Here is a 57671-nt window from a genome sequence, read left to right as displayed (position 1 = left end):
CGACGCGGCGCATATCCAGCAGGATCTGCAGGCCAACAGCATCGCGGTCGGCTCGGTTGCGCCGGATCTGAGCCGTCCCGACGCCATCCAGATCAGCGGAGCTCCCGCCGATCGCGGCAACGATGTTCGCAGCGTCCTGAACTCCAAGTACGGTACGCAGTACGACATTGCTTCCGGCGCGAACAACACGTGGACGCTGACCATGAAGCCCAGCGCGGTGGCCGACCTGAAGACGCATGCGCTGCAGCAGGCGATCGAGGTCATCCGCACCCGCGTCGATACGCTGGGCGTGAGCGAGCCGGTCATCCAGGAGTACAACCTGGGCAGCGACCAGATCCTGGTCGAGCTGCCGGGCGTCGATGATCCCGCTCGCGTGAAGGACGTCATTCAGTCCACGGCGCGCCTGGAGATCCATTCGGTGCTGGGTGGTCCTTACACCAGCGAGCAGGAAGCGCTGCAGCAGTTGGGCGGCAATGTGCCGCTCGATTCCGTGCTCGTGCCGACTGCTCCGGGAGTTTCCAAGACCAGCGGTGTGCAGTATTACCAGATCAAGCGCGCTGCTGAAGTGGGCGGCACCGATATACGCAGCGCCCGCGTCAGCCAGAACTCCAACACCAGCGAGCCTGAGGTCGACTTCTTCCTGACCACGGCGGCCGGCGATCACTTCGCGGAGTTTACGGGAGCGAACAAGGGCAAGTACCTCGCGGTTGTTCTCGATAACAAGATCCAGGAAGTGGCGAGCATTCACGACCAGATCCGGGACCAGGGCAACATCGGCGGCGGGGGGATGACCAACCAGGCGGCCAACGACCTGGCCATGCTGCTCAATACCGGCTCGCTGCCGGCATCGCTGCATTATCTGCAGGAGAGCACGGTTGGACCGTCGCTGGGCGCGGACTCCATCCACCAGGGTGTGCTGGCATCGATTGTCGGCATGCTGGCCGTGATGGTCTTCATGCTGATCTACTATCGCGGCGCGGGCATCAACGCGGACATCGCACTGTTCCTGAACCTGGTGATCCTGCTCGGATTCATGGGCTTCACGGGGTCGGTGCTTACGCTGCCCGGCATAGCCGGAGTGATCCTGACCATCGGTATGGGCGTCGACTCGAACGTGCTGATCTTCGAGCGAATCCGTGAAGAGCTGCACGCGGGCAAGTCGCCGGCGGCGGCGGTCGATCAGGGCTTCGCTCATGCATGGACGACGATTATCGATACGCACGTGACGACGATTGTCTCAGCGGCGATTCTCTTTGTCTTCGGCACCGGGCCGGTGCGCGGCTTTGCCGTGACCCTGTCTTTCGGTCTCTTCGCGAACCTGTTTACGGCGGTCTTCGTCTCGCGCGTCATCTTCGAGGCGAACCTGAACCGCAAGCAGCGCGGCGAGGCGTTGTCGATCTGACTGCCGCTGAGAAGCGGGTCGCTAAAAGGCGGGCGGCTAAAGGGCGGTTGGCTAAAATGCGGGTCGCTGGTTCGGTGGTTGCTCCGTCGCTGGTGGTGAGTAGACATTGGTTGAACTTCAGGTCCCTCCGCTTCGTGCGCTTCTGCGCACTTCGGTCGGGATGACAAGTTTTGTTTTGGTTTAAAAGATTTGTTGTGAGCGTGAAGCTTTGAGATGTGGATTGGGTGGGAGCGTCGTTGCTAACCGGTTTTTAGCTGTCCGGACTTTAGCTGACCGCTTCTCAGCCAACCGTTCTTCAGCTAAAGAGGATCTCTTTCGTGGAACTGTTTCGTGAAGTAAAAATCGATTGGCTGGGGAAGAAGTGGTATTTCCTCGGATTTTCTCTGATCTTCAGCGTGGCTGGTTTGCTCTCGCTGTTCTTCTGGCATGGTCTTCCGCTGGATGTCGACTTCAAGGGCGGCACCATGGTGCGGGTGAAGTTCGACCAGAAGCCGGATATCGACCACATCCGCCGCGCGGCTGACAGGGCTGGTCTCAAGGACTCGCGCATTCAGTCCTTCGGCGCGGCGACGGGCGACGAGGTGATCATCACACTGGCCGAGTCGCAGACCAGTGAAGCGGCTCTGGACCAGGGACGCGCGGCGATCGTGAGCACGCTGACCAATAATTATTCGGCGACCGGGCCGGCCAATCAGGGCAAGCTCGATCTGGATAACGCGGGACGCAGCACGCTGGCGGCGTGGCTGGCGCAGCATGATCCCGAGCATCTGGGAAATAGCGATTCCTCCACGCAGCACTACACGCAGCAGGCCAACGCCATCCTCGATGACCGCGATAATCAGCACGGCGGATTGTTTGCGTCAATCGACAACGTTTCCGGCGTGACTACTCCAGCGGTGGCGAACGAGCTGAAGCAGGATGCCTATCTCTCCGGCTTTGCGGTGCGCAACGTGGAGATCGTCGGGCCGCAGGTAGGTGCGCAGCTGCGCAAGCAGGCGCTGCTGGCGACGCTGTATTCGCTGGCCGGCATGCTGGTCTATCTGTGGTTCCGCTTCGAGCTGATCTATGGCGTAGCCGCGGTGGTCGCTGTGTTTCACGACACGCTGATCACCATCGGCGCCTTCTCGCTCTCGAACCAGGAGATCTCGCTCACCGTTATTGCGGCGATTCTCACGCTCGTCGGTTATTCGATGAACGATACCATCGTGGTCTTTGATCGCATTCGTGAGAACCTGCGCATGAGCCGTCGCGAGCCGCTCTCGGTGGTCGTGAATCGCAGCATCAACCAGACACTGAGCCGGACGGTTCTTACCTCGGGCCTGACCTTCCTCACCGTGCTCTCGCTCTATTTGTTTGGCGGAGAAGTGCTGCATGGCTTTTCCTTTGCGCTGGTTATTGGTATCTTGATCGGGACTTACTCCTCCATCGCTGTTGCAGCGCCAATGCTGGTTGCGTATCAGGACTGGCGCTCTGGCCGCGGCAAATCGGCAGTTCTACCTGCCGCGAAGAAAGCCAAGGCCTGAGCATTTGAAGTTTCATGAATCATGGGAGCTTGTGTTATAGAACGTGAGCCCACCTTTTTCTGCTTGAGAACGTCTTAACTTTTTGACTTCAGAACGTCTTAATTTTTTCGGGAACAAATTGATAGTGGTTCGGTGTCTATAGGTGGTAACAACGTTTCGCGTGATCGAGGTAGGCCATGTTTGAAGATGCTCTCGTAGAATCCGGCGGAAAGCTCAAAACCAAGAGCAAGTATTTCACTTTTGTTGGAATAATTCTCAACGGTTCGATCATCGCAGCCCTGATTCTGATTCCCCTGATTTACCCTGAAGCCTTGCCGAAGACGGCCATGACCACGTTGCTGGTTGCGCCGCCTCCGCCACCACCCCCACCGCCTCCGCCACCACCGGCTCCCGTGCATCCGATCAAGGTGGTGTCCGAGATGCTGAACAATCAGCTCACCTTCACCAAAATTCCTAAAGAAATCAAGATGGTCAAGGAAGACGCAGCTCCTCCGCCGACCATGGCAGGCGTCGCCGGCATGGACGGTATGTCCGGCGGTAGCGCAGGCGGCGTGATGGGCGGCATTCTTGGCGGCATCGGAACCGGCCCGGCACCCGTAGTGAAGGCTGCTGCACCGAAGAAGATTGCGGTCTCCGCCGGTGTGATCGCCGGTAACAAGCTGGGAGGCAGTTCGCCGCAGTATCCGGCGATTGCCAAGGCTGCCCGCATTCAGGGGACGGTCGTTCTTCAGGCAACAATTTCGAAGGCGGGATCGATCGAAGGTCTTCGCGTCGTAAGCGGTCCGCCAATGCTTCAGCAGGCGGCGCTCGAAGCGGTGAAAACCTGGCGCTACAAGCCCTACCTGCTCAACGGCGAGCCGGTTGAGGTGGAAACCCAGGTCAACGTCATCTTTACCCTCGGTGGTTGATTTCCGGATCTCTGCCGATCCGGAAAACCCCGGGAAAGCAATCCGCAGCCGCTAAGACTTTTACTGTGATTCCAGAAGTAACTCCCTAGGAGGAAAGATTCAGTGATTCTCGCTCATATTCACCAACTTGCAGTTAGCCCGGCAGCGCTGGGTTTCTTTCAGGATCAGCAGGCAGTCGGTTTCAGCCCCATCGATCTCTGGAACAACATGGGCTGGCTGGCTCGCGGCGTTGTGTTCGTGCTCTTCATCATGTCGATCTGGTCTCTGGCCGTGATCATCGACCGCTACCTGTACTTCGCGGCAGCCCGCAAGCAGTCGCGTGAGTTCGCTCCCCGCGTTGCCGGCGCTCTCAAAGAGGGCAAGCTGGACGAAGCGGTCAAGGTTGCCGATCGCAACAAGAAGTCGCACCTGGCGGAAGTGGTCACTGCCGGTCTGCAGGAGTTCCGCAACTACGGCAGCGGCGGCGCCATCACCGCCGAGCAGATCGAATCGTCGAAGCGCGCCCTGGAGCGTGCCGAGGCCATCGTGCACGCCAAGCTGAAGCGCGGCCTGGGCGGTCTGGCCACCATTGGCTCGACAGCTCCCTTCGTCGGTCTCTTCGGAACGGTCGCCGGTATTTTGAAGGCCTTCCAGGAAATCGCCACGCAGAAGACTCCCGGTATCGGCGCAGTTGCCTCCGGTATCTCGGAAGCTCTGGTCACCACCGCATTCGGTCTTCTGGTCGCCATCCCGGCCGTTATGACCTTCAACTACTTCACCAACAAGGTTGAGGCGTTCGACGTCGAGATGGACAACTCCTCGAGCGAACTGATCGACTACTTCATCAAGCAGAGCAGCCGCCGCTAGGGCACGCTGGTTGTAGCTTCGGGGAAGCCTCCTTATGGGAGTGCTTCCCGCGCAGCGGCGGCCGGATGTTCCAGCATGCTTTGCCCCGAAGTCAGCAAGTGAAGCAAGGGAATAAAGTCGGGGAATAAGACGGGAATCACACATCGGGAGCGGGCGGTATCCGATCCGTTCCGTTCCCGGTGCCCAAATTTTCGCCTGGGCAGTGAAGGAAGGCCGAAGAAGCGCCCAATCGAAACGATTTGGGAGCGCCGCTTTCGGAGATGGACAGACCAGGGAGTAAAGAATGGCACTCGCAAAGAGAGACGAAGGCAAGAAAGTAAATTCCAACATCAACGTCACCCCCATGGTGGACGTCATGCTGGTGCTGCTGATCATCTTCATGGTCATTACGCCGATGCTGACGAACAAGGTGAACGTCGACCTCGCGAAGAGCGAAAACGCCGCCGCGATGGACGATGCCAGCAAGGAAGACGCGATCACCATCGCCGTCACCCGCGACAGCAAAGTTTATTTGGGACAGAATCAGACCACCCTGGCCGATCTCGGCTCCAAGGTCGGCGATCTGCTCCAGAACAAGACGACCAAGATGGTGTATTTCCGTGCCGATGCACGCGCGCACTATGGCACCGTGATGGATGCCATCGATGCGGTAAGAACGACCGGTGTGGACGAAGTGGGGCTGCTGACCGATCAGGCGACGCAACTCAACACCGCCGCTCCCTCCGGCCAGTAAGCGAGCCCGGTAAGGATTGCATCTCAGCTTTTTGAGAAATGAGGAACTGACGTATGGCAATGGGAAGTGGTGGCGGACCAGGTGGCCTGAACTCCGATATCAACGTAACCCCGATGATCGACGTGCTGCTGGTGTTGTTGATCATCTTCATGGTGATCGTGCCGGTCACGCCGCATGGCCTGGACGCCCTGGTGCCCCAGCCGCCGAAGACCAAGCAGCCGGATGTTCCGAATGACCGGACCATTGTGATACAGGTCAGCGGCGCGGCGAACGGGATTCCAACTTACAAGATCAATCAGGACGACGTAGCCAGGGATCAGCTGCGCACGCGGTTAGACGGCATCTATGCCACGCGCGCGGAAAAGGTTATGTTTGTAAAGGGCGATCCGAATTTGAATTTCTCCTCCGTTGCCGAAGTGGTCGATATCGGCAAGGCGGTAGGGGTCACCAGCATCGGACTGATAACTCCCAAGATTGAAGCGGGTCAGTAGAGCCCGCTTTTTTGCTGCATAGTTTCTTCACCCCACGGAAATATACGCTTCCACCCGATCCGCAGTTTGTCCCTTATGCCCCTTGCCTAATGGTGCAAACGAATTACAATCAGCAGCGCGAGGAGTTTTCTCCTTTTCGCGACCTTGAAGCATCCCATCTGCTAGGGCTCGCCTGGCGATCGAAGGAGATGAGAAACAGAATGAATCGAATTGCACGTTTTCCGGTGATGGCCGCGGCAACGCTCTCGTTGCTGGTCCTTATGACCGGGTGCCAGCGCCTCAAGGCCCGCGATCAGCTTAATAAGGGAGTCCAGGCCTACAAGAGTGCCAAGTACGAAGAAGCCATCAATCACTTCCAGCAGGCGGTCAACTATGACCCGACGCTGCCCATGGCTCGCTCTTATCTGGCTACCGCTTATGCGCAGCAGGTTGTTCCCGACCTCACGACGTCGGACAATCTCAAGAACGCCAACCTCGCCATTCAAAATTTTCAGACTGTTCTCGCCCAGGACCCTAAGGACGTCAATAGCCTGAAGGGAATCGCGAGCATCTATTTCAACATCGGCAAGTATCAGGACGCGAAAGACTGGCAGAAGAAAGTTCTGGAAGTCGATCCTCAGGATGCTGAAGCGGCCTACACCATCGGCAGCATCGACTGGCGTCTGGCTTATCGCAATGCAGTGAAGGATCTGCAGGCGGTGGGCATGCAGGACGACGGCATGGGCAATGCGAAGATGCCGAAGAAAGCATGCCAGGATCTGCTGACGGACAACAGCCAGCTGGTCAATGAAGGCCTCGAATATCTCCACAAAGCCGTGGAGATCCGACCCTCCTACGACGACGCGATGGCTTACCTCCAGTTGACCTACCGCCGTAAGGCCGACCTCGAATGCGGGAACGACTCCGCACGCAAGGACGACATGGCGCAGGTGGATCAGTGGCGTGAGAAGGCTATGAGCACTCGCAAGGCTAATGAGGAAAAGAAAAACAGCCAGACCCAAGGCGTAGTGATGCAGTAGCTTTGACAGGCTCGAAAAGCCCCCGGTTCGCCGGGGGCTTTTTGTTTTGTGATTCCCACGCGTTGTGGTCTCCCACCCTTCACGATGGGACTGTGAAGGATGGGGCACCCGGCCTTTGTTTCGGGTTTAGAAGCGAAGGGCCCGGGGCTGCCCTAAATTCCCTTTGGATTATTCGTGAGGCTGAAGCCTCACGCTCCCTCCGGAAAACGCGGCAGCGGTTGCTTTCGATTCTCTTCGCAAGGGCGGAGCCAGGACGAGATCATTGTCGCGAAAGCACCTCAGAGGCTAAAGCCTCTTCTTGCAATCTCCGCGATGTGATGGCTGAAGCCCTCACCTACCCTCATGACGGCTGACGCCTTCACCTACCCGTCATGAAGGCTGAAGCTCTCCCTACCTTCGTGACGGCGGAAGCCCTCACCTATCCTCATCGGTGAGACACGCAAGGTCTTCAGGATGACGGTAACCTTACAAGAAGCCGGAGATTGCTCTAGAATTGCCTCTTGCCTCCGATCCCCATGTTCCAAAAGATCCTTATCGCCAACCGCGGCGAAATTGCTTTGCGCATCGAGCGTGCCTGCCGCGAGTTGGGGATCGCGACTGTGGCTGTCTACTCCGATGCGGACCGCGCTGCGCTGCATGTGCTCGAAGCGGATGAAGCCTTTCGTCTTGGGCCTGCACCGGCAGCGGAGTCTTACCTGCGTGGCGATCTGATTCTGGATATCGCCCGGCAGACGGGGGCGCAGGCGATTCATCCCGGCTATGGGTTCCTCTCCGAGAATGCCGGCTTCGCCGAAGCCTGCGAGAAAGCCGGGATCAAGTTTATCGGACCGACCTCGCAGGCCATGCGCATCCTGGGATCGAAGACCAGCGCGCGTCAGGCTGCGGACCGAGCTGCGATGCCGCGTACGCCGGGCTCGACGCGGGGGCTGGAGTCTATCGAAGAGGCGTATGCGGTCGCCGAAGAGATTCGCTATCCCGTTATGCTCAAGGCTGCGGCCGGGGGCGGCGGCAAGGGCATGCGCGCGGTGATGCGGAAAGAAGATCTCAAAGGCGCATTTGAGTCGGCGCAGAGCGAGGCGGAGCGGGCCTTTGGGTCGAGCGAGGTCTATCTCGAAAAACTGATCGAGCAGCCTCGCCATATCGAGATCCAGCTGCTGGCCGATGAGCACGGCAACTGCGTGTATCTTGGCGAGCGCGAGTGCTCGGTGCAGCGGCGCCACCAGAAGGTGATCGAGGAAGCGCCCTCGGCTGTCGTTGGACCTGCGCTGCGGCAGCGCATGGGAGAAGCGGCGGTGCGGCTGGCGCAGGCCGCGGGCTACACCAATGCCGGCACCGTCGAGTTCCTGCTGGACAGCGAGCAGAACTTCTACTTCCTTGAGGTAAACACGCGCCTGCAGGTGGAGCATCCGGTGACCGAGCTGGTTACGGGGCTGGATCTTGTCCATTTGCAGTTACATATTGCTGCGGGCGAGCCGCTGCCCTTCACGCAGCAGGAGGTGCAGCTGCGCGGGCATGCCATCGAATGCCGGGTCTATGCCGAAGACCCCGACAACGGCTTCTTCCCTTCTCCGGGGCGCATTACACGGCTACTGCAGCCGGGAGGGCCGGGCATTCGCGAGGATAGCGGCATCTACGAGGGATGGGTGGTGCCAATGGACTACGATCCCATGCTGTCGAAACTCATCGCCTACGCACCTACTCGCGAGCTGGCCATCGCGCGGCTGCTGCGCGCCATCGATGAGTACGTGGTGGGCGGGATCAGAACGAATCTCGGGCTGTTTCGCCGCATTCTTAACGACGCCGGCTTCCGCAACGCGGAGATCGATACCGGATATCTCGACCGCCTGTTGTCGCAGGCGACTGCTGCAGAGGAAGGCAATAGCGAAGATGTCGCTGCGCTTGCCGCCGCGATCTTCGGGCATCATCGAGCCACGCCCACGCTCGCTCCCATTCAGCCGCCGGAGAGCGGCTGGAAGCACATCGCGCGCCGCGAGGGACTGCGCGGATGAAGCTGCAGCTGGAGATGGCCGGAGGCTTGCGCACGATTGAGCTTGAGCGGGGGGAGGATCCGCATCAGTATCGGGCCACCGTGGATGGGCTGGAGGTTGCGGTCGAGGCCCATTTGCTGCGTCCCGGAGTTCTTTCGCTGATCATCGACAATCGCGCGTATCGGGCGGTTTTAGAGGATCACGCCGAAGAGCCGACTGTTCATCTTGGGGGCCAGCGGCATACTTATCGAATCGCAGATCCGCGCTCGCTCAAAGGCCGCCGGGCACATGCCCAAGGCAGCGACGGACCCAGGCCGATCAAGGCATCGATGCCGGGGCGCGTGGTGCGGGTGCTGGCGCAGAGAGGCGACACGGTCGAGGCCAATCAGGGCGTGGTGGTGATCGAGGCGATGAAGATGCAGAACGAGCTGAAGTCGCCCAAGGCTGGTGTGGTCGCTGAGGTTCGCGTTGTGGCCGGGGGTACGGTGGCTGCTGGGGATGTGCTGGCGGTGGTGGAGTGAACGAGATCGCCCATATCTCAAACGCGACCGAGTTTTGCTTTCGTGGTCTCCCACCCTTCACGATGGCACTGTGAAGGATGGGGCACCCGGCGGGATCACCACCGGCGGGTTCACCGCTAAGACGCGAAGGACGCCAAGAAGTCATTCAACATTCTTTGTGCCGGGGAGCGGTTAAAACTGCAGGTCCCTCGACTGCGTTCGCTTACGCGAACTCCGCTCGGGATGACAATTCTTAAAATTGCAAAAGGAGTGATGGAAACGTGCTACGGCTGCAAGGACGCTGAGACTAGCTGATGGCTTCGCGTCTGCCGTTGCGCCAGCTGGCGTAGGCGGCGTCCAGCACCTTTTGATTGTGGAGGCCGTCGCTGGCTGGGGCCAGGTAGTCGCCTCGTCCCTCGGTCCATTGGGCGAAGCCGTCGAGCATGAGGCCGTAGGCGTCGGCGTTGGTGACTGTTTCGCTCAAGAGAACCTGATCGCCCTTGCGCAGCACGACTTCGATGGGATGATCGACGGTCAGGCCGTTCTCGCAGAGGATGACGCCGATCTCTCCGGTGACTTCGACCAGGCTGCGATAGCTGGCGCGTGTGGTCACGGTGACGGTGGCCATGGCCTCGGAGGCGAGCGCGAGCGCGAGCACCGCGTAGGACTCGACCGCACCCGATTCCGCATCGCTATGGGCTAATGTGCTCACCGCGGTTACATTTGTCTGCAGGACGAAGCGCAGGGCGTCAAGGCAATGCACGCCTACGTCGCCGATGGGGCCACCACAGGCCAGCGCGGGGTCGTAGATCCACTCGCGGGGGCTTCTCTCCGCAGAGTAGGCGAATTGCGAGTGCGCGAGCACCGGCTTGCCGACCTTGCCCTCGGCGATCCACTGGCGGATGAGCGCCAGGCTGCGGTAGTAGCGCATATTCTGAGCCACACCGAGTACAACGTTCGCAGCCTTGGCCGCGGCCAGCATCTGTTCCACTTCACCGGTGTTCATGCCCAGCGGTTTCTCGCAGAGGATGGCTTTGCCGTGCTTCGCGGCCAGCAAAACATCGGAGAGGTGCAGGGCGTCTGGCGACGAGATGAAGATAGCGTCAATCTCGGGCGACGCGCAGAGAGCTTCGGCCGTCTCGAAGACATGGGGGATGGAGAACTCCCGGGCATTCTCGCGAGCCTTATCGAGATTGCGCCGCCACAAGCCGGCGAGCTGCGAATCGCGAGCTTCGGCAAAGCCTGGGATCATGCGCTTGACGGCGTGATGACCGAAGCCGAGGATGCCGTAGCGGATCATCGCTACTGGGCTCCGTTCTTGAAGATCTCTTCGGCGAAGTAGTTCTCGACGCGGGCCTGATCGCGCAGCATTTCGATGTAGGCGTTCTTGAGCAGCTGCGAGCGGGCGTCGCGCAACTGGCTGCGGATGGCCTGCTGCACGCGGGGATCGTTCAGCTCACGCTGTCCGGCGGCCTGCTTGTCGACGAGCTTGTAGATGGCGTAGCCAACGGCTTTCTTTCCGGCCGGTGTTCCCTCGTAAAGCGGGAGCACGTCGGTTACCTGTCCCGGCTTCAGCTTGCCGACCGCGTTATAAATCTCGGGATCGGAGTGCAGCTGGGACTCGGAGACGAAGCCCATGTCGCCGCCGCTCTGCGCGTTGTCGGGGCGCTCGGAGAAGTTCGCTGCCAGCATGCCGAAGTCTTCGCCGCTCTCGATGCGGTTGTGCAGGGTGTCGATCTTCTTCTTGGCGTCGGTATCGTTGGCGGCTTTGCTGTTCTGCAGGTTGCCGGCCTGCTGCGCGGGCGCTGCGACCGATGTCACAACGATCTGAGCCAGATGATACTGAGGCTCGATGAGGTTGAACTCCGCCTTATGCGCGTTGTAGTAATTCGCGATATCGGTGTCGGTGATGTTGATCTTGGAGTTGATCTCTTTATTGAAGAGCTTTTCTTCGGTCTTGCCGCGGCGAATCTCGCGCTTCAGGTCGTCCAGGGTCAGATGGCGGTCCTGCAGACGCTTGTTGAACTCCTCCTGGGTGAAGGGCGCCTTGAACTCGTTGATCTTGCTCATGACCTCTTCGTCGGTGGCCACGAGATTCAGCTTGGCCGCGCGCTGCATCAGGATCTCTTCATCGATGAGATCGCGCACCACGTTCAGGCGGATGATGTCGCCCTGCTCGCGCGAAGGATGCTGGTTCGATTGCCCCAGGGTGTCCTGGTAGCGCGTTTCTACGTCAGGGCGCAGGATCGGCTTTCCGTTTACAATGGCCAGCGTGTCGGGGCTGTGACCCCGCTGGCAGCCGGTTACGCCGCAGACTGCGGCCAGCGCCAGCGCCGCCGCTGCATGCATTTGGAAGGGACGCTTACTGCGGATGGTGCTGGAAGTGGATGGGGCGAGGGTGGTGCGGTGAGCGTCCAATCGGAATTGCAAACAGTTATCTCCTTAGAATCGCATCGGCAAACATGGCGATGCACCGGTCGCGACTTACCAGCCGGCACAAGCAGGGCCAGGGTTCGAAAGGCGGCTCTTCCAGCATAATTGAAAGCCCGCAAATCGGCATGAATCGCTGCGTAATGATCAAACTGCGAGGTCATGCCGATTTGAGTTTCGGCGTCAGTTACCCTGCTTGGCCGGCTCCGGCGGCTTGGGGGCAGCGGGTGGGGTGACTCCCTCCGAGACCAGGGCGCGGTCGATGATGGTCCACAGCGTGGAGACATCCAGAGCACCCTGCATCTGCTCGCCGTTGACGTAGAGGGTGGGCGTCTGTTCGATGCCGAGGTCCTCGGCCTGCTTGACCTCGGAGCGGACCGCGGTTTCGTCCTGTTTTGCGACACAGGCGCTGAGTGTGGCGGCATCGAGCGCGCTCTTCACGCCCTGCTGGGTGGCCAGCTTATCGAGGGTGGCGTTGGCCTTCACCAGATTCCGGTCCGGCCCGGTGACGTCCTCGCCATGGACGTGGAGATAGTCCACGTAACTCCAATAGGCCGAAGCGTTCTGGGAGGCCAGGCAGTTGGCGTCGACGGCGGCGTGCATTGCCCAGGGATGCAGCTCTTCGAGGGGCAGGTCCCGATACACCACTTTAATGAGCCCTTTGTAATGATCCAGAGTGTCCGGGAAGAGCTCGGCGTGCATCTTGGCGCAGTAGGGGCATTCGAGGTCATCGAAGTTGACGATCACTACCTTGGCGTCAGGGTTTCCGCGCACCGGCCGGTTGGCGTAGGGGACCAGGTCGGCCGGGTTCTTCGCGATGTTCCACTCGGAGAGCCGTGCCAGGGTCTGGCCATCTTTTGATATCAGGAAAGAAAGGGTCTGGGTGTGGTCGGCATGTCCAGGGAGCGAGAAGGTGACATTGACTTTGTCGAAGCCGGGGATTTCGCCGGGGCTGCGCTGTCCGACGGTAACCACATACTCGGTAGGAACTTTCAGCTTTTCCCGGGCCAGCACTTCGATCTTGCGTGCGGTCTCCCGGTCGACAGGGCTGCCCGCCGCAACCGGGTTTGTTTGTGCCTTGCAGCCTGCCGCGGCCACGGCCAGCAGGCAGACAAAAATGAGTCGGATTCGAGACAAACCAGCCACCTTTCGGATGTCTCGATTATCTCACTGGGGAAGAGGAGCCGAGGCCGGCAGAAGCCTGATCGAGGCCGCTGGTTACCGTGGGATGGATCCGAAATTGGCTGCAGGGAAATGGACTTAGTCACCCACAACAAGTTGTATCTGCCTTTAAAAGCAGGTGTACTTTGCAAAAAACTACTTAGATGCAACTTACTTGCATCATTTTATTGTCGAAGCAATCCAGACAGCATAGGCTCTATACAACATTGGTTGCGTTACCGCCCGGGGGGAATCTCTCATGCAGAAGGTAGTGCGGAATCCAGTCCACACGGATGTAACCAAAGTGTTTCGTTTCACTCTTACCGGCCAATACCTAAACGACTTATGCTGAAAGACCATAAGGCGGGCGCCCGACCTGCCTGTTCAGCACGCACCTGCTTCAAAAATGCAATCAACAAGGAGCTTTCCATGAACAAGATCGCCCGTAACCTGATCCTTGCCGCCGCCGTCCTGGCCGGCTTCGCCGCAACCTCTTACGCTTCGCTGGTCAGTGCACCAGAGCCGATGCCACCGGGTATTTCGCGCGGCTAGCTCGTTTGTAGGCTATTCCTAACCATTGCATTTGACATCACTTCGACCCAGCACGGGGAGAATCAAAATGACCAAGATTGTTCGCAACGTCGTTCTCGCCGCCACCATGCTTGCCGGTTTCAGCGGCGCGTCCTTTGCCAGCCTGATTACCGCTCCGGTGCCGATGCCCGCAGGAATGCCGCGCGGCTAAGTCGTTCTTTGGGAATTCAATTCAACAATCAATGTTGTTTAAGCAAACGGGAGACTCATCATGAACAAGATCGTTCGCAATCTGGTCCTTGCCGCCGCTGTTCTGGCTGGCTTCGCCGCAACCTCTTACGCTTCGCTGATGACTGCGCCGGAGCCTTTGCCGCCGGGTGTTTCGCGGGGCTAAATCGTTTCTAGACTGCTGTTCAACTCAACGTTTTCGACTCGATAAATATTTGGAGATTCACTATGAACAAGATCGTTCGCAATCTGGTCCTTGCCGCTGCCGTTCTGGCCGGCTTCGCCGCAACCTCTTACGCTTCGCTGATGACTGCGCCAGAGCCGCTGCCGCCGGGCGTTTCGCGGGGCTAAACCATTTCTAGACTGCTGTTCAACGCAACGTTTTCGACTCGATAAATATTTGGAGATTCACTATGAACAAGATCGTCCGCAATCTGGTCCTTGCCGCCGCTGTTCTGGCTGGCTTCGCCGCAACCTCTTACGCTTCGTTGATGACTGCGCCGGAGCCTTTGCCGCCGGGTGTTTCGCGGGGCTAAGTCGTTTCTAGACTGTCACTCAACCCAAGCATCTCGAACTCACTTCAATATTTGGAGATTCACTATGAACAAGATCGTTCGCAATTTGGTCCTTGCCGCCGCCGTTCTGGCCGGCTTCGCCGCAACCTCTTACGCTTCGTTGATCACTGCGCCCGAGCCGTTACCGCCAGGCGTGCTGCGGGGCTAAGTCGTTTCTCGGCTGTCACTCAACCCAAGCATCTCGAACTCACTTCATATTTGGAGATTCACTATGAACAAGATCGTTCGCAATCTGGTCCTCGCCGCTACCATTCTGGCCGGCTTCGCCGCAACTTCCTACGCCTCGTTGATCACTGCGCCCGAGCCGTTACCGCCAGGCGTGCTGCGAGGTTAAGCAGACAGTTCTGGCGGAATTACCTGTACTACGGTTGAGTTGATGGTTCATGCTATTAGCCATGGGCCTCACCTGGAAAGACGTGGCGCTGTGGATCGCCGGATTTTCTGCCTTCGCGGCTTTATTCGCCGTCCTGATAGGCAAGAAGAGGGCGCGTCAGTTCCCGTTTTTCGCGACGCTGATAGGATTTGACGCGCTCCAAAACATTGTTCTGTTTTTTGCTTTCAAAGATCAGAGCCTGTATTCCTATGCCTTTTGGATCGGCCAAGCCATTGAGTTCGTTCTTCAAATTGCCGTCGTTGTAGAAATTGCCCGTCAGGTATTCCGCCCCTTCGGCCGATGGGCATCCGGCGCGCGTTCGTTCTGGGTGGCAGCATGTGGAATCAGCCTGGTTGCGGCGCTCGGGCTGACTTTCATTGCCAGTCCCCATGCCCCCACCTACACCTGGGCATGGGTGATCAAGGGCAAGCTGTTTGCAATCATGCTAACTTGCATGATCTCGATTGCCGTTCTTGTTACAGCTCGTCAGTATGGCCTGGCGTGGCGCAATCACGTCATAGGGCTGGCCCAAGGTTGGACGATGTGGGCCTTCATTACTTTCGTTGTAGAGACCTTTCATAGTTATTTGGGCTATACCACCCTCTATCAGCGGTTGCAATATGTAGGGGATCTCGCGAATCTGGTTGCTCTAGGCTTTTGGATTTTCATTTTCTGGCAGGAAGAGCCTAGCCGCGTGGTTTCACCGGAAAGACACAAGTTTTTGGTTGAACAGCAGCGTCAGCTCGGCTACTATGTCGACAAGTTGGTTAGTCGCTCCGATTCGCGACGGTCCTCATGAGCCTTCCCTACCTTATCGTCGCCGGCGGTACCGTCCTCGCAACCGGGGCCACTCTTCTCTGGTCGATGAAGGGTGTCACGCAGCTCCGCGATAAGGAGTGGGACGACCTACTGCAGATGCTTCAGCCAGTCCATTTCCGCGGACTGGAGCTGGTTGCTCTGGACCACATCGATCCGCATGGGCATCAGCTGCAAATCGAGCCGGGTGATATGTGGGCTCTGCTGGGCGGGCCGGAGGGTCTGCGGCGCATGAAGCAGAATGCCGACATCATGATTGCGTTGGCCGCCTATGCCAGCCGCTGGAACATGGTCGAAGCCGCCATCGTGGCGGAACGCATGCGGCAAGACGCGATCATGCTCAAGCGGGCTCTTTTCCGCATCAAGTTCGACGCTACCCTGCATCGCCGTCCGATCCGTTTTCCTTTTTATCTGCACCAGGTCGCATCGTCTTATTACCTGATGCTGCGCCGGCTGCTCTGCCTCTACGAGGCGAATCATGCGGGACTTCATCCGCGCCTGGCTGCAGCTCTCTAGGCTGATCCGAATTTCCTCGTTCCAGGGCTGAGGCCCTTTGTCTCCGCTGCCAGATCATGACCAACCTTGTTTGGCGAGCGGGGTTTCCCCTCGGCGGCTAAAGCCACGGCGATTTCACCTGCTTTACACATGGCGTGAAGGCCGTATCTACCCCAAACCAGTGCTTTGTCAGCAACCTGAGCCCCATTCACGCACGGCCTGTAGGGTCGTACGCTTCCAAGACGAAGTCAAGCCACAAGGCGAGTCGATAAGGCAGGGCTGCAAAGCGAGGCCATGATGAGTTCCGTCCCTGAAGGGCGCTTTTGTCCTAGAAGACCCTGGTGGCCCAGGAGAGGCTGCCCGCAGATCCTACATTTGCCAGCGTGAAGTTGTAGAGATAAGTCGTGTGTTCGGGCACGGTTCCCAGCGAATAGCGGCGCACCTCGAAGCTCAAGCCGCAGCAGTTCCAGTTGTAATTGGCCTGCACGCCGCCATATTGGAGCTTGTCGAGAGTGAAATCGTATCCGGCGTTGATTCCCGTACTTAGCCCCGGCTTGATCGAGTTTCCGTAGATCGCCGACAGCCGGACCTGATTGAAGTTGGTCTCCGTTGCTGCGGCGGTGGAGGTTGATGCCGGGGTGGTCGTTCCGGACGGGGTTGCTGTGGCCGTGCTCGCGGGTTCTGCGCCGGGCAGCGTATGCAGGTGGGCATCGCCGAAGGTGAAGGTGTAATCGCCGTGCTTGTAAGCGGCGAAGATATTGCTGGAGTCGAGCCGGCCGGTCTTGGTGTCGTAGTCGACGTCCCATTCGAGGTTGGTGGATGAGGTCGTCTGCCAGCGCAGCCTGGAGATCACGGGCGAGTAGGCCCGCTCCCGGGCCAGAAAGGCTACGCCGGTCAGGTCGAGGGTGGTGTCCAGCACATTGCGGCTGCGCGGGGTGATGGCTCCGCCGAAGTGGTCGTCGAAGAAATACTTTTGCGCGACCTGCCAGCTCAGCCAGTTCACGGTTTCCCCGGCACAGGTGTCGTCAGGGCCGAGCGCTTCGTCTCCGGTGCAGGGATGCGGGCGCAGGTGGCGCAGAAACAGGCGCTGGGTGAGCGAATATTCCAGCTCGTTCGTGTTGCTGGCTACGTCCACGGAGTCGAAGCGCAGGGTGGAATCGAAGTCATTGATTCCGGTCACGTACTTGTACTGCACATCGGGTTCCAGGGTGTGGCGCACGTCTGCGCCCAGGAGGTGTTCCAGCCAGGGCGTTGAGAAGTCACGCTGGAGTGCGGGGGGGCGGAAGTCCAGGCCGGCCTCGAAGTCTTTGCGGTTCAGGGTGGCATCGCGCTCGGTCGGGACGATGCCCAGGGGGCCAGGGTTCTGGCTCTTCCCGTAGAAGGTGTCACGCAGGCCTACCACCGGGCGAAAAGTCCAGCCATAGAAATGCACAGGCAGCGCCAGGTGAGGATAGACATCCAGCCGCGGCACGACGTGCGAGGTCTGGAAGCCGGGCTCGGTTCGGGAAAGGCCGCTGCCGCTCGCAGTGACTCCCCACATCAGCGGGGTGCCCTCGAGATACTGATCGATGCCATCGAAGGTCAGCGAGGGAACGTGCAGGATGGTGATCTCCTGCTCTCCGGTTACGGTGCCGGCGCTGCTTTCGAAGCTCTGATAGCGATTGAAGGCGATGCTTTCGGCGAGGGCCTGGTGGGAGTGGGCGAGAAAGGCCTGAGACTTGACTTCCGAGTTGATGGCGACGGAGTAGTTGTCTTCGAACTCCTGGCGGTAGGCGTAGGAGCTCAGGTATTCGATGTCGGCAACGCTGCGCGTCTCGGTATCGAAATCGTGGCGGCCGTCGAAGAGCATGTCCACGCCGCCCTGGTTTTCGTTTCCGGGAAGCCGATCGAGCAGGCTTTGGAAGCGGAATGTGGCGAAGTCGTTGCCGCGCCCACGCAAGCGGAAGATGGCCGAGGGAGCGAAGCCGCGCTTGGAGAAGTACTGGGCTCCGACGGTCAGGTCGGCGCTGCGCCCGAGTACGAAATAGATTTCCTCGCCGAAGATGAATCCCTTGGTGGTGTCATTGCCGAGGATGGGGATCTCGATTCCCGACTGTCGGGAATCGCCGTTGATCGCGTGGGTCACGTAGGGCATGTAGAAGACCGGCACCTTGTGGACTATCGGCAGTCCTTTCAGCTCGAAGACGCTGCTCTTGCCCCTGGCGACTCCGTTCTGGAGGAAGAAATTGCGCGCGATCAGTTGCCAGTCCGGGTTGGGCAGGCTGCAGGAGGTCATGGTTCCCTGGATGACGTGATAGCTCTGCTCGCCAGTCTGGATGAACTCCTTGCCGGATATGGCGAAGGGGCTGGATGAGGCCAGCTGGGGCTTGCTCTGCGCGATGGCTCCGACACCGGGAATGAAATTGGTAACGGCCTTGACCTGCGATGTGCGGCCCTGGCCCAGGGTGCCGGTTACGTCGTAATAGTGCGCGATATGGGCATCGGGATTCATGGTTCCGTGCGAGGCGCGCAGGTGCGCCTGGTCCGGTCCGCCGTCGACGCGAAGATTGCCCTGGGCAACTATGTCGCCGGTGTCCTGGTTGTAGGTCGCGCGATCGGCGGAGATCACGTAGTCCTTGTAGTGGATGACGACATTGCCAAGCAGGGTGTAGACCACTCCGGCGTCGGTCTTGACCGAGGTCTGCGTCACTGCCTCGATCTTGACGGGCAGACCGACGGGCGGCGGAGGAACGACGTGGGCCTCGGGGATGGTGCTGGAAACGCTGGCATCGTCAGGATCGGCGTCGGCAGGGTCGGGAATGCTCGCGGAGGCCGAGGCGGCTTCTGCGGGGGCGTCCACACGTGGCCCGTTTGCACTTTGCGCGCTTGCCGGACCCGCGGGAGGAAACTGCTTCGTTAATGCCTGTGACCAAAGCTGCGGATGACATAGCAGCAGCAGCGTGGTACACCAAAAGTTGCGGGCTCTCATTGCAAGGGGCACCTCAAGGATAGCAAAGCTTTCATCCCCGGCTCTTTTGCCTGGAAGCTCCGCAGCTCTGGCTCGAAATATCGTTCTCTCGCCGACATTGGAGATATACCGATGGCCGCCAGAAGTGTGTTCCGATACCAGCACCGACCTCCGTCTCTTTCCATCACGCACGTTGACACACACAACAGACGCGTTTCTTCCGGGTTTCGTCTCGTCAGGGATACCCGGAAGCAGGCTGCGCCCCGATAGGAAACGAGGATTATCCGTTGAGCGCTTCTTCCAGTTCTTCGCAGCAGACGTCCGAGTTCGAAGACGTACCCCAGAGGCTTCCTTCCTGGAAGCAGGAAGTGAATGCACGCCTCGATGCGCACCGCACCCGTCGCACGCGTTCCGGCGCGGAGCAGCCGGCGTTGCCGGGCCTGGAGGCGGCACGCCAGGAATCGCGCTCGGCTCGCGTGGCGGCCCGAGTGGCGGAACGCTATTCGAAGGCGCCGACTTACAGCCAGATGCTGGCCGCCGAGGCCGCCAACGCGGCTCGTGCGGCCGAGGCTGCGGCTGTTGCTGCACAGCAGGCTCATGCTGCGGCACAGGCCATCCTGACAGGCCTAGGGGCGGGTCTGGATACCGAGACCGATCTTGAGCCGGAACTCGGGCCGGAGCTCGTTCTCGATCGCGAACCGGGGTTCGTCGCGCCCGCGCGAGTTCTCCGTGAAGAGGCCCGGGCGGAAGAAGACCGGACGCACGAAGCTCCCGTCTCGATCGTCGAGCCTGCGCCTGCGCGCATCCAGTACCATATCCATCCGGATTCCCTGCCGCAGAGCCGCCAGGCGCCCTCGCACGAGTCCCAGAACCGGGAGCCGGCGCCGTCTCGTCCGCGCATCATCGAGGACTATCCCACCAACATAGAAGACCCGTTCGAGGACGCCTTCATCGCGGCCGCACAACCTCTGCCCGCCAAACTCATCGAATTCCCAAGAGAGTTGGTGGCGACCCGCAAGGCTCGTCCCCGCATCGCCGAGGGTCCTCTGCGCGACTCGGAGGGTGAGCCGGAAGCGGCGCAGCTGAGGATTTTCGAAGTCGAACCCGAGGCCATCTCGCACGAAGCGCTTTACAAGGAGCCGGTCGTGGATCAGATCCTTCCCGAATGGCATACCATCCAACTCGACGCCCGGACGGATCAGAACGAGGGCGGGGAACGGCCGCTGGGCCGCCAGCCGGCCCGCGCATCGGGCAGCCCGGAGCGGCGGCCTGAGAAGCCGTATTCGCCGCTGCTGGAGATGCTGCCGCTGCACATCGCGCCGATGGAGGACCGCCTGATGGCAGGCATCGTCGACGCCGCGCTGGTGCTGATTGCGTTCACGCTCTTTGTGCTGGTCTTTGTCGCCTGCACCACGCATCCGCCGATGGGCAAGCCGGCCTTCGCTGCAGCCGGAGCTTTGCTGGTGGCCTTCTTCGCGCTCTATCAGTGGCTTTTCTTTACCTATGCCGACGGCACGCCGGGGATGCGCTACGCCAAGATTGCGCTCTGCACCTTCGACGACGAGAATCCCACGCGGAAGACCATGCGGAACCGGGTCGCAGCATTGCTGCTCTCGGCGCTTCCGCTCGGCCTGGGCGTGCTGTGGGCCTTTCTCGACGACGACCGCATGACCTGGCACGACCGCATCACGCGGACTTACCAGCGAAGCTACCGCTAGAGTCAAACGCGCCGCGCTTCGATTGCGAGACCCGCGCCATCTTCGAGAGCGGAGAGGCAGGCGGATGTTTGCGGTCATTCTGTTTTGCAAACTGAGCGGGGTTTAGGCCTGATGAACGGATCTCCACTGGCTGGTGAAAATGCCGGCCAGAAGCGCCGGTGGATTACTTCCACTGTGCTGTCGATGATCGTGGCGGCTGCGGCGTTTTTGCCGCTTCTGGGGCATAAGCCGCTGGCCGATTGGGATGAGGCGATCTATGCCGAGATCGCGAGGGAGCTGCTCGGGCGATTCAGCTTTACCCTGACGTGGCAATTTCATCCATGGTTTGAGAAGCCTCCGCTCTCCATGTGGCTGACGGCGGCGTGCTTTCGACTCTTTGCTGTCAATGAATTCTGGGCGCGGGCAGTTTCGGCATTTTCCGGTATCGCGGTTGCCGGCCTGATTCATGGACAGCTGGCGCGGGTGCGCGGACTGGCTGCGGCCTGGGCATCCACCCTGGTCCTGTTTTTGACGCTCGGCTTTGTGCGCGCGTGCCATACGGGCGAGGTGGATATGCTTCTCACGCTCGGCTGCTGCGTGTCGCTGTGCGGCATCACTCGACTTCGCGGGGATCTGGGGCAGCAGATCATGGGCCGCGGCTGGTTTCTCTTCTGGATTGGACTCAGCATTGCGGTGATGACCAAAGGTGCGGCGGCAATCGTTATTCCGCTGACACTCGTGATCCTGTTGCTGTGGGAGCGCTGGCCGCTGCGGGTGTTCGATCGGCGATTTTTTCTGGGTTTACTGCTCTTCCTGGTGCTGGTTCTGCCCTGGCATGTGGTGATGTATCGCGAGTATGGGATGCCTTTCGTTCGCGAGTATCTAGGCAAGCAGATGCTGGCGCGCGCTACCTCCACGCTCGAACTTCACAACAACCCACCGTGGTTCTTCATGGAAGTGCTGCTGGCTTTTGCATCGCCATGGGTCTTGGTCTTTCCCATTGTGTTGTGGAGAGGTTTTCGCGAGAGAGAGTTTCGGGAATACAGGGTTTTTGCACTGGTGGTTTTTGCGCTTTTTACAGCGAGCCAGACCCGTTTGCCACGCTATATCGTGCCCATGTATCCAGCGATTGCTTTGCTTACCGCCGATGGCATCTGTAGCTGGACCGCTCCGATTTTTGCCGCGCGCCGGCGATGGAGAACATGCTTGGTAGCGGCCGTTGGAGCAGTGGCAGCTTTTCTTCTTGCGGTATTTCTTACCAAGGGATTGCGAGAGCGCGTAACTTCACCCAGTACCGCTGTCGCGGCGGTGCACGCGGACAAGAATTTTATTCTGCTGCTACGCGGCGAAGCCCAGCAGCAGGTATCGGAGCCCGTGCTGTTATGCGATGACGATGGCTGGATGGATCTACCATCGGCAATCTTCTACACGAGAAAAAAGACGCAGCAGGTCTGGCTGCTGCAGCGGCCAAAAGATACCGGACGGGAGACGGAATTTTTCAATCCGCTACCCCTTCGGGATTTTGTGAGTGTGCAGCTTCACCTGCTTCTGATTCCAAAACGTCTCCTGGCAGATATTCCCGCGAACATGCTTTTTACGGAGCTGCATCAAGCGGGAAATCTTGTTATAGGGACGATTTCAGAGCGTTAGAGCATTTTTCCTATTACACCTGTGGGAAAAATGCTCCAGGTCAGCAGCCTTTGCTGGCGTGCTCGGCTGCGGCTGCGGCTCCGATGACGGCGAGGGTTGGGTCTTCGGGTAGAACCTCCAGCGTGTAGCTCTGCAGGGGGCTCATCTTGACCATCTGGTAGAGGTGGTCTTTCAGGCGGGAGAGATCGAGCCGCTGGATGTTGCGGCCGGTGAAGTAGAAGCGTCCCGGGCCTTCGAGATGAATCTGCGACGCGGTTGCCGCTGCGACGCCGAGATGCCAGCGTTCGACGAAATCCTGGCAGCGCTTGTCTCCCTTGCGTGCGTGCTCGAAGACCTCATCCGGTTCGAGATCGAGGAAGCGCAGGCGCATGGCGCGGTGCCCCATGATGCCTTCGAGATGACCTCTTCCACCGCAGGCGCAGTAATTTTCCTTGGGATCGAGGGTGACGACCATGTGGCCGCCTTCCCACGGGCCCTCGGTATAGGGGAAGCGGCCAAAGCCGATGCCGTTGCCGATGGTCCACACCCGCACCAGCCGGTCCAGCTGGCCGCGGGTTGCAGCCAATCCGGCAGCTGCAGCGTCGGCATCGTTCAGGATGGTTACGGGCGAGACGAGATTGCGTGCGGCTAATCCAGTACGGACGGCTTCTTCGACGTGCGCCCCTTTGAGCTGGGGCAGATTGGGCGAGTCCTCGATGATGCCATTGCGGATGATGCCAGGCATGGCCACACCGACTGCTTCCACCTGGCTTCCCGCGGGAACGAGTTGCGCGATCTTGTCGCAGATCAGTTCGCACAGCCCATCGGCCGGCATTTCGATCAGCGAATCCATCTCGTCCGCCTGGCCGTCGATGACCGCTCCGGCCAAGGGATAGCGCAGCAGCTCTCCACTTATTTTGTGATCGTCGATCAGGCCCGCGACGACGCGGTCTGTCATGGTAACGCCAACGGTTCTTGCCATATCGTCGCTCTTGTTTCCTTTCGCTCTGCCTATTCTCCGAAGCGGGCGAGGCGGTTCACACCGTTAAACGCCGCAGCTTTGTAGCATTCAGCCAGAGTGGGATAGTTGAACACGGTATCGATGAAGTAGTCCACTGTGCCATTCAAGGTCATCACTGCCTGACCGATGTGGACCAGCTCTGCCGCGCCCTCCCCGATGATGTGCACGCCGAGAATCTGCCGGTTTTCGCGATGGAAGATCAGCTTCAAACGCCCGGTTGTATCGCCGCGGATCTGTCCGCGCGCGATCTCGCGATAGTAGGCGACACCCACCTCGTAAGGCACGTCCTCTTCGGTGAGCTGTTCTTCTGTCTTGCCGATGAAAGAAATCTCGGGAATGGTGTAGATGCCGTACGGGTAGAAGCTGGGGTTTGACTGGATGCCTTCGTCGCCAAAGGCGCGCTCGACGGCGATGCGTCCCTGCTCCATCGAAACGGATGCGAGGCTGGGGAAGCCGATTACGTCGCCGACGGCGAAGATGTGCGGAACCTTGGTGCGGAAATCCTTGTCGACGGGAATGCGTCCGCGCGAATCGGCTTCGATGCCCGCTTCTTTCAGGTTCAGCTCGTCGATGTTGCCCTGGCGGCCTACGGCGTAGAGCAGCGCGTCGCCGGAGATGCGCTTCTTGCTTTCGAGATTGGCGACTACAGTGCCGTCGGCGAGCTCTTCTACAGAGCCGACCTCTTCGGCAAGGCGCATGGTGACGCGGCTATCGCGCAGATGGTAGCTGAGCGCTTCGACAATTTCCTGATCTGCGAACTCGAGCAGCTTGGGGCGCTTCTCGACCAGGGTCACGCGCACGCCGAGAGCCGAGAACATGCAGGTGTATTCGACGCCGATGACACCGCCGCCGACCACGATCATCGTTTTAGGGAGGTTCTGCAGCTCGAGAACCTGATCGCTATTGATGATGGTGCGGCCGTTGATGGGAACCTTGGCGGAATTGGCCGGCCGAGTGCCGACGGCGATCACGATGCGTTCCGCTTCGTGCACGTTCGAGCCGTTTGCGCCATCGATGCGTACGTGGTTGGTGTCGACAAAGCTGGCCACGCCGGTGATGACGTCTACGCCGTTGCGCGAGAGTTGCGCCTCGGTGACGTCGATCTCCGTCTTGATGACGTGCTGCACGCGAAAGGCAAGATCGGACATCGTGATCTTTTCCTTGACGCGGTAGTTCATTCCATAGATGGAACGGTAGTTGTAGCCGGAGAGGTGCAGCACCGCCTCTCGCATGGTCTTGCTGGGGATGGTGCCGGTGTTGATACACACGCCGCCCACCACACTGCGCATTTCCACGAGAGCTACGCGTTTGCCCTTCTTCACCGCCGAAACTGCTGCGCGCTGACCTGAAGGGCCTGAGCCGATCACCAGCAAATCGTAAGTAGCCATGTTCTCCGAAGACGCTTTTCCAGCGCTTGTTATCAGCTTATGGTATCGACCCTGCTACGCGCACATCTTAAACCCGCCAGTGTGCACAGGACGTAAATCCTTATCGGCAAAGAATCATTTCAATTTGAGGCTCGGGCCGGATTGGATCTCTATATTCAGAATATGCTTCTCTGCGCCATCACGGATCGCAAGCAATTTCCGGGAGACGATCGACAGCAGCTCGATGCTCTCATCGGACAAGTTCGCGAATGGACTCGCGGCGGAGTCGACTTCATCCAGATTCGAGAAAAAGATTTAGCTCCAGCCGACATACTTAGTCTATCAACCCGGGTGAATGCGGCGGTACGCGAGGAGTCGAAGAGCGGTCCCACGCTTACGAAATTGCTTCTGAACGGGTCGCCGGCGATTGCGCTTGAAGCGGGCGCGGATGGCGTTCACTTGACGGGCAACGCGCCGGCCGAGGCTGCCGATATCGCAAGAGAAATTTATGCTCGCGCCGGGAGGCAGGCGATTCTTAGCCGCTCCTGCCACACGGCGGAGGAGGCGGTGCAGGGGCGCTCATGCACATTGCTTCTTTATGCGCCTGTTTTTGAGAAGGTGCTGAATGGCGAGTCTATTCGCGGGAAATTCATTTCCGCAAAAACCATTTCCGGTTCGGGACTGGCTTCGCTGGCCGCTGCGTGCGAGGCTGCGGGGGGAACGCCGGTGCTTGCTCTGGGCGGCATCACGCTCGATAACGCACAGGCTTGTGTCGATGCTGGAGCGGCGGGGATTGCGGCGATTCGTCTTTTCCTTGGCGATGACTGGCGAAGGCTGCGCGGCCTATAAACTTCTCATAGAGCCTAATGAGCGTGAGTCGATAACCGGTGTCCCGTAGCAACAGCTTCGTCCGCATTCCGGCGCTGGCGATCCGTCAACGGATTCGCCCGCTTCCTCGCATCGGCGTGCTTGACGAGGATCTTCTGTCGCTGCGTGTCTGGCCGCAGGATATCGACTTCAATCTGCACCTCAACAATGCCCGCTATCTCAGCTTCATGGACTACGGCCGCGTGCATCTGATGGCCGCTACGGGAATTCTTACGCCCGCGATTCAGCAGAGATGGGCGCCGCTGGTGGGATCGATCTCCGTAACCTATCGGCGCTCGCTGGGGCTCTTCGCGCCCTTCACGCTGACGACACGGCTGCTCTGCTGGGATGAGAAGTGGCTCTACATGGAGCAGGTGTTTGAGGCTAAGGGCGGCCTGGCTGCCATTGCCTGGGTCAAGGGGCTGTTTCGCGGAGCTGAGGGCAACATTCCTTCGCAGCGGGTGATCGATATGGTCGCACCCGGCGTGGCATCGCCGCCGGTTCCGGAATCCCTCCTGCAATGGAACGCGCTTACCCGGGAGAAGCTGGCTTCGGGCGAGTGACGCCGCTTTCCTGCTTTTGTTTGCCGATGCTGCTGTGCTAGGGTTCTTCTCACTTCGACATGCCCGGCATCCGGTCGCTCTTTTTGCCCATCCTGTTGTGGTTTGCCGCTGGGGCCTTCGCTCAGACCGCCGCTCCCCCTGTAATTTATAGCCGGTTGAACAGCTTCGGATTCTTCGGCGAATACTCGAACGATTCGAGCCACATCCTGATCGGCGTTGCCGAGAACCGCAAGCTGTTGGACTTTGGCGGGACTTATAGCCGGCGGGTGCTGCTCAATCGCATCGTCGATGGGCAATACATGGCGGAGCTGCGGCCGGTCATGCTGGAGAGCGATCCGGTCTACCATGTGGTGCTCACTTCTACCCTGCCGCCGGGTTTTTCCGCGGTCGAGAATCTGACTTATGGTCAGCATTGCGCCCCGGGGTCGTTCACCTTTAGCGGGACAAGCCAGGGCACTCCTTACTCGGAGACCGAGACGATCACCTGCGGACGGCGCTGGATCTTCGGCGAAGGTTTTTCGCCGCTCGGCTTCAAGTGGAATTTTCGGCCGCGCCATCGCATTCAGCCAGTGTTCACGACGCTAGCGGGCTACATGTTCACGACCGAGCCGATTCCGGTGTCGACGGCGGGGTCGTGGAACTTCACCTTTGAATTTGGAGCCGGATTCGAGTTCTACCGCTCGGCGACACGGTCTATTCGCGCGGAGTATCGCTTTCACCACATCTCGAATGCTTATACGGCGGATTCCAATCCGGGCATCGATAACGGGATGTTTCAGGTCACTTATGCGTTTGGGCGGTGAGGGCTGGCCGTCCAGGTGATTGCGCCTTTGGCGGGACTAGCCGTCCAGGCAATTGCGCCTTCGGCGCTTCATCCGCGGTAGTGTTGGCATGGTGGAATCCCACCTCTCAGAATTGAGATGGGGAGCACCCGTTTTTTATAGCTCGATCTTCGTTCCGAGCAGCTTCAAAAATTGGGCCAGCCACTGCGGATGTGCCGGCCAGGCGAAGCCGGTTACGAAGTTGCGATCGGTAACTGCTCCATCGGGAGGCAGGTCGGCATAGATGGCTCCGGCCAGCCGGATTTCCGGAGCGCAGGCCGCATAACCCGAAATCTTTCTGCCGTGAATGACGTTTGCTGCAGCCAGTATTTGCGCTGCATGGCAGATGGCGGCAATCGGCTTCTCCTTCTTCGCGAAGCCCTGGACGATCTCGATGACCTTGCTGTTCAGGCGCAGATATTCGGGAGCGCGTCCGCCAGCAATCATCAGCGCGTCGTAATCGGCCTCTTTCACGTTGGCAAAGGTCGCATTCAGGGTGAAGAGGTGTCCTGGCTTTTCGGAGTAGGTCTGGTCGCCTTCGAAGTCGTGAATTGCCGTTTTGATCGTTTGCCCTGACTTCTTGTCTGGGCAGACCGCATGGACCGTATGCCCGACGGCCCACAATGTCTGAAACGGGACCATCACCTCGTAATCCTCGGCGTAGTCTCCGACGAGAAACAGAATTTTCTTTGCGGCCATCGCTTGTCTTCTCCCAGGTTTTCGATTCGTTGGGCGTCGAGTTTGCCCGATATGCTTTTTTCAGATTAGCGATCCTGCATCTCAAAGGCGAGAGCACCTGGCCCGGGGGTGAAGCCATTCACTTTGCGGAACGAATTCAGCGGCCTGAAGGCCCCTGCTCCCTCCGTGGAATCCCACCTTTCAGAATCGAGATAGGGGGCGCCCGGTCTGATTATTTCCGACGCTGGTCATTGATGATCTTCAGAGGAGCGCGAGACGCCCGGACGGTTTAGCTTTTTACTCGCTCTTTCGTTCCTTTGTCGATTCCTGTTTCAAAACGTACTTCGATCCTGCTACAATCAGCTCACGCTCAGTTGTTTGGCATGTGAGCCGCTCTCGCCCTCATCCAGCAAGATCGCCTGGCAAGTAGTTTCCAAGCCCCTCAGCGTAATGGCCGGTCAGTACATCTGATTACGGCCAGGTCGTCGCACGGTGAAGACTCCCGTAAGCGTTTGCGGCCGAAGACGCAGCGTTCGGAACAACGTCGAGGCAGCGCTCAGTATGCGCTCACTGGTTTTGAAACCAGCTCAATCCTTCCCAACGCCCTTACTTTGAACTTCCCGCCGGACGTGTGTCCGGGCAACGGAAGACAGCAACGCGGCCAGCCGCAGTGTGTTCCAACCGGAACACGCGGATGAGACGGGCAAAGCCGCCAAGGATCAAGTGAATACAACTCAAGAAGTTTCGACCCCGCAAGCGACTGTGCAATTTTCAGACTTCAATATCGCGGCCGCGCTCAAGCAGCAGCTGGCCAGCGCCAAGTTTGTAACACCCACTCCGGTACAGGCCGGAGCGATTCCGCCCGCGCTCGAAGGCCGCGACGTTCTGGCCACTGCGCAGACCGGCACCGGCAAGACGCTCAGCTTCCTGATCCCGCTGATCGAAAAGATGCAGCCCGGCAAGGGGCCCGCTGCGCTGGTTCTGCTGCCTACGCGCGAGCTCGCGCTTCAGGTAGTCGAGGCTTACAAGCAGCTCACGCGCAGCTATAACACCGCTGCGGTAGTGGTGGGAGGCATGGCCGAAGGGCCGCAGCTGCAGGCGATCCGCCGCGGCGCGCGCCTGATCGTGGCGACGCCTGGACGCCTTGAAGATTACCTCAACCGCAAGCTGGTCAACCTGAGCGGCGTGAAGATGCTGGTGCTGGACGAAGTCGACCGCATGCTGGATATGGGCTTCAAGCCGGCCATCAAGCGCATCGTGAATGCGCTGCCTGCCGACCGCCAGACGCTTTGCTACTCGGCGACGCTCAGCCCGGCTATCCGGGAGGTGGTTCGCGAGTATGTGAAGAATCCGGCGCGGGTCGAGATTGGCTCGGTGCTCAAGCCCTCCGAGAATGTGGAGCTGCAGACATTCGAGGTTCCCACCGAGAAGAAGCACGAGCTGCTCGAGCACCTGCTCGAGTCGCATGTCGGCAGCTTCCTGGTCTTCGTGCGCACCAAGCACGGAGCCGACCGCGTCGCCCGGCGCCTCTCGCGCAGCGGCCACACGGCGACGCAGATTCACGGCGACCGCTCGCAGTCGCAGCGCAACTCGGCGTTGAAGAGCTTTGCGCAGGGCCATCACCGCGTTCTGGTTGCGACCGACGTCGCGGCTCGCGGCATCGATGTCGCCGACGTGGCGCACGTGGTGAACTACGACATGCCGCGCGAGGCGGAAGACTTCGTCCACCGCATCGGCCGGACGGGACGCGCTTCGTCGAAGGGCAAGGCGTCTACGTTTGCCGCTCCCGATGAGACGCACCTGCTCCGCAAGATGGAGAAGGCGCTGCGCATCACGACCAAGCGGTATCGGGTGAAGGCGAACGAAGGAAGCCGGACGGCGATAGCAGTTTAGTCGCTGAGAAGCGGGTCGCTGGGAAGCCGGCGGCTAAAGCCCGGGTCGCTAAGAAGCGGTTAGCTAGTTCCCCACATCTCAAAATCGAGATGTGGGGAACCCGTTTTATGGTGGGGACTGATATTCGTGGTCTCCCACCCTTCGCGTTGAAGCTGCGAAGGATGGGGCACCCGCCCGATAGGATTAGTCGGGTTTCAGCGACCGGGACTTTAGCAACCCGCTTCTTAGCAAACCGGCTTTTCGCTATCCGTTCTTTAGCGACCCGCTTCTTTAGCGACCCCTAGTCCAGCCGCACTAAATACGCTTCGCCTTCTTTCGGTTCCAGATCCTGAGCGATCTCGGTGGCTCGGGCGCGGTCGTCGGCTGCGGGGCGGATTCTTACCCAGTAGCCGGTTGGCCCGGAGAATTCGATCACATTCGCGGTCTGATACTTGCGCTCCAGATGGTCCTGAAGCTTGAGGGCTTCGTGTTCGCTGGAGAAGGCGCCAATCTGAACGCACCAGCGTCCGCCCTGGGCGATTGGTTTCGGCGCCTCGAAGACGTCAATTCTTACGCGGGCGGTGCCTGGACGCCACACTCCTACGGCCTTCGCCGCTCCTACCGAGAGATCGATCACGCGATCCGGTACGAACGGGCCGCGGTCGGTGATGCGCATAGTCGCTGTCTGTCCCGTCTGCAGATTCGTTACCTGAATCAGTGAGCCCATGGGCAACGTGCGGTGGGCGGCGGAGACGGCGTTCTGGTCGTAGACCTCTCCATTGGCCCCGCGACGGCGGTTGTAGGGCGGCCCATACCAGCTGGCCATGCCGGTTTCCGAATAGAGGGGCGTGCGTGAGGTGTTCGGGTTGGATGGAGCCGGGGAGGGCGGAATGTTGCTCTCGGAGATGCTTGGAGCCGGGGCTGCCGGCGGGGTCGCGATCGGCGGAGGCGGCGGAGTGTAGACAGCTTGCGAACGATGGCCGCATCCCGCGACGAACAGGGAGAGCGCCAGCGCGGCTGCGCTCAGACAAGCCGGCCGATATAGCCGTATCTGGGATTGTTGCATCCGGGATTGCCGCATTCAGCGCTGTCCACCGGTGCGGTGGTCAAAGCGGTCCGCCAGCTTGGCCAGTTGCCCGGCGGCCGCGCGCAGGGCCTTGGACGAATTGGCCCGCACATCGGGCACGACTTCGTCATTGAGGTAGGCGATGACTTTCTTCACCTCTTCTTCGAGGCGCGGCACCTTTTCATCGATCTTGCGGCCGAAGTCTTCGAATCCGCTTTGATTGCTCATAGAACCTCTGGTTGCCTCAGGGGCTGGAAGCCCCGGTCGTTTCTCTGGCTGGATGTACGGGCTGAAGCCCGTACCTACCTTTGAACCTTTTTGTTTTCAAAACCTTTTGTTCTTCATGCCTTTCGGTCTTCGAAATCTGTCTCGGGCCTCTTAACTCTTAGAACTCGTTGCCTTCGAACTTAGTACTCTTCGAATCCAATTCGACCGGTATGCTCCCAAGTTTTCGAACACCGCATGGTAAGTATTGACGCGGAGAAGCGGTGAAATCAATCGGCCTCCGCTCCGGAGTTGCCGAATCAGTTACGTACTTGGGCGGATACCCTCTTCGCAAAGTCCTCATTCAGCACTTGTTGTAACCTTCTATACATCTCGCCGTCGCGAATCCCGCTCTAACGACCATGCGGATGACTCCGCCGCCTTCAAGAAATTGTCGATACGGCAGTGGAAGGTATCTCCCAAGCAAGAAGGGCACTCTTGAACGATATGGTGACTGCGAAATTTTATCTGCGGGTTCTCCCCCTATTTCTGCTTCTCTGCGCCTCGCTCCCGACGCGAGGGCAGGATTCTCAGCCGCTGCCTAATGCGCCTCCGGATCACGCCGCCGACACGAAGCATATTGCGCCCAACAAATGGTATGGGGTGGTCGATCCGGGAGAGCGGGTGGCGCCGCTCTACAGCAAGGACAAGCTGGTGTTCTGGCTGCATGAGGAAGTCACCCCGGTGAGCCTTCTCCCGGCCTTCGTCTCCGCCGGCTACGGCCAGTTGACGGGCGGAGATCCGAAGTACGGCATCGATTCGGGTGCGTTTGGAGAGCGGCTGGGCGCCGCGGCCGTGCGCGAAGCCAGCATGCGCTTTTTCTCCGACAGCCTTTTTCCCTTTTTGACGCACTCTGATCCGCGCTACTACCGCATGGGTTCGGGAGGCTTCGAGGCGCGCGCGGGATACGCCGCCGAGCGTCTTTTCATCGAGCAGCGCGATTCAGGCGCGCATGGGTTTAACTTTTCAGATATTTTCGGCCGCCTGGCCGCATCCAGCTTGACCGCAGCGTATTACCCGGAACCCAGCGTCAACGCCGGCGTCGTATTCAAGACCTGGGGCACGTCGCTGGCCGGCGCGGCGGCGAACAATCTCTTTCTGGAGTTCTGGCCGGATATCCGGGACGCGGCTTTTCATCACAACCACAAATCGCGACGTGGCCAGTCGGCGACGGCGGGTAATCCTTAGGACTTAGCTTAGTGCCCGGGGCTGAAGCTCCTTGTTTTGCGGAAGGAATTCAGGGGCCTGAAGGCCCCTGCTCCCCCCGTTATTCTCGGCCTCGTTCGTGCGCTATCTTCGGCTTCGTTCTGCATTCCTCATTTGATTTCATGGGAACTGCTTCACGTCTGGCCCGGTCGGGGTCAGCCTTAGAACTTGATGTAGGCGCCGACCATGGGCTCGGAGGTGAGGCGGGTAGCGTTGGTGGTGAGGGCCGCTTCGCCGAAGTCCGGTGTCTTGTAGAAGAGTCCGCGGTATTGCAGGCGGACGCCGAAGTGGTCGGTCAGCAGGGCCTTGTTGATGCCGACTCCGAAGTTGAAGGCGGGGCGTCCCTGATAGGAGACATTCTGTCCGCCATTCAGAGACGGCGACATGATCAGCGCGCTTACTCCGGCGAGCGCGAAGGGATGGATGCCAAAAAATCCTACCGGCGCGGTGACCAGATATGATCCGCCAAAATCGTGCATGTTGTGCTGGATGGGGAAGGGCTGATTCGAATAGCGCTCGGCGAAGCGGGTAAAGCCGTAGCTTCCTTCATAACCCAGCCACCAGTGATAGCTGTGCCGGAAGGCGACCTGACCGCCGCCGGAGCCGGTCGGCTTGTCAGTAATGCCGTTGCCGGAGCTGTCCTGGGTGGTTTGATAGAGGCCGCTCAGCGAGATGTCGCTGTTTTTGAGGATGTTCTGCGCCTGGGCAGAGGGAAGAAGGGTCGCCAGTGCGGCGAGGGCAAAACTGGCAATGGTCAGGGGAGCGAAGGGCAGGCGCATCTTGTACAAAAACCTCCATCTTCATAGTAACTTCAAGGAAATCATCGTGCCGGGGCGTCACTGGAATGGACGTCCGGGAACCCGGATGGTAATCGACGCGGGGAAGCTGTCGCAGAAGCCGGAACCCGTAGGGTAAGCTCAAGCCTGGAACCGGATTTACGGATGCCCCCGTTCACAGGGCGCTTTGCCCGTCCGGCTGCCGTTTTTCACCATTCGGTTACAACCGATTCAACTAGCCTGGGCAGACGCCTATGCTGATGATGGATAACGTCTTCCCTGCGAGGAGGACGAGCACTACCCCAGAGCAGCAGACATTTCAGATTCATCCAACCGCGGGCGCCCACCTCGGCAGCCAGCGGTAACGACGAGCATCAGGAGATACAAGTACATGTCGAAAGCCGTCAAGTACGCCGAGAGAGCGGTCACCATCGCAGCCCAGGGCGCGTGGTCCATTTTCGAGAAGATCAACAGCATCAAGCCCAACGCTTCTTTTACTCCGAAGTGGTCGGACAAGCCGCTGCTCAAGTCGTACCAGAAAGAGAAGCCGCCCCTCGGCTGGCCTCGTACGACCGACTCGCTCTGCCCGAAGTGCATTCCTGAGATCCGCCAGCAGATCGTGGACGGCAAGCTGCCCCACGAGATCCTGCTGAACGAGAAGGTCGGCGAGATCAAGGCGCAGATCATCGAGCGCGACGGCAAGATCCTGATGGTGAAGGATTGCCCCAAGCACGGCCACTTCGAAGACGTGATGTCGGTGGACACGGCGTTCTTCAAGCATTTGGAAGAGGTCTTCCCGGGCCGCGACATCAAGGCGCACAACGACGAGAAGCTGCACAACCACGGCACCTCGACCGTGACGCACGGACGCGGATCGGTGCTGACCATCGACTTGACCAACCGCTGCAACATGATGTGCGATCCCTGCTTCATGGACGCGAACCAGGTGGGCTTCGTCCACGAGCTGACGTGGGACGAGATCAAGACCATGCTGGACAACGCGATCACCATCAAGCCGCGCCGCCAGATGTCGGTTCAGTTCTCGGGTGGCGAGCCTACGCTGTCGCCGTACTTCCTGGACGCTGTCGCCTATGCCCGCAAGGTTGGCTACAACTCGGTGCAGGCAGCGACCAACGGTATCGAGTTCGCGAAGTCGAAGGAACTGTGCCGCGCCGCTGCAGAAGCGGGTCTGCGCTATGCGTACCTGCAGTTCGACGGCATCGGCAACGCTGCCAACTCGCACCGCAAGGTCGGCAACCTGTTCGACGTGAAGTTGCAGGCGATCCACAACCTGCACGAAGCCGGTGTGGATATCGTGCCCGTCACGACGATCATCAACGGCATCAACAACGAGCAGGTCGGCAACATCATCCAGTTCGCGCTCGACAATCCCAAGAAGATCAACTTCCTCAGCTTCCAGCCGGTTTCGTTTACCGGCCGCGACGAGGCTGTCTCCGATGAGCGCCGCGAAGCGCAGCGCTACACGCTGAGCCACATGGCGCACGACATCAAGAACCAGACGGGACTCGGCGAACCGGTTCGCGACTGGTTCCCGATCTCGTTCATGTCGACGTTCTCCGACTGGGCCGACCTGGTGCACGGACCGAACCACGACTGGGGCCAGCTCTCCTGCGGATGCCACCCGAACTGCGGCATCGGCATGGCGCTGATGATCGACAAGGAAACCAAGGAAGCCGTTCCGGTGACGGCGTTCCTGAATGCCGATCGCCTGGCCAAGGACGTAGCCAAGATCAACGACGCCGCGCGCGGCAAGTTCCTGTCCATCGTTGGCGTGACGCTTGCGCTGCTGCGCAACTACGATCCGACCAAGTCGCCGACGCACTTCAAGATCCTTGACCTGCTGCAGAAGTTCGACAAGTGCTTTGGCGCGACCGGCCGCAAGTATGGCAAGGTCACCGCCGACCGCACCATGGCCGACATCGAACAGCGCCGCGCCGACCGCTGGAACTTCCTGTTCATCGCCGGCATGTGGTTCCAGGATCTGTTCAACTACGACTTCCGCCGCACCGAGCAGTGCATCATTCCTTACGCCACGCAGGAAGGCGAGATCAGCTTCTGCGCATACAACACCGGCGTGGGCTGGCGCAACATCATCGAGAAGATGCACATGACCGCGACGCTCACCAAGTGGTACGACGAGCATGGCCGTCACGAGATCTTCGCCGGCGGCAAGAAGGTGGGCATGGGCGGAGCGGAACACACTCTCGTTCTGAACAACGAGCATGTGTTTGCAGCCGCCAACGACACCTTCGAGAAGTCGGGCATCGCGAAGAACTCGCGCGAAGAAAAGATTCGCGCACGCGACGCCAAGCTGAAGCAGGACGCCGAGAACGCCAAGATGGCCAAGCTGTATCGCGAGCACGTGCTCGGCGAGAAGCCGGTCGAAGGCCTGGTTTCGCTCGACGCGATCAAGCCGGCTCCGAAGGCTGCTCCCGCACCGCAATCCGAAGAACCCGTCATGGGGGACTAACCGTCCAGGTAACTGCGGCTTCGCCGGGACTGCGCGTCCAGCGGTCCGCGCCTTCGGCGCAAAGACTTAGGCCATCCCTTTGGGATGGCCTTTTGTTTTTGGAAAGCTATCTTTTCGCTCGTTATCGTGAGCGTTCAGGATCAGGAGAAGCCGCCGGGAACCGGTGTGCCGTTCTGGAGGGCGTTCATCTTGGATGTCACTTCGTTGACGTAGCTCGGGTCTGCTGAGCCGTTGTAAGCCGTCAGCGCGGCGGAGATATTGCCATTGTTCTGCTTCAACAGCTGTGAGTCGAGAAGCGCTCCAGCCATGATGTTCGTGGCAGGGTCAGAGACAGACTTGCCGCCCAGCAGGCTGGGATATTGGCTCTGCAAGCCCTGGAAGGTTGCCTGATCCACCTGCATCAGTCCTGTATCCGGCAGCCCCAGTGCGGGGTTGGTGGTCACTGCGTTCGGATTCCCTCCCGACTCCTGCAGGATCTGTGCGCCAATCAGAGATGCCGGTACGCCGGTCTGTTTGGATGCGGCGTTGATGTCCTGGACAAAGGGTTGCAACGCGCTCGGTACATTGGGACCGAGCGCGCCCGCGCCCGATGCGCTATTCGCGCTCGATGTGCTGCTCGCGCCTCCGGTGGCACTCGCAGCGGGTGTGGATGCGGCGGGAGGAGCTTGATTGTCGACGGCGCCAGGCTGAGGTTCAGCTGCCAGGCTGCTTCGACCTCCGCCGCCTGAGCCCACGCTGGGAGGGCCGCCTCCGCTGCCGTCATTTTGTCCCTGCGCTCCGCCGTCCAGTTGAGCGGCGAGCTGTTGCAGATCTTGTACCAGCGCGGCGAGCGCCTGCTCGATCTCTTGTTCGGGGTTGGAGCTGCTATTTGCGCCCAAGTCTTCCCCGGAGTTACTCGACCCTGCAGGTGATCCTTGCGAATTTCCCAATGTCTCCGCAATCGAGCCCAAATCCTGGAATGCGGACATAATATCGTTCGAGATGCCGTTCAGCATGAAACATAGCCCTTTCGCTTCAAACCTTCTGAATCTGCTCTCCGCTCTTCCCTTTTTTGAAAGCAGCGAAGAGAAAGTTCGTCGCGTTGTACATTCCTGAGAACAAAATTGACGCGTATTTTATTCCGTCAAGCGAGGTCCGAATCGTCCTTCATGCGCCGTTTGCCGCTCACCAGCGCGGTAGAGCGGGGCTTTACAATCACTCCATGACGCAGCCCGAGGCGAGTGCCGAGCCGCAGAGGAATGAATTTCGCAGCCGGCTGCTTGCCTGGTTCGACGAACATGCGCGGGATCTTCCCTGGCGGCGGACTGGCGATCCCTATGCCATCTGGGTTTCGGAGATCATGCTGCAGCAGACGCGGGTGGCCGCTGTTCTTGAGCATTACGACCGCTTCATGGGCCGCTATCCCACGCTGCGGGCGCTGGCCGCTGCTCCCGAGGACGACGTGCTGGCCATCTGGAGCGGGCTTGGATACTACCGCCGCGCTCGTATGCTGCATAAAGCGGCGAAGTTCGTCGTGGATGAGCTGGGCGGAGTGCTGCCGCAATCGGCGATCGCGCTCAAGAAGCTTCCCGGCATCGGTGAATACACCAGCGCGGCGATTGCCAGCATCGCCTTCGGCGAGGCTGCCGCGGCCATTGACGGCAACGTGGAGCGAGTGCTGACCCGGGTGCTGGGGTGGGACGAGAAGACGGCTCTGCCCGGCCGGCTACGCGAGGAGGCCGCGAGGTTTCTGGCGCAGTCGCGGCCGGGGGATTTCAACCAGGCCATGATGGAGCTGGGGGCGACAGTCTGCCTGCCGCGTTCGCCGCTGTGCCTGCAGTGCCCGGTGCAGCCGCAGTGCGCTACGCGCGGCGAGCATGCGACCGGGGAGCGCCCCAAGATGAAGAGCCGGCAGGCGGCGTATGCATTTTTACGGCGGGTATCGAGCCGCCGCGTGCCGGAGGTTCTGCTGGTGCAGCGGCCGAAGGATGCCGCTCTGATGCCGGGCATGTGGGAGCTGCCGGCCATCGATCCGGAGACGGCGCCTGCGGAGCGGCGGCTGCTGGATGTGCGCCATTCCATCACCGTAACCAACTATTATGTGACGGTGTACGGATACGAGCCCGGTGAAGAGCATGTGTTGTCTTTTTCCGGTGGTGCTGGCCGATGGGTTCGCGCGTCGCAGCTGCTGGAGATTCCGCTGACCGGTTTGACGCGCAAGGTGCTCAAGCGGCTGAAGGCGTTGCCGGGATACACCGCACGGCAGCAGCAGGTGAGATTGGAAAATGTGACCCCGGAGCTGTCGCGGTAGCAGTGGACGATCGTTAAGTAGACGATCGTGAAGAGGTGAGAATGGGTGGCAGCGCGGGCAAACTGCTGGTCCTTCGACTACGCTTCGATTCGTTCCGCTCAAGATGCCAAGTGTGTTGAGTGTGGGACAGGTATCAGCAGAACCAATGAAAATCTTGTGTCGACCGGTTACAGTCAGGAGCCAGATGAAGAAGACCGCACTGTTTGCATCCGCATTTTTTGCCATCCTCCCTGCTTTCGCCCAGCAGGCCTCTGTGCCCGCCATCACCGGAGTCCCCGAGGCAGCGCAGCAGGCTGCTGCTTCGATCGATGCGGAGAAGATTCGCGCGCATGTGCGCTTTCTTGCCGATGATCTGCTCGAAGGCCGGGGGCCGGGCACGCGCGGCGGCGATCTTGCGGCGAAGTATATTGCTGCGCAGTTCGCCGTCGATGGGTTGAAGCCCGCGGGCGATAACGGGACTTATTTCCAGAAGGTCCCGCTGTATGCGGTGCACACGATAGAAGAAGAGACGAAGTTCAGCCTGCTGCCTACCAACGGAGTGCCGCTCGATCTGCAATATGCCACCGATGTTGTTACAAAAGACCAGACCGGCGAAGAGTCTGCGGACATAGATGCGCCGATCGTCTTCGTGGGCTACGGCATCGATGCTCCCGAGTACAAGTGGGACGACTATGCGGGCGTGGATGTGAAGGGCAAGGTGCTGCTGGTAATCGTGAACGAGCCGCCCTCGACCGACGATGCGTTCTTCAAGGGCAAGACCATGACCTACTACGGCCGCTGGACGTACAAATACGAAGAGGCGGCGCGCAAGGGCGCAGTGGGCGTCCTCATCATCCATCGCACTGACCTGGCCAGCTATCCGTGGGACGTGGTCCGCAACTCGCAGTCGGTCGAGAAGTCTTATCTGCAGGGCGATCCGTCGGCGACGCTGAAAGCGGCAAGCTGGATTCAGCTGGATGTCGCGCGCAAGCTGCTGGCCGCAGCGGGCAAGAATGTGGATGACGAGATCGTGGCCGCCGGCAAGCCGGGCTTTCATGCTTACGAGCTGCCGGTGCGGCTGAAGGCGCATGTGGCGAGCAAGGTGCGGCGCTACGACTCGGACAACGTGGTTGCCGAGCTGCCGGGCGAGGATACTTCGTCGAAACGGCAGGCGGTGATCTACTCGGCGCATTACGATCATCTCGGCATCGATCCCAATCTGAAGGGCGACAACATCTATAACGGAGCGGCCGACAACGGCACGGGCTGCGGCATCATTCTGGAGATGGCACGGGCCTTTGCGGATGCTTCGGCGCGACCTCCGCACAGCGTCTTCTTCGCGGCTGTGACCGCTGAGGAGCAGGGATTGCTGGGCTCGCAGTATCTGGGTATGCACCCGCCGGTTCCCGCTGCTGCAATCTCGCTCGATCTGAATTTCGACATGCTCAACCCGATCGGCGTACCTCTTGATGCGGAGGTAAGCGGCGCGGAGCGGACGGACTTTTATCCTGTGGTCGAGAAGACGGCGAAGGCCTTCGATCTGACCATCCAGCCCGATCAGTTCCCATCGGCGGGGCACTATTACCGGTCCGATCATTTCAGCTTTGCGCGCGTGGGTGTGCCGTCGTTTTCGGTGGGCCAGGGAACGCACTTCGAGGGTCACGATGCGGCATGGGGCGTGTCGCAGATGGAAGACTTCACCGCGCACCACTATCACCAGCCGTCGGATGAGTACAAGGACTCGATGGACTTCCGCGGCGACGCCAAGATGGCGCGCTTCGGATTGATTCTGGGATGGGAGGCGTCTTCGCTGCCACGCGGCGTGGAGTGGCAACCGGGCGATGAGTTCGAAGCGGCGCGGAAGAAGAGCGAAGGCGCGCAGTAAAGAGGGCTGGGGGCGCGATGAAGCGTGGGATGGTTCTCGCCGTTGTGCTGGGGTGCGGGCTGCGTGGCTTTGCGCAGACGGCGACGGCGGATCCCAAGCTGCAAAAGCGCGACGCCGAGACGGCGACGGCCAAGGCGCCAAAGTCGCATGAACTCTCGACGCTTCCGGCCGAGGCGTCGGGCGAATATCTGCTCGATGAAGAGGGTTCGGTGATCCAGATTACGCTGGACGCGGGCAGGCTATCAGGATATGTGACGAAGATGGGCGACGATCAGAGCGACCGCGGCACGCCGCTGACGTTTTTCTTCGACCAGGCCGATGCGCGGGGCGCCAGCCTCAGCTTCACAACCAAAAAAGTGCATGGCATCTGGTATTCCTTCGAGGGCACCATCGTTCGCGGGGATGCTCGGCTGACCGAGGCCGAGAATGGATACTTCCGGCTGAAGGGCGGCTGGACGACTCACAACGATGCGCGGAACAGCCAGACGCGGGCTCATGTGAATCTCGAATCCACACCTCGGAAAGATTGAATTGTTGAAGGCAATTTCATTTGATTAACGCAACGATTGACACAAGCAAATCGATTTAGTTATCGTTTGGGCACCTATGGAACGCGGTTTTCTGCGCGCTTCTTGCCACGCATATTTCAAATAGAGTTCAATCGCGGGCACAAGTTTACCGGTGTGGTCACAGCGAAGGGATAGCGATGAAATTCGAACGGACACGGTTGGGCGCTGCAGTTTTCTGTCTTGCAACTTTTCTCGGTGCGGCGGGAGCCGCCTCAGGCCAGCAGGCCTTCCCTTTTCAAAACCCCAATCTGCCCATCGATCAGCGGGTCGATGACCTGGTCTCGCGGATGACGCTCGAGGAAAAGGTTTCGCAGACGGTGAACGGGGCTGCGGCTATTCCGCGGCTGGGCGTGCCGAATTACGACTGGTGGAGCGAAGGGCTGCACGGCATTGCGCGGTCAGGATATGCGACGGTGTTTCCGCAGGCGGTGGGCATGGCGGCGACGTGGGACACCGATCTGCTCGGGCAGATTGCGACGACGATCTCGACGGAGGCGCGGGCCAAGTACAACCAGGCGGTCAAAGAGAATGTCCACAGCATTTATTACGGCCTGACCATCTGGTCGCCGAACATCAATATCTTTCGCGATCCGCGCTGGGGCCGCGGCCAGGAGACCTACGGCGAGGATCCTTATCTCACCAGCCGTCTCGGCGTGGCGTTCGTCGAGGGGCTGCAGGGCGACAATGCAAAGTATCTGAAGACAGTGGCCACGCCGAAGCACTTTGCCGTGCATAGCGGACCGGAGTCGAGCCGGCATCGCTTCAATGTCGATCCCTCGCCGCACGATCTTGAAGACACTTATCTGCCGGCCTTCCGCGCGACGGTGACCGAGGGTCATGCGGATTCGGTGATGTGCGCGTACAACGCCATCGACGGGCTGCCGGCCTGCGCGAACAAGAATCTTCTCGAAGAGCACCTGCGCAAGGCCTGGGGCTTCAACGGCTATGTGACTTCGGACTGCGGCGCGGTGGATGATTTCTTCATGCCGAAGACGCACATGACTTCTCCGGATGCGGAGCATGCTGCGGCGACCGCCGTGCTGGCCGGCACCGACACCAACTGCGGCAATACCTATAACGCGCTGACCATGGCGGTGAGCGAGGGATTGATTTCGGAGGCGGCGATCGACGTTGCGGTGAAGCGGCTGTTCACGGCGCGCTTCCGCCTGGGCCTGTTCGATCCCGATGCGCAGGTGCCTTACGCGAGTATTCCGATGAGCGAGGACGATTCGGCGCTGCATCGCGAGCTGGCGCTGAAGACGGCCCGCGAGGCGATGGTGCTGCTCAAGAACGAGAACAACTTCCTGCCCATCGATCCGAAGGCCAAGACCATCGCGGTGATCGGGCCGAATGCTGCGGCGCTGGCTGCGCTCGAGGGCAATTACAACGCGGTGCCTTCGCATCCGGTGCTGCCGGTCGATGGTTTGCGCGCGGAGTTCAAGAACGCGAAGGTTCTTTACGCGCAGGGCTCGGCGTATGTGGAGGGCCTGCCGGTTCCGCTGCCGCGCACTACGCTGCATCCTTCGGCCGGGTCGACAGAAGAAGGCCTGCGCGGAGAGTATTTTGCTTCTGCGGATTTCAGCGGAAGCCCAGTGCTCACGCGTGTCGATCCGCAGGTGGACTTCGATTGGAATTCCGCGAGCCCTGCGCCCGGCATTCCGGCCAAGAGCTTCAGCGTGCGCTGGTCGGGAACGCTTGAGGTGCCGCAGCCGGGCGATTATGCCCTGTCGATCACGCTGGCTCATTGCTACCCCTGCGGGGACTACGAGGGCTACACGGTTTACCTCGACAACAAGCAGGTGGCTGAGTTCGGCACGGCCGAGAAGGATTCCCGCGAAAGCACGACTCCGCCGTTTCATGTGCATCTGGATGACACGAAGGCTCACGCCTTCCGCCTGGAATACAAGCATCGTGCGCCGCTGTTTGGCGCGGGCATCACTCTGAACTGGACGCCTCCCGCGCAGCCGCTGCGCGACGAAGCGGTGAAGATCGCGAGCCGCTCGGATGTGGTCGTTGTCTTTGTGGGGCTTTCTCCGGAACTTGAAGGCGAGGAGATGCCGGTGCATGTAGAAGGCTTCGCCGGCGGCGACCGCACGGACATCAATCTCCCTGCGGTGCAGCAGCAGTTGCTCGAGGCGCTGCAGGCAACCGGCAAGCCGATGGTGGTGGTGCTGATGAACGGCAGCGCGCTGGCGGTGAACTGGGCGCAGCAGAATGCCAAGGCAGTAATCGAGGCGTGGTACCCGGGCGAGGTTGGCGGCACGGCGATTGCTGAGACCATCGATGGCAAGAACAATCCTGGCGGAAGGCTGCCGGTGACGTTCTATGCGTCGAACGATCAGCTGCCCAGCTTCGAAGACTACTCGATGAAGAACCGGACCTACCGGTACTTTCACGGAACGCCGCTCTATGGCTTCGGCTACGGCTTGAGCTATAGCCGCTTCGCGTATTCCGACGTGAAGCTGTCGAGCAAAGAGGTATCGGCGGGCGATACGCTGACGGTCGAAGCCGATGTTCGCAACACCGGCTCGCGCGACGGCGACGAAGTGGCCGAGCTTTATCTTGTGCCTCCGAAGACAGACGTATCGCCGATCCAGGAATTGAAGGGGTTTCAGCGCATTCATCTGGCCGCCGGTGAGAGCAAGCGTGTGGAGTTCAAGCTTTCTCCCCGCCAGCTGAGCGAAGTAGATGCGCAGGGCAGGCGCAGCGTGACGGCCGGAGCGTATTCCATCTTTGTCGGTGGGCAACAGCCTGCAACGGGAGCTGGGCAGTCCGTCGAGTTCACCCTTCGTGGATCGCAGGAGTTGCCGAAATAGGCAGGTGAGTACCGTGGTGCCCCATCCTACGCGAAATGCGCGCGTAGGATGGGGCACCCGGCGTGCAGGCCGCAATCTTCGTTGGTGGACAACAGCCTGAAGCGGGAGCTGGCTAGTCGTTGAACTTCACCATTACGGGTAACCAGGAACTTCCGCGTTAATTGAATTACGAGGCCAATGTTGATGTTCTCTCTGCGTGGTGTGGCCTTTGGCGCGCTGGTACTCGCGTCTACGTCGTTACTTGCCGAGGATGGCTCGGCGGGATGGCTGCGCTACGCGCGGCTCGAGCAATCCGCAATTGCAGCTTTATCGAAAGACCTGCCTGCCGAGGTGGAGACGCTCGATACGTCTCCTGTCGTTTTGAGTGCCCGGAGCGAAGCGCAGAAAGGCATCTCGTCGATGCTGGGGCGAACGCTGCAGGCCGCAGAGGTGGCGGATGCGAACGGTGCGCTGGTGCTGGGCACGGTGGCCGAAGTTCAACAGCGATTTCCGTCGTGGAAGCCGGGAGCGGCTCCGCAGGCGGAAGGCTATATTCTCCGGACGATCAAAAGCCATGGTCACAGTTACATATTGGTTGCGGGCGCCGATCCAAACGGTGTGCTCTATGGAACCTTTCGGCTGCTGGAGAAAATCGCCGAGGGTCAGGATCTGGCGCGACTGAACGACGTTGAATCTCCCGCTGCTCCGATCCGTTGGGTCGACCAGTGGGACAACTCGAATGGCACGATCGAGCGCGGGTACTCGGGCCGGTCGATCTTCTTCGACAATGGAACGGTGCGGCCGGATTTAGCGCGAGCAGGCGAATACGCGAGGCTGCTGGCTTCGGTGGGCATCAACGGCGCTGACGTGAACAACGTGAACGCCGATTTGAAGATGCTGTCGCCGGAGATGATCAAGCAGGTGGCACGCATTGCGGATCAGTTCCGTCCGTGGGGCGTGCGGCTGGCGCTGTCGGTGGATGTGAGCAGCCCGAAGGTGGTGGGCGGACTCGATACCTTCGATCCGCTCGATCCCAAAGTGATCGCGTGGTGGCAGAAGGCGGTCGATGATGTCTACGCGGCGATCCCCGACTTTGCCGGTTTTACTGTGAAGGCCGATTCAGAGGGGCGCGCGGGCCCGGCGCAGTATGGGCGCACGCCGATGGACGCGGCCAACGTGCTGGCGCGGGCGCTGAAGCCGCATGGCGGCGTGCTGCTGTATCGCGCGTTTGTCTACAACCATCACGCGGACTGGAAAGACCCGAAGGCGGATCGGGCGCGGGCGGCGTATAACATCTTTCATTCGCTGGACGGCAAGTTCGACGACAACGTGATCGTGCAGATCAAGAATGGGCCGATCGATTTTCAGGTGCGCGAGCCGGCGTCTCCTTTGTTCGCGGGGCTGCCGAAGACCAACGTATCGATTGAGGTGCAGGCGACGCAGGAGTACACGGGGCAGCAGCGGCACCTGGTGTTTCTGATTCCGATGTGGAAGCAGGTGCTGGATCTCGACATGCGTGCGGAGAACCGATCGACGCCTGTGAAGGAGATCGTCGAGGGCAAGTCGTTTCATCGGCCGCTGGGCGGGTTTGTGGCTGTGGCCAACGTGGGCCTGGATACGAACTGGCTGCATCATCCGCTGGCCATGGCGAACCTCTATGGATTTGGGCGGCTGGCGTGGAATCCGGATACTTCCTCGGAGACGATTGCGAGGGATTGGACGCGGCTGACCTTCGGCAACAATGCGAAGGTCGTGGACACGGTCAGCGCGATGCTGCTTTCGTCGTGGCCGCTTTACGAGGACTACACCGGGCCGTTGGGGCTGGGCACGCTGACGAATATTCTGGGGCCGCATTATGGGCCGGGCATCGAGTCGGCGGAGCGCAATGGATGGGGGCAGTGGCTGAGGGCGGACCATGACGGCATCGGCATGGACCGCACGGTTGCTACCGGGACGGGGTACATCGGGCAGTATCCGCCGGAGCTGGCTGCGGTTTATGAATCCCTGAAGACGTGCCCGGACGAGCTGCTGTTGTTCATGCATCATGTGGCCTACACGTATAAGCTGCACGATGCGAGTCCTTATAACGGCGAGACCGTGGTGCAATGGGTCTACGACTCGCACTACAAGGGCGCGGCCGGCGCGGCGAAGCTGGTGGAGCAGTGGAAGAGCCTGGACGGGCTGGTCGATCAGGAGCGCTATGCCCAGGTGCTGGCGTTGCAGGAGTACCAGGCGGGGCATGCCATTGTGTGGCGCGATGCGGTGAACAGCTGGTTCCACAAGATGTCGGGCGTTGATGATGCACAGGGCCGCGTCGATCACTTCCCGAACCGCATCGAGGCCGAAGCGATGACGCTCGATGGCTATACTCCGGTCGATGTGACGCCCTGGGAGACGGCCTCGGGCGGCAAAGCCGTGGTCTGCAAAGAGGGCGCGACCTGCAGCGCGACAGCGGAGCTGCAAAGGCCCGCCGGTCTTTACGATATTGCCGTGCAGTACTTCGACCTGCACGACGGCGTGTCAACCTATAAGCTCTATCTCGGCTCGAAGCTGATTGGCGAGTGGAAGGCGGACAACACGCTGATCTTCAATGCGCTCGGCGGGGATACTTCAACACGCTATACGATCCGCGATGTGATGCTGCATCCGGGAGACACGTTGAAGCTGGTGGGCCAGCCGGACCGGGATGAGCCTGCGCCAGTGGATTACATCGAAATCGATCCCGCGCAGAGCAAGGTGGCAGCAGCGCAGCGATAAAAAGCAGACGATCCCAACTCTACGATCCTTACTCGACGATCGATCATCCTATCTGTGTATCTATACAACGCGGTCTTGCGCTCTTGCATGGCCGGTAGGATGATCGACGGGGCGTGTTTCCCCAGTCATTGTGGGTAGTGAAATGAAGACGTCTGTTCTTTTGCTGATGTTTTGTAGTGCGCTTTGCGGAGCGCTTCCGCTCGATGGGCAAAGTTCGCCTGCGCTCAACACGCTGCCCGAGTTCCCGCATTCCTCTTCGACGGGTGAGATGGCTCTTTCGCGGGAGGCGGTTCCGAGCAAGCCGTTTTCCGTGATCGGGCCTCGCGGAGCCTTGCTGGGCGAGCAGAACGGCCGGTACGAGGCATGGATCTTTCCCTGGAAGATCTTCAGCGGCATGCGCATTACGGCCGCGATGGAAGGCTATCCGGTGCCGATCGACGTGAACGATCATGCGGCAGAGATCGATGTGCAGCCCGATCACACCACCATCACCTATTCGCATGCCAACTTCACGGTTCGGCAGATTATGCTGGCGCCGAAGCAGTCGCCGGATGGCGCGGGCGTGCAGGTCTTCTATCAGATCGAAGCGATTCGTCCTGTGACTCTTACTTTCAGCTTCGATCCGGTGATGCAGAAGATGTGGCCTGCCGCTTCCGGTGGAAATCCATCGCCGGAGTGGGTTGCGACACAGGGCGGCTCGGGTTTTTACATCCTTCATGAGGATCTGCCGGGTGATGCGGCGGCGCTGGCGATGCCTTCGGCCGAGGCGGGCATCCTTGCGCCTTACCAGGAGCGCGCGCGGACGTGGCCGCTGCAATTTGTGCTGCACTTCGATCCGAAGAAGGATCAGGACAGGCTCTTTCCCCTGCTGATGACCGTTGCAGATAGCCAGCAGAGCTCGACGAAAGAGGGGCTGGCGCGGAGCCTGGAAGCGCTCGACTCTTCGAGCCAGGCAACGTACACGGCAAATCGTGATTACTACCGGAATTTCGTCCAGCAGCACACCAATCTGGATTCGCCGGATGCCGATCTCAACGCGGCTTTCTCGTGGGCGGAGGTGGCGATCGATCAGCTTCGCGTGCAGACAATCGATCACAAAGAAGAGGCGCTCACCGCAGGCTTCGTTGGATCGGGCGATGCGGCGCGGCCTGGCTTCGGATGGTTCTTCGGACGCGATGCGCTGTGGTCGCTTTACGCAGTCAATAGCTATGGCGACTACGCTACGACACGCGAGGAGATTGAATTTCTGCTCCATCGCCAGCGCGCCGATGGCAAGATCATGCACGAATGGTCGCAGACGGCTGACCTTGTCGACTGGAAATCTTTGCCTTATGAATATGCGGCGGCCGATGCGACGGAGCTGTTGCCGATGGCGATGAACGACTATCTCAAGATCAGTGGAGACGCGGCTTTCATCGCTTCGCATTGGGATGCGCTGGCGAAGGCGTGGAACTTCGAGACCTCGCATGATTCAGCCGATGGCATTTACAACAACGGCCAGGGCACCGGGTGGGTCGAGTCGTGGATTCCCTCCATGCCGCAGCAGGAGATCTATCTTGCCGTTCTGGACGAAGAGGCTAGCCAGGCGTTCGCGCACCTTGCGCAGTCGGCGGGTCACGGGCATTTAGCCGCACAGGCGAAGGAACGTGCGGCGACGATTCGAGCGACAATCGAGAAAGAATATTTCCTTCCGTCATCCAACTTTTACGCTTTCAGCCGCAATGCCGACGGCACGACGGATGACACGGCGACGATCTTTCCTTCGGTCGCGTGGTGGGATGGCGACAGCAGCCTGAATCATCCGGATGAGATGCTGAACCGTTGGGCATCCGCGGAGTTTTCGACGGATTGGGGCACGCGTATTCTCAGTGATCGCACCAACTTTTACGATCCAATCAGCTATCACCAAGGCACGGTGTGGCCGCTGTTTACCGGATGGGTTTCGGTTGCCGAGTATCGCGCGGGGCGTTCGCTCTCGGGCTATGCGCACCTCATGCAAAACGCAAACCTGACGTGGGCGCAGGATCTTGGCGCGACGACCGAGCTGCTCTCCGGCCAGTTCTATCAGGCGCTGGGGCGCAGCACAGCACATCAGCTATGGTCTTCGGCGATGGTGATTTCGCCCGTGCTGCGCGGGATGTTCGGCCTGGAGTGGGATGCGGCGGAGCACAGCTTGAATATCACGCCACATCTGCCGGCGAATTGGAATCACGCCGCGCTGCGCCGTCTGCCTGTCGGCGACAAGACGGTGGATCTGGTCTTCACGCGACGCGGACAGGAGCTGGTGGTTGAGGCCAGCGGGGCTGGTGCGGCTGGGCTGCATCTTGCTTCGCATGCCGAAGGCGCTCGCGCTGAGGGAGGATTGCTGCGCATTCCGCTTCCGGCGGTGGAGGTTGCCATCGCACAGCAACTGCCTCCGTTTGGGGATGAGACCAAGCAGATGAAGGTGCTGGATGAGAAGACGGCGCCACATCGGTTGGTGCTGACGCTCGCGGCTCAGGGATCGAGCGAACAAAAGCTACTACTGAAGGAGAATGCACCGGGGTTGAAGATGCAGACATCGGATGCGGCGCTGGGGGCGGTGAACGATGGTCTGCGGGAGCTGGTGGTGGAGTTTCCTGCAGGGGTGGGATATGTGACTAAGACGGTTACGATCTCGTGGTGATGTGGTTTTAGGGCTCAGGCCCATCCGATCGGGTGGGTTATGTATGAGCTGAGCTCGCGCCCTTCAGTGCTGTGCTTCGATTGGCATCTACTTGACCGACAAAACTAGTTTTTCCGAGTGCGCTCAACTGCATTCCAGTCGTACATCATGCTGTCCGAGCGTCCGGTAAAACTCTTTAATGTCATCTCGCAGGGCGTTGATCTGCCCAGAAAGATCGCCTCTCAGGGCGTCGATCTTGCCATCCAGCTTCAAATCAAGACGATCAATCTTGGCGTCGAGGCGGGCATAGTCCTGGCGGTTGAGCAATATGCCCATCAGGATTACGACCGTTGGGATCCCAATCGTCAGAGCTGTCTGCATGGTGTCGCTTCCCGCCTGCGACGATTGTACGCGTGAGCTGGTGGATGGACTGAGACGTGGTTCCTCAGCCCGTATGCTCAAATCACGCCCGTATTTTCGAATCCCCTGAAATCTGGATATTTGGCGTAGCAGGAGCCCTTACGCTTCAAGGTTGCGTCGATTCGGCTAGCTCTTGCGCGTGCGCTCAAGCGCGTCCAATCGCGCGTCATGCTGGCCGAGGGTCCGGTAAAACTCTTTGATATCGTCTCGGAGCCCATTGATCTGGCCGGTGAGATCAGTCCTTAGGCCGTCAATCTTGCCGTCAATCTTCGCGTCTAGCCGGGCATAGTCCTGGCGGTTGAGCAATATGCCCATCAGGATTACGAGCGTTGGAATGCCGATCGTCAGAGCTGTTTGCATGGTGTCGTTTGCCGCCTGCCACGATTGTACGCGTGAGCCGGTGGGCCATTGAATTTCTTCTTTGGCCTCCGATGACTTCGGTACTACAGATGGCCGGGAACTGATGAGATGGACTTAGGTGCGGGTCCTCAGGGGTCTAAAGCCGTTCGGATTGCAACTGTTTACGGCACGGCTGAAAGCCGTGCCCTGATACGAGCCGGAGAGTGGCAAGAAAGTTTCGCAACTTGAAGAAGTCTTACCTGTTGAACTTGAGGAGGCCTTACACGTTGAACTTGAAGAAGAGGATGTCGCCGTCCTTCACTACGTATTCTTTGCCTTCTGAGCGCAGGAGGCCTTTTTCTTTGACGGCCTGTTCGCTGCCGAGTGCGAAGAGATCGTCACTTGAGTAGCAGTCGGCCTTGATGAAGCCGCGTTCGAAGTCGGAGTGGATCACTCCTGCTGCTCCGGGAGCCTTGGTGCCGCGGCGGATGGTCCAGGCGCGCACCTCCTGCACGCCGGCGGTGAAGTAGGTGATGAGGTCGAGCAGGCGGTAGGCGGAGTGGATGAGCCGATTGAGGCCGGGCTCGCTGAGACCCATGTCGGCGAGGAACTCGGTGCGCTCTTCGGGTTCGAGGAGCGCGATCTCGCTTTCGAGGGCTCCGCAGATGCGGACCACTTGCGCGCCCTCTTCTTCGGCGCGCTTTTCGACGGCCGCGGTGTAAGCGTTGCCGGAGGTGAGCCCGGCCTCGTCCACGTTGGCGACGTAGAGCTGCGGCTTGGCGGTGATGAGGAAGAGCTCGCGGGCGATCAGCTTTTCGTCGGCGCTCAGGTCCGCGGTGCGGGCAGGCTTGCCGGCGTTCAGCACTTCGAGCAGCTTGTCCAGAACGGCAAGCTCGGCCTTGGCCTTGCCGTCAGCCGATTTGGCGGCGCGCTCGGTGCGGGTGCGCCGCTTCTCGACGGATTCGAGGTCGGCGAGCAGCAACTCGGTGTTAATGATGTCCATGTCGTGCAGCGGGTTGACGCCGCCGGCAACGTGGATGACCTCGGGATCGTCGAAGCAGCGGACGACGTGAGCGATGGCGTCGGTGGCGCGGATGTGTCCCAGAAACTGGTTGCCGAGGCCTTCGCCCTTCGACGCGCCTTCGACCAGGCCGGCGATGTCGATGAACTCCATTGTGGTGGGGACGAGGCTCTTGGGCTGGATCAGCGCGGCGATCTTCTGCAGGCGCTCGTCGGGAACGCTGACGACTCCGGTGTTGGGATCGATGGTGCAGAAGGGATAATTGGCGGCCTGGGCCTTGGCCGAGGTGAGCGCGTTGAAGATGGTGCTTTTGCCGACGTTCGGCAAGCCTACGATTCCGCAATTCAGGGGCATGGATCTATTGAATCATGGCTGAGGAGCGGGTTGCTAAGGGGCGGGTGGCTAGAGGGCGGGTCGCTATGGTCCGGGTCGTTAAAGGGCGGGCCGCAGGGCTGGGCTCCAGGCACACGCTCCTTCAGCGGGATTAAGCATCCTGCGATTCGCACCTTCGGCGCAGAGTTCTGTGGTATCCCACCCTACGCGAGATGCGCGCGTAGGATGGGGCACCCGGCGGGTTGGTAAGAGACGGGTGGCTAAAGGGCGGGTGGCTTAGAAACGGGTGGCGGGGACTGGCCAGAGATGCGGTTACCTGGGTAGATGAATTCCGGGTAACAGCATTGACAGGGACGGTCAGGCTTCCTACTCTCAATCTCATGGCGGCAGCACTTCCAAGCAATATCAGCAGCCTTTCCGATGCCGAGAAGTTTGAGCTGCTGGATGCGATCTGGGCGGACCTTGAGGCTCATGCGCCCGCGCTCAGCCCAGAGCAAGCGGAAGAACTCGACCGGCGCATTGCTGCCTACGAGAGCGATCCTCCCGCCGGAACACCATGGGAGCAGGTGAAGGCCGGGCTGCCTAAACGGTGAGCCTCCCCGTTCTTTGGTCGGATGAGGCAATCGCGGAATTTTACGAAGCCGAGCAATGGTATGCAGACGTCAGCGTGCAGCTCTCGGAGCGGTTTGTAAAAGCAGTTGAAGATACTCTTCATCTCATCGCCGCGTTTCCTTTGCGATTTCCCATTGTCCATCGGGAGCGAAGAAGAGCAGGAGTGAGGCGCTTTCCTTATGGCTTGTTCTACCAAGTTGAGACGGACCGAATTCTGGTGATTGCGTGCTTTCACGGGAAGCGCAATCCGCGCCGTTGGCAGCGTCGCTGAGATTCGTGCTCCTGTAGGTGTGATTTTATCGTTGCAGACTGGCTTAGAAGACGATGGCTTAAGCGCCGGGTGGCGGCTTCGCCGTCGCTCAGACGTGGATGACAGGCGCGAGCGGTGAGTCGATGGGGCTCGGCAATCCCACATCTCAAACGCGAGATGTGGGGCACCCGGTATCGATTGAATGCGCCTGATTTCGAGTCAGGCGCATTCCGTTTTGTCTGGTTATGCTGTTTTGGCGACGAGGCCGTGTGGGTCGAGGATGAATTTCTTGGCTACTCCGGAGTCGAATTGTTTGTAGCCTTCGGACGCTTCGTCCAGTTTGATTACTGTCGCGTTTACGATTTTGGCGATGGGCAGGCGATCGTGGAGGATGGCCTGCATCAACATCCGGTTGTATTGCAGGACCGGGGCCTGGCCGGTGTGGAAGTGCAGGGACTTGGACCATCCCTTGCCGAGGCGGATTTTGAGGATGCCCTTCTTCGAGTCCTCATTTTCGGCTCCGGGATCTTCGACGACGTAGAGGCCGGGGATGCCGAGACCTCCGGCGACTGCTGTGATTTCCATCAGCTCATTCAGGACAGAGGCCGGGGCGGGTTCGTTCTTTGTTCCGTGGCCGCTGGCTTCGAAGCCCACCGCGTCGACGGCGGCATCGACCTCGGGCACGCCTAGAATTTCGGCGATCTGCTCGCCGAGCCTGTCGTGTTTGCTGATGTCGACGGTCTCGTAGCCCATCTTTTTAGCATGGTCGAGGCGCTCCTTCTTGTTGTCGCCGACGATGACGACGGCGGCGCCGAGGATATAAGCCGAAGCGGCTGCGGCGAGGCCGACGGGGCCGGCTCCCGCGATATATACCGTAGAACCGACATCGACGCCGGCCGAGCGCGCGCCGTGGAAGCCGGTGGGCAGGATGTCGGAGAGCATGGTGAGGTCTTTGATCTTGGCGAGAGCCTGATCCTTGTCAGGAAACTTGAGCAGGTTGAAATCGGCGTAAGGGACCAGGACGTACTCGGCTTGCCCGCCTATCCAGCCGCCCATGTCGACGTAGCCGTAGGCTCCGCCGGGCTGCTGGGGGTTCACGTTGAGGCAGACGCCGGTGTTGCGCTCGCGACAGGCGCGGCAGCGTCCGCAGGCCACGTTGAAGGGGACGGAGACCAGGTCGCCGATGTTGAGGTATTCGACGTCCTTGCCCTTTTCGATGATTTCGCCGGTGATTTCGTGGCCCAGGACGATGCCTTTGGGGGCGGTGGTGCGGCCGCGCACCATGTGCTGGTCAGAGCCGCAGATGTTGGTGGAGACGATCTTGAGGATTACGCCATGCTCGATGTCTTTGCCTTGCGGATTCTGAAACTTGGGGTAGTCGATGGACTGGACTTCGACCTTGCCGGGGCCGAGATAAACAACGCCGCGATTGCTCGCCATGTTGATACTCCTGAGTGCAATTTTGGGGAATCGTTGGGTGCGGAAGAGCCGGATTGGGGGCGACTTCGAGCACACGGAAGAGCGTTTTCGGGTTCGGTGGAACCCACATCTCATCAGATGCGTAGGAACTCAAAGGGAACCAGCAGGATCTCCGGGGTTGTCGAGCCTATCGAAATTTGGGCTGGCTGGCCTGCGAAGGGCGGCTGCTACACTCGTCGTACCCGGCTGCTGCCGGCTCCCCCCGGTTAGAAAGCTATGGAATTCAAAGAGGCCATCAAGATCGCCCTGCAGTCGCTTTGGGCGAACAAACTGCGTTCGGTGCTCACGCTGATCGGCGTGGTTATCGGCGTGTCTTCGGTGATTGCGGTCATCACGCTGACCAACGGCGTGAACAAGTATGTCGCGACGAAGGTTTACGGGTACGGTGCGGACGTCTTCACGCTGAGCAAGGAATCTCCGGTCATCTTCAGCTACGAGCAGTGGCAGAAGTTCCAGAGGCGCAAGAAGCTGAAACTGGACGACTACAAGGCCATCGACGAGCTGTGCAAAAGCTGCGAGAGCGTGGGCGCGCTGCTGAGCACGAGCGGCAAGATTGTTTTTCAGAACCACTCGAGCGACAACACCAATATTCGAGGCTGGACGTGGAACATGCCGGCCATCTCGAATCTGAATGTGGTGCTGGGGCGAAGCTTCGTTCCGGCCGATGACCAGTACGGGACGCGGGTGGCGATTATCGGCTACGACATTGTCGATAACCTGATGCCCAATGGCGATCCGCTGGGCAAGGAGATCCGGGTTGACGGCGAGCCGTACACGGTAATCGGCGTGGGCGAGCGCCAGGGAAAGACGCTGGGCCAGAGCCAGGACAATTATGTCGCCGTGCCGATCAGCGCGTATCAACATACGTATGGCACGAACGATAGCGTAACCATTTATGTGAAGGCCGGATCGGTGGGGCCGCAGCTGGAACGGGCGTCCGACGAGGCGCGGGTATTGTTGCGTTCGCGGCGGCATGACGCTCCGGGGACGGAAGACAGCTTCGAGTTGTCGACGAATGAAACCTTCGTTGGATTGTGGAAGAGCATCAGTTCCACCTTTTTGTTTGTGGTGATCGGGATCGCCTCGATTTCGCTGGTGGTGGGCGGCATCGTCATCATGAACATCATGCTGGTGTCGGTGACGGAACGGACGCGGGAGATCGGCGTGCGCAAGGCGCTGGGCGCGAAGTATAAGGACATCCTGTTGCAGTTTCTGATCGAATCCGGAACCATGTCTTTGCTGGGGGGATTCGTCGGCGTCCTGGTGGGCGCGGGCGTGGCCAAACTGGTCACGGCTCTGGTCGGCTTTCCCTCGGATATTGCGCTGTGGTCGGTGCTGATGGCACTGTTCGTCTCTGCGGGGATCGGCGTATTCTTCGGGGTATATCCGGCGCGCCGGGCGGCCATGCTGGATCCGATTGTGGCGCTGCGGTCGGAGTTGTGAGGCGGCTTAGAAGCGGGTTGCTGAAGTTCGGTTTGCTGCAAAGCGGGTCGCTGAGACGCGGTTGGCGGTCTGAGTTTAGTTTCTGCCACATCTCAGACTCGAGATGTGGGGCACCCGCTGAAGGATCTGGTTTAGGGACAGGTGCAGCGGTCTCCCACCCTTCACGATGACGCCGTGAAGGATGGGGCACCCTGCTGAAGTCCGGTTTGCTAAAAAGCGGATCGCTGAGAAGCGGTTGGCGGTCTGAGTTTGGTTTCACCCACATCTCAGACTCGAGATGTGGGGCAGGACTGGCCGTCCAGGCGATTGCGCCTCCAGCGCCAGGTTCGCGGTGGTGATGGCGATGGCGGAATTCCCCATCTCAGACTCGAGATGGGGGGCACCTGTTTTTGGTTAGGAGCTAATCATGAGATTTGGAAGCACTGGCGAATCCGTAAAGATGGCTTTGGAGACGGTGCGCGCGAATAAGCTGCGCTCGGGGTTGACCATCCTGGGCATCGTGATCGGCGTGATGACGGTGATCACCATTTCCTCGATCATCAGCGGGCTGGACGCGAATGTCGAGAACTGGGTCAGCTCTCTTGGTTCGAATGTTCTGTGGATCTTTCACATGCCGGTGATCGGCGTGCGCCCCACCGCGGCCATGCTGGCGCGCAAGAGGATGACGTATGACGATGCCATCGCCATGCGCGATCTTCCGCATGTGGTGGCGACCAACGCCGGGGTGCGGCATGTCAATCCGATCTTTCAGGTGGGCCTGATCGGCGTGAAATACGGCACCAAGAAGGCCCAGGGCACGATGCTCGAGGGCGATACGACTTCGCTGCCGGAGGTGACCGACTTCAAGCTGCTGCAGGGCCGCATGTTCACGGAAGGCGAAAACGACACCGCGGCAAACGTGGTGATCCTCGGGCATGACACGGCGCAGAAGCTCTTCGGCAACGAACCGTCTGTCGGCAAAGAGGTGGAGATCGAGGGCGATCTGTTCACGGTGATCGGAGTCGTCGACAAGCTGAAGCAGGTCTTCGGCGGCGGCGACAATCCCGAAGACAACAAGGCGACCTTCCCTTATCGCACGCTCAAGAAGCTGCATCCCGAAGACAAAGACATCTGGATCAGCGCGAAGTACGACGACCCGAAGAATCGTGCGCTGGTAGAGGATGAGATTCGCGAGATGCTGCGCCGCCGCCGCAAGGTCCCGACCTGGAAGCCGGACGATTTCGAAATCTTCGCGCCGGATTCGATCGCGCGCCTGTGGAAGCAATTGACCGGCGGGCTGGCCATCTTCATGGTCGCGGTGTCGAGCGTGGGGCTGATGGTGGGCGGTGTAGGCGTGATGAACATCATGCTGGTGTCGGTGACGGAGCGGACGCGCGAGATCGGCGTGCGCAAGGCCATCGGCGCGACCAAGCGGAATATCCTCACGCAGTTCACGACCGAGGCCATTACTCTATGCGCGATCGGAGGGGTCATCGGCATTCTGGCAGGCGCGATCATCACGCTGCTGATACGGCTGATCATCTCGGCGCTGCCGGCGACCATGTCGGCAACATGGGCGATCATCGGCTTCAGCGTGTCGCTAGCCATCGGACTGCTCTTCGGAATCTATCCGGCGTGGAAGGCGGCGACGCTCGATCCGATTGAGGCGCTTAGGTACGAATAAAGCAGGGGATAGGGTGTAGGGGTTAGGGCGCAGCACAGGCGAAGTTCGTCTGTGCTACACGCCGTGTTTTCTCTGCCCTGAGCCCTGCACCCTACCCCCTATGGCGATACCCTGTTTTTAATGCTTTCTACGATCGTTGCTTCCGTCACTACCATCCTTACCTTTGCCGGAATGTTTTACTTCATCGCCGCTCTGTGGAGTGTGCGGGCTTTTCTGCGCCGCCGGGAGTCTGCGACCGGCTTCGCGCCGGGTGTCAGCATCCTGAAGCCGGTGAAGGGACTCGATCCCGAGATGTATGAGGCCTTCGCCAGTCATTGCAGGCAGGAGTATGCCGGGGACTACGAGATCCTCTTCGGCGCGTCGAGCATGGATGACCCGGCAGTCCCGGCCATCGAGCGGCTGCGGGTGGAGTTTCCGGAGCACAACATCCGGTTGGTGCTTTGCCCAGAGCAGCTGGGGCTCAACGGAAAGATCAGCAACGTTGCGCAGATTGCGGTGCAGGCTCGCTATGACTATCTGGTGGTGAATGACAGCGATATCCGCGTCTCTCCACGTTATCTGAAGCGGATTATGCGCGATTTTTCCGCGCCGCAGAAGGGCAAAGCGGTGGGACTGGTGACGGCGCCGTATCGCGGCCGCGCGCATGGCACGCTGGGATCGAAGCTGGAGGCGCTGGGCATTTCCACCGATTTCTTTGCGGGCGTGCTGCTCTCTCTAAAGCTCGACGGCGAGATTCGCTTCGGGCTGGGCTCGACGCTGGCGGTTTCGCGCGAGGCATTGGACGCTATCGGAGGCTTCGCTCCGCTGGCCGATGCGCTGGCGGACGACTACGAGCTTGGCCTTCGGGTGGCTGAGGCCGGATTCGCCGTCTCCCTCAGCCGCGAGGTGGTCGAGACCGCGGTTCCTGCCTACGATCTCGAAGGCTTCTTCGCGCATCAGCTGCGCTGGGCGCGCGGTGTTCGCGACTCGCGCAAGCTTGGATACCTGGGGCTAATCTTTACCTTTGGATTGCCGTGGGCCATCTTCAACGTTCTGGCATCGGGCTTGAGCCTGGACAGCGTTGCGCTGCTCAGCATCGCCCTGCTGGCGCGGGTGAGCGTGGCGCTGGCGGTGGGAGTGGGCATGCTGGGCGATCGACAGGTGCTGCGCGATCTCTGGCTGCTGCCGGTACGGGATTTCGCGGCGCTGTGGCTCTGGGTCTGGAGCTTCGCGAGCGATACGGTTACGTGGCGCGGGGACAGGTTTGTGCTGCGCAACGGAAAGCTGGAAAAAAACAGGGTTTAGGGTTCAGGGGATAGGGTGTAGCGGACTTTGCGTCCAGCGAGGTGCGCCTGTTGTGGTTCAGATCGGACTGTGGTTTTCCATCGTTTCGAGGCGACTATGGCGGTTTTGAAAATCCTGCCTCCCGATGCTCACAAAAGGCTTTGTGTAAATTCATCTTCAAGCTTTTGGACTTTTTCGTAACCAGATGCCAGCTATGACGCAACCACAGAGAAGCAGGATGCTACACGTCATTGCGATGTAGAAAGCTGTCTTTGAGGTCAAGTGAAAATCCATTCCCATCGAACCTACCAGCACGGCGAGGAGACCGACGGCAACCAGGATGGGTAGCGGCGTCAAGATCAGCAGTGTTCCGATAGGTTTTCGCCATCCTCGCACAGCGTCTCCAGCGGCCCTTGTTGTGCCCATCAAATTGTAGTGTCAATAATGTCTTATTTTCGGCACTTTGCTCCAGCCTCGAAAGGCCTCTTTACGATAGCGCGATGAGAATCTTGTTTGGCACGGGGGATTGTTCGGAATGGGGTAGAGCTTTCGATCCCACATCTCAAAATCGAGATGTGGGGCACCTGTGATGTTTCTAGAGGTTGTCCATTCGATTTGAACCGGAGAAGCTGGTTGTGACGAGCA

52 protein-coding genes (1 of these 52 running past the window's edge) are annotated in these 57671 nt (G+C 59.9%); 37 read left to right on the top strand and 15 right to left on the bottom strand.

The genetic code is table 11. The features are described from left to right. From secD to XX99_RS16595, 9 genes are all read left to right on the top strand, one after another. A protein-coding gene (gene secD / locus XX99_RS16635) for a protein translocase subunit SecD (protein WP_050060548.1) crosses the window boundary here: on the top strand, window positions 1-1402 show its 3' portion. The gene continues 212 nt to the left of window position 1, outside the view; the window shows 1402 of its 1614 coding nt (coding positions 213-1614); its start codon lies off the left edge, out of view; its stop codon occupies window positions 1400-1402. A 317-nt stretch (window positions 1403-1719) separates the two neighbouring features. Continuing rightward, complete coding sequence (gene secF / locus XX99_RS16630) at window positions 1720-2925, top strand: protein translocase subunit SecF (protein WP_050060547.1); 1206 nt, start codon at window positions 1720-1722, stop codon at window positions 2923-2925. A 176-nt stretch (window positions 2926-3101) separates the two neighbouring features. After that, window positions 3102-3833 carry an energy transducer TonB gene (locus XX99_RS16625; RefSeq protein WP_050060546.1) on the top strand — a complete coding sequence of 244 codons (732 nt, stop codon included), beginning with the start codon at window positions 3102-3104 and terminating at the stop codon, window positions 3831-3833. Between the two features lie 102 nt (window positions 3834-3935). Continuing rightward, a complete protein-coding gene (locus XX99_RS16620; RefSeq protein ID WP_050060545.1) occupies window positions 3936-4679 on the top strand; it encodes a MotA/TolQ/ExbB proton channel family protein in 744 nt (247 codons plus the stop codon). Between the two features lie 283 nt (window positions 4680-4962). Further along, the gene (locus XX99_RS16615; RefSeq protein WP_050060544.1) at window positions 4963-5412 is read left to right on the top strand and encodes an ExbD/TolR family protein; all 450 of its coding nucleotides are present in this window, start codon (window positions 4963-4965) and stop codon (window positions 5410-5412) included. A gap of 53 nt (window positions 5413-5465) precedes the next feature. Next, entirely contained in the window at window positions 5466-5903 is a 438-nt protein-coding gene (locus tag XX99_RS16610; RefSeq protein WP_050060543.1) for an ExbD/TolR family protein, read from the top strand. 200 nt (window positions 5904-6103) lie between these two features. Then, window positions 6104-6922, top strand: a complete 819-nt coding sequence (locus XX99_RS16605) for a tetratricopeptide repeat protein (protein WP_050061103.1) — start codon at window positions 6104-6106, stop codon at window positions 6920-6922. 515 nt (window positions 6923-7437) lie between these two features. Continuing rightward, window positions 7438-8931, top strand: coding sequence for an acetyl-CoA carboxylase biotin carboxylase subunit (gene accC / locus XX99_RS16600; protein ID WP_050060542.1), 1494 nt, complete (start codon window positions 7438-7440; stop codon window positions 8929-8931). Further along, on the top strand, window positions 8928-9431 hold the full coding sequence (locus XX99_RS16595; RefSeq protein WP_050060541.1) for an acetyl-CoA carboxylase biotin carboxyl carrier protein subunit: 504 nt from the start codon (window positions 8928-8930) through the stop codon (window positions 9429-9431). Before accC ends, XX99_RS16595 begins: the two co-directional genes overlap by 4 nt. Window positions 9432-9717: 286 nt before the next feature. On the opposite strand, the gene XX99_RS16590 is transcribed toward XX99_RS16595, so the two are convergent. The 3 genes from XX99_RS16590 to XX99_RS16580 form a co-directional block, all read right to left on the bottom strand. Beyond that, window positions 9718-10710, bottom strand: a complete 993-nt coding sequence (locus XX99_RS16590; RefSeq protein WP_050060540.1) for a Gfo/Idh/MocA family protein — start codon at window positions 10708-10710, stop codon at window positions 9718-9720. A gap of 2 nt (window positions 10711-10712) precedes the next feature. Then, window positions 10713-11840 (bottom strand): SurA N-terminal domain-containing protein, encoded by a 1128-nt coding sequence (locus XX99_RS16585; RefSeq protein ID WP_231581444.1) that lies wholly within the window; start codon window positions 11838-11840, stop codon window positions 10713-10715. Between the two features lie 183 nt (window positions 11841-12023). Then, window positions 12024-12977: a DsbA family protein gene (locus XX99_RS16580; protein ID WP_050060539.1), complete on the bottom strand. Its 954-nt coding sequence runs from the start codon at window positions 12975-12977 to the stop codon at window positions 12024-12026. A gap of 453 nt (window positions 12978-13430) precedes the next feature. Between XX99_RS16580 and XX99_RS28410 the strand changes: the two genes are divergently transcribed. The 9 genes from XX99_RS28410 to XX99_RS16570 all read left to right on the top strand — a co-directional run bounded on the left by XX99_RS28410 (window position 13431) and on the right by XX99_RS16570 (window position 16040). Beyond that, window positions 13431-13553 (top strand): hypothetical protein, encoded by a 123-nt coding sequence (locus tag XX99_RS28410; RefSeq protein ID WP_260315395.1) that lies wholly within the window; start codon window positions 13431-13433, stop codon window positions 13551-13553. 67 nt (window positions 13554-13620) lie between these two features. Next, window positions 13621-13743, top strand: coding sequence for a hypothetical protein (locus tag XX99_RS28405; protein WP_260315394.1), 123 nt, complete (start codon window positions 13621-13623; stop codon window positions 13741-13743). A 60-nt stretch (window positions 13744-13803) separates the two neighbouring features. Beyond that, on the top strand, window positions 13804-13926 hold the full coding sequence (locus XX99_RS28400) for a hypothetical protein (protein WP_260315393.1): 123 nt from the start codon (window positions 13804-13806) through the stop codon (window positions 13924-13926). Between the two features lie 62 nt (window positions 13927-13988). Next, window positions 13989-14111: a hypothetical protein gene (locus XX99_RS28395; RefSeq protein ID WP_260315393.1), complete on the top strand. Its 123-nt coding sequence runs from the start codon at window positions 13989-13991 to the stop codon at window positions 14109-14111. Window positions 14112-14173: 62 nt separating this feature from the next. Next, entirely contained in the window at window positions 14174-14296 is a 123-nt protein-coding gene (locus XX99_RS28390) for a hypothetical protein (protein WP_260315393.1), read from the top strand. Window positions 14297-14360: 64 nt separating this feature from the next. Continuing rightward, window positions 14361-14483, top strand: coding sequence for a hypothetical protein (locus XX99_RS28385; protein ID WP_260315392.1), 123 nt, complete (start codon window positions 14361-14363; stop codon window positions 14481-14483). Between the two features lie 63 nt (window positions 14484-14546). Next, window positions 14547-14669 carry a hypothetical protein gene (locus XX99_RS28380; protein WP_260315391.1) on the top strand — a complete coding sequence of 41 codons (123 nt, stop codon included), beginning with the start codon at window positions 14547-14549 and terminating at the stop codon, window positions 14667-14669. A 49-nt stretch (window positions 14670-14718) separates the two neighbouring features. After that, a complete protein-coding gene (locus XX99_RS16575) occupies window positions 14719-15507 on the top strand; it encodes a hypothetical protein (RefSeq protein WP_156186040.1) in 789 nt (262 codons plus the stop codon). Beyond that, entirely contained in the window at window positions 15504-16040 is a 537-nt protein-coding gene (locus XX99_RS16570) for a hypothetical protein (RefSeq protein ID WP_231581443.1), read from the top strand. The genes XX99_RS16575 and XX99_RS16570 overlap by 4 nt, the downstream gene beginning before the upstream one ends. Before the next feature lie 307 nt (window positions 16041-16347). Here the strand turns inward: XX99_RS16570 and XX99_RS16565 are convergent, their stop codons facing one another. Further along, window positions 16348-18858 carry an LPS-assembly protein LptD gene (locus tag XX99_RS16565; RefSeq protein WP_156186039.1) on the bottom strand — a complete coding sequence of 837 codons (2511 nt, stop codon included), beginning with the start codon at window positions 18856-18858 and terminating at the stop codon, window positions 16348-16350. A gap of 395 nt (window positions 18859-19253) precedes the next feature. On the opposite strand from XX99_RS16565, the gene XX99_RS16560 reads away from it, so the two are divergent. Next, the gene (locus tag XX99_RS16560) at window positions 19254-20684 is read left to right on the top strand and encodes an RDD family protein (protein ID WP_050060536.1); all 1431 of its coding nucleotides are present in this window, start codon (window positions 19254-19256) and stop codon (window positions 20682-20684) included. Window positions 20685-20795: 111 nt separating this feature from the next. Beyond that, window positions 20796-22313 (top strand): ArnT family glycosyltransferase, encoded by a 1518-nt coding sequence (locus tag XX99_RS16555; RefSeq protein WP_050060535.1) that lies wholly within the window; start codon window positions 20796-20798, stop codon window positions 22311-22313. A gap of 40 nt (window positions 22314-22353) precedes the next feature. Here XX99_RS16555 and XX99_RS16550 read toward each other — a convergent pair whose 3' ends face one another. Further along, a complete protein-coding gene (locus tag XX99_RS16550) occupies window positions 22354-23274 on the bottom strand; it encodes an ROK family protein (RefSeq protein WP_050060534.1) in 921 nt (306 codons plus the stop codon). 29 nt (window positions 23275-23303) lie between these two features. After that, window positions 23304-24701, bottom strand: a complete 1398-nt coding sequence (gene sthA, locus XX99_RS16545) for a Si-specific NAD(P)(+) transhydrogenase (RefSeq protein WP_050060533.1) — start codon at window positions 24699-24701, stop codon at window positions 23304-23306. A 141-nt stretch (window positions 24702-24842) separates the two neighbouring features. Here sthA and XX99_RS16540 point away from each other — a divergent pair, with 141 nt between their 5' ends. Genes XX99_RS16540 through XX99_RS16530 form a run of 3 tightly spaced genes read left to right on the top strand, consistent with a single transcriptional unit; the run spans window position 24843 to window position 26913 of the window. Beyond that, window positions 24843-25529 carry a thiamine phosphate synthase gene (locus tag XX99_RS16540; protein WP_050060532.1) on the top strand — a complete coding sequence of 229 codons (687 nt, stop codon included), beginning with the start codon at window positions 24843-24845 and terminating at the stop codon, window positions 25527-25529. Window positions 25530-25567: 38 nt separating this feature from the next. Beyond that, on the top strand, window positions 25568-26110 hold the full coding sequence (locus XX99_RS16535; RefSeq protein ID WP_050060531.1) for a thioesterase family protein: 543 nt from the start codon (window positions 25568-25570) through the stop codon (window positions 26108-26110). 59 nt (window positions 26111-26169) lie between these two features. Continuing rightward, a complete protein-coding gene (locus tag XX99_RS16530) occupies window positions 26170-26913 on the top strand; it encodes an acyloxyacyl hydrolase (RefSeq protein ID WP_050060530.1) in 744 nt (247 codons plus the stop codon). A gap of 135 nt (window positions 26914-27048) precedes the next feature. On the opposite strand, the gene XX99_RS16525 is transcribed toward XX99_RS16530, so the two are convergent. After that, on the bottom strand, window positions 27049-27630 hold the full coding sequence (locus XX99_RS16525; RefSeq protein WP_050060529.1) for a DJ-1/PfpI family protein: 582 nt from the start codon (window positions 27628-27630) through the stop codon (window positions 27049-27051). A gap of 702 nt (window positions 27631-28332) precedes the next feature. On the opposite strand from XX99_RS16525, the gene XX99_RS16520 reads away from it, so the two are divergent. Further along, the gene (locus XX99_RS16520) at window positions 28333-29502 is read left to right on the top strand and encodes a DEAD/DEAH box helicase (protein ID WP_082125739.1); all 1170 of its coding nucleotides are present in this window, start codon (window positions 28333-28335) and stop codon (window positions 29500-29502) included. 280 nt (window positions 29503-29782) lie between these two features. Here the strand turns inward: XX99_RS16520 and XX99_RS16515 are convergent, their stop codons facing one another. Together XX99_RS16515 and XX99_RS16510 are read right to left on the bottom strand one after the other, a co-directional pair. Further along, window positions 29783-30547, bottom strand: a complete 765-nt coding sequence (locus tag XX99_RS16515; RefSeq protein WP_156186038.1) for a septal ring lytic transglycosylase RlpA family protein — start codon at window positions 30545-30547, stop codon at window positions 29783-29785. A gap of 15 nt (window positions 30548-30562) precedes the next feature. After that, window positions 30563-30775, bottom strand: coding sequence for a hypothetical protein (locus XX99_RS16510; RefSeq protein WP_050060528.1), 213 nt, complete (start codon window positions 30773-30775; stop codon window positions 30563-30565). 483 nt (window positions 30776-31258) lie between these two features. Here XX99_RS16510 and XX99_RS16505 point away from each other — a divergent pair, with 483 nt between their 5' ends. After that, entirely contained in the window at window positions 31259-31999 is a 741-nt protein-coding gene (locus XX99_RS16505; RefSeq protein WP_050060527.1) for a hypothetical protein, read from the top strand. A gap of 179 nt (window positions 32000-32178) precedes the next feature. Here XX99_RS16505 and XX99_RS16500 read toward each other — a convergent pair whose 3' ends face one another. Then, the gene (locus XX99_RS16500; RefSeq protein ID WP_050060526.1) at window positions 32179-32796 is read right to left on the bottom strand and encodes a hypothetical protein; all 618 of its coding nucleotides are present in this window, start codon (window positions 32794-32796) and stop codon (window positions 32179-32181) included. 388 nt (window positions 32797-33184) lie between these two features. Between XX99_RS16500 and XX99_RS16495 the strand changes: the two genes are divergently transcribed. After that, complete coding sequence (locus XX99_RS16495) at window positions 33185-35284, top strand: radical SAM protein (protein WP_050060525.1); 2100 nt, start codon at window positions 33185-33187, stop codon at window positions 35282-35284. Between the two features lie 140 nt (window positions 35285-35424). Here the strand turns inward: XX99_RS16495 and XX99_RS16490 are convergent, their stop codons facing one another. Further along, a complete protein-coding gene (locus XX99_RS16490; protein ID WP_184085008.1) occupies window positions 35425-36252 on the bottom strand; it encodes a transglycosylase SLT domain-containing protein in 828 nt (275 codons plus the stop codon). Window positions 36253-36485: 233 nt separating this feature from the next. Between XX99_RS16490 and XX99_RS16485 the strand changes: the two genes are divergently transcribed. The 6 genes from XX99_RS16485 to XX99_RS16460 all read left to right on the top strand — a co-directional run bounded on the left by XX99_RS16485 (window position 36486) and on the right by XX99_RS16460 (window position 48224). Further along, window positions 36486-37574, top strand: a complete 1089-nt coding sequence (locus XX99_RS16485; RefSeq protein WP_050061098.1) for an A/G-specific adenine glycosylase — start codon at window positions 36486-36488, stop codon at window positions 37572-37574. A 184-nt stretch (window positions 37575-37758) separates the two neighbouring features. Beyond that, window positions 37759-39438, top strand: coding sequence for a M28 family peptidase (locus tag XX99_RS16480; protein ID WP_050060523.1), 1680 nt, complete (start codon window positions 37759-37761; stop codon window positions 39436-39438). A 17-nt stretch (window positions 39439-39455) separates the two neighbouring features. Next, window positions 39456-39968: a hypothetical protein gene (locus XX99_RS16475; RefSeq protein WP_156186037.1), complete on the top strand. Its 513-nt coding sequence runs from the start codon at window positions 39456-39458 to the stop codon at window positions 39966-39968. 176 nt (window positions 39969-40144) lie between these two features. Next, window positions 40145-42823 (top strand): glycoside hydrolase family 3 C-terminal domain-containing protein, encoded by a 2679-nt coding sequence (locus tag XX99_RS16470; protein WP_050060521.1) that lies wholly within the window; start codon window positions 40145-40147, stop codon window positions 42821-42823. 177 nt (window positions 42824-43000) lie between these two features. Beyond that, the gene (locus XX99_RS16465; RefSeq protein WP_231581442.1) at window positions 43001-45559 is read left to right on the top strand and encodes an alpha-glucuronidase family glycosyl hydrolase; all 2559 of its coding nucleotides are present in this window, start codon (window positions 43001-43003) and stop codon (window positions 45557-45559) included. A gap of 142 nt (window positions 45560-45701) precedes the next feature. Continuing rightward, entirely contained in the window at window positions 45702-48224 is a 2523-nt protein-coding gene (locus XX99_RS16460) for an amylo-alpha-1,6-glucosidase (RefSeq protein ID WP_156186036.1), read from the top strand. A 123-nt stretch (window positions 48225-48347) separates the two neighbouring features. Here XX99_RS16460 and XX99_RS16455 read toward each other — a convergent pair whose 3' ends face one another. From XX99_RS16455 to ychF, 3 genes are all read right to left on the bottom strand, one after another. Beyond that, window positions 48348-48584, bottom strand: coding sequence for a hypothetical protein (locus XX99_RS16455; RefSeq protein ID WP_050060518.1), 237 nt, complete (start codon window positions 48582-48584; stop codon window positions 48348-48350). A gap of 165 nt (window positions 48585-48749) precedes the next feature. Beyond that, window positions 48750-48983, bottom strand: a complete 234-nt coding sequence (locus XX99_RS16450; protein WP_050060517.1) for a hypothetical protein — start codon at window positions 48981-48983, stop codon at window positions 48750-48752. 259 nt (window positions 48984-49242) lie between these two features. After that, window positions 49243-50337 carry a redox-regulated ATPase YchF gene (gene ychF / locus XX99_RS16445; RefSeq protein WP_050060516.1) on the bottom strand — a complete coding sequence of 365 codons (1095 nt, stop codon included), beginning with the start codon at window positions 50335-50337 and terminating at the stop codon, window positions 49243-49245. Window positions 50338-50696: 359 nt separating this feature from the next. Between ychF and XX99_RS16440 the strand changes: the two genes are divergently transcribed. After that, window positions 50697-50909, top strand: a complete 213-nt coding sequence (locus XX99_RS16440; RefSeq protein WP_156186035.1) for an addiction module protein — start codon at window positions 50697-50699, stop codon at window positions 50907-50909. Then, window positions 50906-51199, top strand: a complete 294-nt coding sequence (locus XX99_RS28690) for a type II toxin-antitoxin system RelE/ParE family toxin (protein WP_050060514.1) — start codon at window positions 50906-50908, stop codon at window positions 51197-51199. Before XX99_RS16440 ends, XX99_RS28690 begins: the two co-directional genes overlap by 4 nt. A gap of 222 nt (window positions 51200-51421) precedes the next feature. Here XX99_RS28690 and fdhA read toward each other — a convergent pair whose 3' ends face one another. Continuing rightward, on the bottom strand, window positions 51422-52618 hold the full coding sequence (fdhA, locus tag XX99_RS16430) for a formaldehyde dehydrogenase, glutathione-independent (RefSeq protein ID WP_050060513.1): 1197 nt from the start codon (window positions 52616-52618) through the stop codon (window positions 51422-51424). A 255-nt stretch (window positions 52619-52873) separates the two neighbouring features. Between fdhA and XX99_RS16425 the strand changes: the two genes are divergently transcribed. The 3 genes from XX99_RS16425 to hpnI all read left to right on the top strand — a co-directional run bounded on the left by XX99_RS16425 (window position 52874) and on the right by hpnI (window position 57047). Further along, on the top strand, window positions 52874-54100 hold the full coding sequence (locus XX99_RS16425; RefSeq protein WP_050060512.1) for an ABC transporter permease: 1227 nt from the start codon (window positions 52874-52876) through the stop codon (window positions 54098-54100). A 406-nt stretch (window positions 54101-54506) separates the two neighbouring features. Further along, window positions 54507-55763: an ABC transporter permease gene (locus tag XX99_RS16420; RefSeq protein WP_050060511.1), complete on the top strand. Its 1257-nt coding sequence runs from the start codon at window positions 54507-54509 to the stop codon at window positions 55761-55763. Between the two features lie 120 nt (window positions 55764-55883). Beyond that, a complete protein-coding gene (gene hpnI, locus XX99_RS16415; RefSeq protein WP_050060510.1) occupies window positions 55884-57047 on the top strand; it encodes a bacteriohopanetetrol glucosamine biosynthesis glycosyltransferase HpnI in 1164 nt (387 codons plus the stop codon). Window positions 57048-57671 lie beyond the last annotated feature (624 nt).

The sequence above is a fragment of the Silvibacterium bohemicum genome (assembly GCF_001006305.1).
Classification (GTDB): Bacteria; Acidobacteriota; Terriglobia; order Terriglobales; family Acidobacteriaceae; genus Silvibacterium; species Silvibacterium bohemicum.
Note: the sequence above shows the minus strand (reverse complement) of the source record. Positions and strands in the feature narration are given on the sequence as shown.

Excerpts from the sequence above, each read along its gene's own strand:
- XX99_RS28380 (WP_260315391.1), top strand. The coding sequence starts at position 14,547 with ATGAACAAGATCGTTCGCAATCTGGTCCTCGCCGCTACCATTCTGGCC.
- XX99_RS16460 (WP_156186036.1), top strand. The coding sequence starts at position 45,702 with ATGAAGACGTCTGTTCTTTTGCTGATGTTTTGTAGTGCGCTTTGCGGA.
- XX99_RS16605 (WP_050061103.1), top strand. The coding sequence starts at position 6,104 with ATGAATCGAATTGCACGTTTTCCGGTGATGGCCGCGGCAACGCTCTCG.
- XX99_RS16470 (WP_050060521.1), top strand. The coding sequence starts at position 40,145 with ATGAAATTCGAACGGACACGGTTGGGCGCTGCAGTTTTCTGTCTTGCA.
- ychF (WP_050060516.1), bottom strand. The coding sequence starts at position 50,337 with ATGCCCCTGAATTGCGGAATCGTAGGCTTGCCGAACGTCGGCAAAAGC.
- XX99_RS28410 (WP_260315395.1), top strand. The coding sequence starts at position 13,431 with ATGAACAAGATCGCCCGTAACCTGATCCTTGCCGCCGCCGTCCTGGCC.
- XX99_RS28395 (WP_260315393.1), top strand. The coding sequence starts at position 13,989 with ATGAACAAGATCGTTCGCAATCTGGTCCTTGCCGCTGCCGTTCTGGCC.
- XX99_RS16420 (WP_050060511.1), top strand. The coding sequence starts at position 54,507 with ATGAGATTTGGAAGCACTGGCGAATCCGTAAAGATGGCTTTGGAGACG.
- XX99_RS16595 (WP_050060541.1), top strand. The coding sequence starts at position 8,928 with ATGAAGCTGCAGCTGGAGATGGCCGGAGGCTTGCGCACGATTGAGCTT.
- XX99_RS16510 (WP_050060528.1), bottom strand. The coding sequence starts at position 30,775 with ATGAGCAATCAAAGCGGATTCGAAGACTTCGGCCGCAAGATCGATGAA.
- XX99_RS16515 (WP_156186038.1), bottom strand. The coding sequence starts at position 30,547 with ATGCAACAATCCCAGATACGGCTATATCGGCCGGCTTGTCTGAGCGCA.
- accC (WP_050060542.1), top strand. The coding sequence starts at position 7,438 with ATGTTCCAAAAGATCCTTATCGCCAACCGCGGCGAAATTGCTTTGCGC.
- XX99_RS16525 (WP_050060529.1), bottom strand. The coding sequence starts at position 27,630 with ATGGCCGCAAAGAAAATTCTGTTTCTCGTCGGAGACTACGCCGAGGAT.
- XX99_RS16555 (WP_050060535.1), top strand. The coding sequence starts at position 20,796 with ATGAACGGATCTCCACTGGCTGGTGAAAATGCCGGCCAGAAGCGCCGG.
- XX99_RS28400 (WP_260315393.1), top strand. The coding sequence starts at position 13,804 with ATGAACAAGATCGTTCGCAATCTGGTCCTTGCCGCCGCTGTTCTGGCT.
- XX99_RS16480 (WP_050060523.1), top strand. The coding sequence starts at position 37,759 with ATGAAGAAGACCGCACTGTTTGCATCCGCATTTTTTGCCATCCTCCCT.
- XX99_RS16475 (WP_156186037.1), top strand. The coding sequence starts at position 39,456 with ATGAAGCGTGGGATGGTTCTCGCCGTTGTGCTGGGGTGCGGGCTGCGT.
- XX99_RS16570 (WP_231581443.1), top strand. The coding sequence starts at position 15,504 with ATGAGCCTTCCCTACCTTATCGTCGCCGGCGGTACCGTCCTCGCAACC.
- XX99_RS16550 (WP_050060534.1), bottom strand. The coding sequence starts at position 23,274 with ATGGCAAGAACCGTTGGCGTTACCATGACAGACCGCGTCGTCGCGGGC.
- XX99_RS16485 (WP_050061098.1), top strand. The coding sequence starts at position 36,486 with ATGACGCAGCCCGAGGCGAGTGCCGAGCCGCAGAGGAATGAATTTCGC.
- XX99_RS28405 (WP_260315394.1), top strand. The coding sequence starts at position 13,621 with ATGACCAAGATTGTTCGCAACGTCGTTCTCGCCGCCACCATGCTTGCC.
- XX99_RS16500 (WP_050060526.1), bottom strand. The coding sequence starts at position 32,796 with ATGCGCCTGCCCTTCGCTCCCCTGACCATTGCCAGTTTTGCCCTCGCC.
- XX99_RS16505 (WP_050060527.1), top strand. The coding sequence starts at position 31,259 with ATGGTGACTGCGAAATTTTATCTGCGGGTTCTCCCCCTATTTCTGCTT.
- XX99_RS28390 (WP_260315393.1), top strand. The coding sequence starts at position 14,174 with ATGAACAAGATCGTCCGCAATCTGGTCCTTGCCGCCGCTGTTCTGGCT.
- hpnI (WP_050060510.1), top strand. The coding sequence starts at position 55,884 with ATGCTTTCTACGATCGTTGCTTCCGTCACTACCATCCTTACCTTTGCC.
- XX99_RS16440 (WP_156186035.1), top strand. The coding sequence starts at position 50,697 with ATGGCGGCAGCACTTCCAAGCAATATCAGCAGCCTTTCCGATGCCGAG.
- fdhA (WP_050060513.1), bottom strand. The coding sequence starts at position 52,618 with ATGGCGAGCAATCGCGGCGTTGTTTATCTCGGCCCCGGCAAGGTCGAA.
- XX99_RS16625 (WP_050060546.1), top strand. The coding sequence starts at position 3,102 with ATGTTTGAAGATGCTCTCGTAGAATCCGGCGGAAAGCTCAAAACCAAG.
- XX99_RS16575 (WP_156186040.1), top strand. The coding sequence starts at position 14,719 with ATGCTATTAGCCATGGGCCTCACCTGGAAAGACGTGGCGCTGTGGATC.
- XX99_RS16450 (WP_050060517.1), bottom strand. The coding sequence starts at position 48,983 with ATGCAAACAGCTCTGACGATCGGCATTCCAACGCTCGTAATCCTGATG.
- XX99_RS16590 (WP_050060540.1), bottom strand. The coding sequence starts at position 10,710 with ATGATCCGCTACGGCATCCTCGGCTTCGGTCATCACGCCGTCAAGCGC.
- XX99_RS16610 (WP_050060543.1), top strand. The coding sequence starts at position 5,466 with ATGGCAATGGGAAGTGGTGGCGGACCAGGTGGCCTGAACTCCGATATC.
- XX99_RS16455 (WP_050060518.1), bottom strand. The coding sequence starts at position 48,584 with ATGCAGACAGCTCTGACGATTGGGATCCCAACGGTCGTAATCCTGATG.
- XX99_RS16495 (WP_050060525.1), top strand. The coding sequence starts at position 33,185 with ATGTCGAAAGCCGTCAAGTACGCCGAGAGAGCGGTCACCATCGCAGCC.
- XX99_RS16425 (WP_050060512.1), top strand. The coding sequence starts at position 52,874 with ATGGAATTCAAAGAGGCCATCAAGATCGCCCTGCAGTCGCTTTGGGCG.
- XX99_RS16615 (WP_050060544.1), top strand. The coding sequence starts at position 4,963 with ATGGCACTCGCAAAGAGAGACGAAGGCAAGAAAGTAAATTCCAACATC.
- XX99_RS28385 (WP_260315392.1), top strand. The coding sequence starts at position 14,361 with ATGAACAAGATCGTTCGCAATTTGGTCCTTGCCGCCGCCGTTCTGGCC.
- sthA (WP_050060533.1), bottom strand. The coding sequence starts at position 24,701 with ATGGCTACTTACGATTTGCTGGTGATCGGCTCAGGCCCTTCAGGTCAG.
- XX99_RS16465 (WP_231581442.1), top strand. The coding sequence starts at position 43,001 with ATGTTGATGTTCTCTCTGCGTGGTGTGGCCTTTGGCGCGCTGGTACTC.
- XX99_RS16530 (WP_050060530.1), top strand. The coding sequence starts at position 26,170 with ATGCCCGGCATCCGGTCGCTCTTTTTGCCCATCCTGTTGTGGTTTGCC.
- XX99_RS16490 (WP_184085008.1), bottom strand. The coding sequence starts at position 36,252 with ATGTCCGCATTCCAGGATTTGGGCTCGATTGCGGAGACATTGGGAAAT.